Below are 57671 nucleotides of genomic sequence, written 5' to 3'. Positions count from 1 at the left end.
CAGGATGAACTCCAATTACTGCATAAATAAATGGATATTTATTTGCAAGAGCCACACTCGTAAGCGAAGTTTCCAAATCACACCCAATAACAACAGCACTTTCCAATTGCTCCTCAATCCGTTCCACAACTTCATCAAAATCTTCTGCAAATTGCTCGTCGTAAATGTGTGTATGTGTGTCTATTATTTTTGCCATTTCAATCCTTCCTTTTTTACAAAAAATTTTTAATTTTTATATTAAAAAATTCCAATCTTATTAATTTTCTATTTTAAATTATTCATTATAATATTCCATTTTCCATTAATTTTTGTTGCTTCAACAGTTCCTTCTTTTTCATCAAATTCTTTTATATCCTTAATTTTATCTGAAACCGTTTTTGATATTATATCTATCAAGGTTGGCAGCCATTTCTTTTGAAAATCTTCCCCTGAAACATTTGACAAATATTTTATTGATTTTCCAGTTTTTTGCTCAAATGTTTTATTTATTTTTTCTTGGTCTTCAGCTCCCAAAAGAGAATTAAAATTTAATTTTGGTGCTTTTAAAACAAATTTTAAATCTGCACTTGAATTAGAATTATAATTTATCTCCTTAATACGATATTCCATATTTCTCATATATTCTTTCAAAATTTCGCCCAAAAATCTTGCTCCTAATTCATCTTTTTGTTCTGCAATCTGATTGTCAACCTCTTTTATTCCTTCAAGAGTATCTCGTTTTATATTTTCCAAAAAAACTTTTTCAATTTCCAAATTGTTCTTTTCAATTTCTGACTGCTGAATTTTCACATTAGGCTTAACTTCAACCTTGTAATTTGCTGAAAATCCAAGACTTGTTGTTAGTAAAAATAACATTAATATCTTCTTCATTTACTCATACTCCATTCTCATTTATTCAAATTATTTTCCAAAATTTTCAAACATAGAATCAAAAATATCAAGTCCATCAGTTTCTAATGTCTCTTCATCTTTATATTCCCATCCTTTTTTCTTTCTTTCCAAAATCATCTTATTTTTATTAGTCATATACTCAAACTGATTATTATCCAATATCTTTATTATTTCATTTTGATATTCAGACAAAATTATTGCATTTGCTTTCAGTCTTTCTTCATTGGATAATTTTTGAATTTTTTCATTATCCAATTTATATCCCAATTCTTTTGAAACTTTATCTTCCAGTTTTTTATTAAATTCTTCAGAGAACATAATTTCAAAAATATTCGGAGATTTTTCAGTATAAATTACTTCCACTTTATTTTTTGAAATAAAATTAATCTTTTCAATTTCATAAATTGTTTTTTCATAGACTTTATTATTCATCAAAACATCAGGTACATTCACTTTAAAATTTTTTTCACCAGTTTCCAAATTAGTATTTTCCGAATATCCTATACCCTTATTTTTACTTTCTATCCTATCTGAAATTTCTTTGTTAAAAACTTCAACAACTTTTTCGCTTTGATTTTTCATTTCCTCTTCTGATAATTTTAAACTCTTATTTTTCATAATTTCAAAATTTTCTTTTTTTAATTCAAATGAAAAATTTAATGAAAAAACAACTAAAAATAAAATCAGTATTTTTTTCATAAATCTCCTTTTTTATATTAATTATTTGAAAAAATCTAAAAAACTATAATTTTTAAATTTAATTTTATTCCACTTCAATTCCGCTTTCCCTGAATTCATCTAGCAATTCCTCATCACAACAAGAGATAAAAATTACTTTTTTCAAATTTTTCAATTTTTCAAATCCTTTTACACTTTTTATTTCAAATAATTCATCTTCTCCATCCCAATTTGGACAAAGAATACCATAAATTTCAAGTCCACCACCAATACAAATTTCATCTACTTTTTCTAAATCTTCTTCTGTCAATTCTACATTTTCTAAAAATTTTAAAATTGGTTCAACTATAACAGGATTAATAAAATTTCCTATTTCAAAAACATAATCATCATATTTTTCTTCTAATTTTTTAGTAAATTCTTTAAATTCATCAACAAAACTCGCATTTTTCCCAAGTAAACTTTCCAAAACAACTAATTTAAACCTAAAATCCTCAAACATTCCACTTTTATCAACCATTTTATAATTATCGGGATAAAATTCTCCAAAATCCTCTTCTTCAAATTCATCCATTTCTGATTTTCTCAAAAATTCTTCGATATTTTCTTCTTTTAAAATGTAAGGCATTTTTCCTCCTCAATCCGTTCCACAACTTCATCAAAATCTTCTGCAAATTGCTCGTCATAAATGTGTGTATGTGTGTCTATTATTTTTGCCATTTCAATCCTTCCTTTGTTACAAAAAATTTTTAATTTCTATCATATTTTTATTTCAATTTTTCATATTTTTTTGACAATTCAATAGCTCTATTTCTAGTCGATTTTACCAATGATTGAGTATATGCCAATCCGTAACCTGTCCCACAACTTTTATGTTCATCTACAACATCACAAAATTTATTTCCTTCTGCTTCTGCTACTTTATCTCTTATTTTTATCCATTCTCTTTCTTCATTTCTCAATTTTATTTGTTCAGCTTTTGACAATTTTGACATTAACAATTTGTACACTTTACTAAGTTCATTATCCCAGCTTTCATGCATAATTACAGCTCCCTCTTTCATTTCCACATTGCTACTTAAATTTCGCTCTAGCATTTCCTGTCTAGCATCCATTCTATCTGTCATATCACTCGTATAACTAGCAAAACTGCTAATTGAAACCATTAAACTTCCAACTAAAATCATTACTTTTTTCATATAAATCCTTTCTCTTTTATAAAAATTTTTAAATCCTTTTATTCAGGATAAACCAAATTCGCTTCCGTCAAATTCTCCAAAGTTTCTTCCAAAAATCTTTTCGACTCAAAATTAGCCATCGCCAAGTTTTGATCTAAATAGTTTCCACATTCAATTGCAGTCGCTCCTGGGATTTCACCTTTAAATTCTGCCATAAATTTGTAAAGTTCCTTCATTAAGTCAACGATGTCCTTAGATTCTAATTTTCCTTTCAAAATTACATAAAATCCAGTTCTGCAACCCATTGGTCCGAAATACACAACTTCATCTTTCCAAGTTGGATGATTTCTTAAAAATGTTGCTCCTAAATGTTCCATTGTGTGAAGTTCTGCGATATTTATTACTGGCTCTCTGTTTGGCAGCTTCATTCTCACGTCAAAAGTTGTGACGTAATTTCCATTAATTTCATCAATTCTTGACACATAGATTCCTCTGTTTAATTTTTTATGATCTACTGTAAAACTTGCTATTCTTTCCATTTTTTTCTCCTTTTAATCTTTTTTCTTATCAAAATCATATCACAAAAATTTAGAAATTTGAAGTTATTTGTAAAATTAATTGAATTAAGTTTCATAATTTTTCACTTTATAAAATCCTGAAAATATGATAAAATTACTAAAAAAGGAGGAATTTCATGAAAACTGTTATTTTACTTGGAGCACTAATAGCTTCCTTGACATCTTTTGGATTTTTTAAAAAATCGCCAAAAGCAAAAAATGAAAATGTGAAAAAAGTTGTTAAAAAGGCAGATAACTTAAATCAGAATAAAAACGTAACTAAAAATATCAATATCAACGAAGATAAAAATATAAATTCTCAAAACTTGAGTGAAAGACCGAAATTATCAATTTCAAAAGAAGAACTTAATCGTGTGGCTAAAAAAATTTTTCAAAATGAAGCTGCTGGGAAAAAGAATGACTTGGTCGTTTGGAATAGCGGAGAGAATTTCCCGTCACTTGGGATAGGACATTTTATTTGGTATAAAAAGAATGAAAAAGGTAAATTTGAAGAAAGTTTTCCACCACTTGTGGAATTTTATAAATCTAAAAATATTGAATTGCCAAAAATTATTAAAGATAACAAATTTGCGCCTTGGAAAAGCCGAGAAGAGTTTTTGAAATTAAAACAAAATAATAATCCAGAAATTACTAAACTAATTAATTTTCTTTACAACACGCAGGATACACAAATTGAGTTTATTTTTAACCGTCTGGAAGATTCGCTGGAAAAAATGTTAAAAGTTGCAAAAAATAAAGAAAATGTCAAAAAGCAATTTTACCGTGTTGCAAACTCGCCAAATGGCTTATATCCATTAATTGACTATGTAAATTTCAAAGGTGAAGGAATTTCACCATCAGAAACTTACAATGGACAAGGATGGGGACTTCTGCAAGTTTTAGAAAATATGAAAGGTTCTCAAACTGGAAGAGCTGCACTTGAAGAATTTAGCCAGTCGGCAAAATCTGTGCTTGAGAGAAGAGTGAAAAATTCTGGTGCTAAAAATGAGCAAAAATGGCTTAGAGGATGGTTGAACCGTTGTGAAACCTACAACAATTAATCTTATTTTTTATTTTTAAGATTTATAATTTTAGAATTAGAAAATTTGATTTTTTTGAGAAAAACCTAAAAATAGAAGGAGTCAAAAAATGAAAAAAGTATTATTTGTCTGTCTTGGAAATATTTGCCGTTCTCCAATGGCTGAGGCTGTTTTTAAAAAAATGGTTAGTGATGAGAATTTGCAAGATAAAATTATAATCGACTCTGCGGCTACAAGTTCTTGGGAACACGGAAATCCTGTTCATCACGGAACTCGTGAAAGATTGAAAAAAGAAGGAATTTCTACTGCTGGAATGTACTCTCGAACCCTTGAAGACTCAGATTTGGATTCTGATTATATCATTGGAATGGATGAAAATAATATAAAAGATATTAATTCATTTATAAATGGAAGAAAAGCAGGAGAAGTTAAAAGACTTTTGGAATATACTGGAGAAGCTCGTGATATTGTTGACCCTTGGTTTACAGGGGATTTTGAGCAAACATTTGTCGATGTTACAAAAGGCTGTCAGGCTCTGTTAAAAAAATTGAAAGAAGAAATTTAAAAAATTGAAAATAAGGAATGTTTGAACTTCATCTCAAATCTTGTCTTTATTCAAGATTTTTGATTAAATTCATTTAAATTCCTTATTTTAATTTATTATTTTTTTATTTTATTTTTGTGTCATATATTTATAAAATTCATAAGTATCAGTAAAATCCCATTTACCAGTCAGCTTATAAGAATAATCGTGTGCATAAACTTGATTTTTTGTACCAAAAAATTCATTTTCTGGCATTTTTTCCAAATTCCAAACTCCTGTTATATGGTTGTAATGTTGATTTAAAAATTTATTATATTTATCGTAATTTTTAAAATTCTTAGTTTCTATTTTATCACTCTGAGTAAAGTAGAAAAGTTTTGGAATATCAATCACTTTTGTTTTATTTACTTCAATATCTTCCCTGTCTTCATTCACAAGCGTATATTTAGCACTCGGACATGCTTCAATTTTCCCACCAGCAAGTACAACCTTATTCGCATTTCCACAAAGTTCAAGAGTCGCCCCTTCATAGACAACTATCGTACTGTCAGGTATATTTCCAGTAAGTTTCAACGTTCCTTCCAAAACTTGAGTTTCTCCGCCATAAAGCAAATCCCCAGTTATAGTCAATTTATGTTTCCCGGCTTTTCTAAGTCCTGGTACATATTTACTAGTTTCCTTATAAAAATTTTCTTCACTTGGCAAATAATTTTGTATCGTCAATCTTTTTGTTTTACTGTTATCATTTTTATCAAAAGACACTATATAACTCGATGTTCCACTTGGTTTGTCACTTAATCCGCTGTCTATATCGTTACTCCATACCCAGTCAGTTTCCGGCTCAGCCCAAAAATAAATATCGTTACTTTTTTTATTGAAAATTTTATCATACATCCCAGTATAAAATTTATTTTCTTCAATCAATCCCGCATTCAAATTTGTCGGACCATTAAGTGCTTTTCTTATATCCACAATTCCCCAGCCCATCTGATTGTCAAGTCTATCTCTTTCACGATAAGCTGTTGTCAAAAGAATTTCTTTTACCTGATGATAAGTCAGCCCCTTAAATTTATTCAAAATCAGTGTTGCATATCCAGCAGTTCTAGGCGTTGCAAAACTTGTTCCAAATTTATTTGAGCCATCTACTCTACTATATATATTTCCAAGTGCTACTATCGTATTTCCACGTGCATACAACGCATCTGCTCCAACTTCATTATTCATTTGCGACATCGTACATTTACTTGAAAAATCTGATATTCTTTTACCTCTATAACTTTCATTTAGCAAAATAGGATTTGTTACATCTTTTTTCCCTGGAACAAAGCAATTTGCAGCATCAACCATTATTCGCTGACTTCTAAATAATTTTTCAACTTCATCACTATACAAAGGAAATTTTGCGGTTGCATCATTAAGTATTACATCGGCATTAGAACCATTTTTCCTTTTTTCAGCATTCGGAAGAGCTATTATTAATAAATTTCTATCATCTGTATTTGTTGTCGCAAGTCTTGGCATATAATTATTTAAAAGCGTTTCATTTATTACATTTCCAAAATACCATGCATTATCTGTCAACATGTACGGAGAATAATATGACGTACTTGTACTGTATGAAAATATTCCTTCCATCATATTCCATTCATTTTCAGCACCATAATTTATCACTTGACTCGCATCAAGTCCTGCTGTTTCAAGGAAAGTTTTTGTGACAAGTGTCGTATGGTCTTCACCTGCTTGATCTTTTAACGGATGTTTCCCTATTTTTTTCCAATTTTTAGGAAGATATGTTCGTGGTAACTCACCCCCAACTTCTTTTTCCCAATTGTCATAACCTGTTGTATTATCCGTTATAGCATAGTAAATTTGACCTTTTTTATACTCACTTTTTTGATATTTTACAATATTTTCTTTCACATCGTAATCAGATACTTTTGTTTTTTTATTAGTATAATTCAACTTTGCACAAAAAATATTCACATTTAAAACTATGCTAAAAAGCATTATTAAAAATTTTATTTTTTTCACACTCATCTCCTTATTTTTAATTTATTTTCAAAAATATTTTATCAAAATAAAAAATAAAAAGAGAAAATTATTTAAAAAATTTTCTCTTTTAATATTGTTTTTCTTTAAATATTTAAATAATTTTTATATACAAACAAATATATTATTTTATCCCCAAATTAATTTTTCAAAGCTTGAATTGGAGGCGCAACTTTTCCACCACGATTTATTAAAACTGAACAGTCCAAATTATTTATGTCAATTATGTCAGCTTCTCCCAGAAGTCCTCCAAATACGACTCTGTCTCCAGCTTTTTTATTTGGAACTGGAATTAATCTCACTGCCGTAGTTTTACTGTTTACCATTCCAATTGCCATTTCATCAGCTATTATACCAGAGATAACAGCTTCTGTCGTATCTCCAGGAATTGCTATCATATCAAGTCCAACTGAACAAACACAAGTCATAGCTTCTAATTTTTCAAGATTTAAGTGTCCTTTACTTGTGGCTTCTATCATTCCCTGATCTTCACTTACCGGAATGAATGCTCCTGTCAATCCTCCAACACGAGTCGCAGCCATAGCTCCACCTTTTTTAACGGCATCATTTAAAATTGCAAGTGCTAAAGTTGTCCCATATGCTCCGACAGATTCCAAGCCAAATTCTTCCAACACATTTCCCACGCTATCTCCAACTGCTGGAGTTGGTGCAAGTGATAAATCTATTATTCCAAATTCAACGCCAAGCCTATTTGCAACTTCTTTCCCAACCAATTCTCCCATTCTTGTGATTTTAAAACTAACTTTTTTTATAGCCTCTGTAATTTCGTCGATTTTAGCAGTTTTTGAAATGTTTGCAAGTGCGTGTCTTACAACTCCAGGTCCACTTATTCCCACATTTAGCACGATATCGGGATTTTCTACACCGTGAAATGCTCCAGCCATAAAAGGGTTGTCAGGCACAGCATTTGTAAATACAACAAATTTTGCCGCTGCCAGTCCATTTGCTTCCTTTGACAAATTAGCCAGTTCTTTTACAGTTTTTCCCATCATTTTTACTGCATCCAAATTGATTCCTGACTTTGTCGAACCGACATTTACTGAAGAGCAAACACGGTCAGTTTGAGAAAGTGCAGCTGGAATACTTTCAATCAATCTCAAATCCCCTTTTGTAAACCCTTTATCAACAAGTGCCGAAAATCCACCGATAAAATCAATTCCGATTTCTTTTGCAGCTTTATCTAACGCTTTTGCAAAAATAGTGTAATCAGTCGCATCTGTAGCATTTCCAATTATTGCAATCGGTGTAACAGAAACTCTTTTGTTTACGATTGGGACATTGTATTTACTAGCCACTTCGTCTGCGATTTTTACCAAATCTTTTCCATTTTTTACAATTTTGTTGTAAATATTTTCAGCTGTTTTTTCAGCCGATGTTTCGATACAGTCCAATAGGCTGATTCCCATTGTAACAGTTCTCACATCCAGATTTTGCATCTCTATCATATCTATTGTTTCCAGTATTTCGTCTGGTAATAAATTCATTTTTCCCTCCTAATTTTCTTTCTAAAATTATATTCTGTGCATTGTTTTAAAAATTTCTTCATGCTGCAAAAATACTTTTACTCCGATTTTTCCTTCAAAAACTTTAAATTCTTCCTGCAATTTTTTAATATCTACATTCTTTTCAACTTCCACTAACATTATCATAGCAAAAATATTATCTTCAAAAACTTTTTGAGTTATATCAATAATATTTAATTTTAGCTCACTCAATTTTGTCGACACATTTGCAACAATTCCTGTTTTGTCTTCTCCAATAACAGTTATAACAATTCTCTCTTTCATTTTGCCCTCCAAAATATATTTTTTTGTTTTTTATAGGTTAATTATATAATAATTTTCAATGTTTAGCAAGAAAATTAGAAATTTAAAATGAAATAAAATATTTAAAGAAAAGTTTTAATTTCAATATTTTTTATTTATTTTTGTTTACAGAATGTTATTTTGTTTAATGTAGTTTTTTATTTTTTTACATAAAATTTTTATATTATTAGAGATTTTATCAAAAAAAAAGACCTATGAAAAACTTCATAAGTCTAAAAAATTTTATTAATATTTTGTGATTAAATAATCAAATGCGCTAAGTGCTGCTTTTGCACCCTCTCCCATTGCAACAATTATTTGTTTTTGTTTTATGCTTGTAACATCTCCTGCAGCAAAGATTCCTTCCACCGAAGTTTCATTATTTAATGGATTTATTACAATTTCCCCCACTTTATTCAATTCAACTAAATCTTTTACAATTTCACTGCTTGGAGAAAGTCCGACTTCGATAAATATTCCGTCCAATTTTAAAGTTTTTTCTTCGTCTGTAGCTCGATTTTTATATTTTAAATTTTCCACAAATTCTGTTCCTAAAACTTCCGTAGTTGCTGAATTTAAAATTACATTCACATTTTCACGCTGTGCCAATTTTTCCTGTAAAACTTTGTCGGCTTTCAATTCTGGCATAAATTCAATTAATGTAACATTTTTTGCGATTCCCGACATATCAAGTGCAGCTTCCACGCCTGAGTTTCCACCACCAATTACAGCGACATCAAGTCCTTTGTAAAAAGGTCCGTCACAAGTTGAGCAGTAATGCACTCCTTTTCCAACATATTCAGCTTCTCCAGGAATATTAAGACTTCTAGGTTTTGCACCAGTTGCTAAAATTATAGTTTTTGTCTTATATTTTTTTCCATCGTCAGTAACAAAAATTTTATCTTTTCCATCAAGCAAAATTTCTTTTACAACATGCCCTTCTTTAAACGCAATTTCATACTCCTTTAAATGATTGTGCAAAGTTTCGGCAAATTTACTTCCAGTTGTAGAAACTGTTCCTATTATATTTTCAATTTCATTTGTGTCCAAAACTTGTCCTCCAACTTTTACTCCAACCATCGCAACAGCTAAACCTTTACGAGCCGCATAAATCGCACTAGAGACCGCTGCTGGTCCCGCTCCAATAACAGCCACGTCATAAAGTTTATTTTCATCAATTTTTTGTAGTTTTCCTTCGTCTAAAACACCTAAATTTAAGCTAAAGTCCATTTTTACCTCCAAATTTTATATATAAAATTATTATAATTTTGTAATTATTATAATTAATTTTATAATATTTTTTCAAAAAAGTCAAATTTTTTTAATTATAATTTTTAAATTTCTGACAAAACTATTGAAAACAAAACTATTCCAGCTCCAATAATTACCTTCAAGCTTAGGACTTCGCCCAATAAAAAAAATGCAAACATTGGTGCAAACAGTGATTCTGTCGACATCAAAAGTGAAGCTCGTGTCGACGTTGTAAATTTTTGACAGACCGTTTGCAAAAGTGTCGGAACTATCGTGGAAAATATTGTCAAATAACCGACTGAAATCAGCGCCATTCCTTTTAAATCCGAAATTTCTCCAGGATTTGAAAAAATAAAAAAATTTATTACAAATAGAATTCCAGCAAATATCATTTGCAAAAAAATTAATTTTAACGGCTCAACTTTTCTTGAAAAAAATCCAGTTGTTGCTATTTGAAACGCAAAAAATATCGCACTTATTATTGTCAAGATATCTCCAAAATTAATGTCAGACAAATTTAAATTTTTATCAAAACTTATGACTCCAATTCCAATTACACAGATAACGGAGCAAATAAAAGTCATCGCTTTTGGCTTTCTTTTGTGTAAAATCCAAAAGATATACGGTACAATTATCACATTTATCGAAGTAAAAAAAGCATTTTTACTAGCCGTTGTAAGCATTGCGCCGTAAGTTTGAAAAGCGTAACCAAAAAATTGAAAAATTCCTACAACAAGTCCCGCAACAATATCTTTTTTTCTAAATTTTTTCATTTTTTTTAAAAATACGAGATAAAATAAAATTCCTCCGACTAAAAATCTTAATGCCGACAGATAAAATGGATTAATTCCCGTATTTAACCCAATTTTTACAAACACAAAACCCAGTCCCCACAATATTCCGACTATTAACAGCCCGAAATCCGCTACATACTGTTTCACAAAATTCTCCTTATTTTTTATTTTTTTTACAAGGGATAAAGACCCTTTTCTATTATAAAAAACACTATTTTTTTATAATTTTACTCTTATTCTGCACGGAAAAACTTTTTATAAATATCCATTTTCAAAAACTCATTCTCAATTTGCCCATTATTTTTTTCCAAATACCAAATGACAAAATCATGAACTTTTTTAATTTCTTTAACATTTCTTACAATGTCGGTAAAAACCATATCTGATACACCACTTTGCTTTATCCCCAAAATTTCTCCCGAATTTCTCAGTTTTAAATCCTCTTCAGCTATTTTAAACCCATCTGTCGTCTTTTCCATAACTTCCAGTCTTTTTACCGAAACTTCATTATTCGTTTTGGATTCCAAAAAACAATAGGATTTGTGGCTTCCTCGACCGACACGCCCTCTCAACTGATGAAGCGATGAAAGTCCAAATCTTTGTGCATCCCTGATTACTATAACTGTCGCATTTGGCACATTCACTCCAACTTCGATAACGGTTGTCGACACCAAAATGTCAATTTTATGATTTTTAAACTCTTCCATAACTTCCTGTTTTTCCTTATATTTTTGCCGCCCGTGAATAATATCTATTCTTCTATTAGGAAAAATATCTTTATATTCTTCAAAAGTTTCCTGAGCCGATTTTACATTCAAAGTTTCACTTTCTTCAATTAATGGCGAAACAATATAAATTTGTCTTCCTTTTTCTATCATTCTGTCGATAAAATCATACATTTTCCGTTTTTCAATTTCATCTTTTATCCATTTAGTCTTAATTGGAGAGCGACCGCTCGGCAATTCATCAATTATCGAAACATCCAAATCTCCATAAATTGTAAGTGCTAAAGAACGGGGAATCGGAGTCGCACTCATAACTATAAGATTTGCCAGATTTCCTTTATCTCTTAGTAATTTTCTCTGTCTTACCCCAAATTTATGCTGTTCATCGATTACAATTAATCCAAGATTTTTAAAAACCACATCTTCTTCAATTAAAGAATGTGTCCCAATCACAATATCTACAAGTCCTTCTTTTATCTCATTAAGTAATTTTTCTCTTTTTTTCCCTTTAACACTTGCCGTTAAAAGCTCAACTCTTATGTCAAGTTTTGAAAATTCATCTATAATTCCCAAATAATGCTGAATTGAAAGAATTTCCGTCGGTGCCATTATCGCACCTTGATAGCCATTTTCAATCATGTAGAGAAGAATTACAAAAGAAACTATCGTTTTCCCTGAACCGACATCACCTTGAATAAGTCTATTTACAATTTTCCCAGCTTTTAGTTCTTTATAAATTTCCGTTATTACAGTTTTTTGAGCTTTTGTAAGTTCATACGGCAAACTTTTTATAAATTTTGAGACAAGGCTCTTTTTATCCTCCAATTTATAAACATTTTTATTATTTTTCTCACTTTGAAATCTGCTTTGCAAAATTCCCATTTCCAGAAGTAAAATTTCCTCAAACATAAATCTTTTTTGTGCTTCTTCCTTTTTTGCTTCACTTTCTGGAAAATGAATATTTAGCATCGCTTCTTTTCTACCAATAATTTTCTCTTTTTTTAAAAACTCATTCGGCATATTTTCATAAAGCAAATATCCATAGCTATTTAGTGCAGCTTCAATAATTTTTCTTATGGAAATTTGTCTTAAAGATTCTGTAGACGGATAAATTGGCAAAATTTGATTTTCTTTTTTAGTTTCAAAATACTCTTCATCAATTTTTTTATACTCAGGATTTATAATTTGCATTTTCATCCCTTTTTTAACTTTTCCGTAAACCATAATTTCATTTCCAACTTTTACATTATTTTTCACATAGCGGTTGTTAAACCAGAGAAGTTCCATCATTCCAGTCTCGTCACTTAAAACTGCCGACACCATAACCATTCCTCTTTTAGCAAATCTACTTACAATATTTACAACCGTCCCTTTTAAAATGACAAATTCCTCATCCAAAACTTCGTTTATCTTTTTATAATTATCTCTATTTTCATAAGCTCTCGGAAAATGATAAAATAAATCATAAAGTGAAAAAATTCCTAATTTTTTTAATTTTGGAAGATTTATTTTTGTGACTCCTTTAATTTTTATTTCATCAATATTTTTGTAAAGCAAAGAATATGAACTCACACTCTCACCCCCAGTAAAACTAATAACTTTCCACAAATTCTTCAATTGACAGGATATTTTTATTTAGATTAATTTCTCGTGCCAAGTCGCTTATATTTGGCTGTTTTAACATAGCTTTTTTTAGAATTTCCAAATCCCAAAAAATATCTCTTTTATCGCCATCTGCAATTATTTTTCCATTTGTCATAACAACTATTCTGTCAAAATTATTCACAACAAATTCCATATCGTGAGTTATCGTAATTACAGTTTTCCCTTCTTTATTCAATCCTTCAATTAAATTGTGCAAAACTTGCATACCAAAATAATCCTGTCCAGCAGTTGGCTCATCCATAATTACGACATCACAGTCCATAGCAATGATGGACGCAATAGTTACAAATTTTCTCATCGAATAGGGAAGATTGTAAGGATTTTCCTTTTTAAACTCACTAAGTTTGGTAAGTTTCATCGCTTTTTCCACAAGGCTATCAAGTTTTTCCTTAGAATATTTTAACTTTTTTGCTCCAAAGGCAATTTCGTCAAAAACATTGTTATGAAAGATTTGATCCATCGGATTTTGAAACACATATCCGACCTTTTTGCTCATCTTAGCCACAGAAAAATCTTTAGTATTCCAACCGTCAACAATCACTTCTCCTTTTTCCGCCTTTAAAAGTCCATTTAACATCTTCACAAAAGTCGTCTTCCCAGCTCCATTTTGTCCAATAATTGCAAGTTTTTCGCCTTTTTCAACTTTAAGAGAAATATCATTAAGCACATTTTCAGTTCCGCTCGGATATTTAAAACTTAAATTTTTAACAGTAATAAAACTCATAATTGCCTCTCCTTCAAAAATTTTATTAAACAATTATCTTTAATAATTATTCTATTGTTCCAGCTCTTCTTTTTTCTTCTTCATATATTCTGTAACTGCTCTAAAACTAAAAAAAGTCCCAAATATTATAAAAGTTACTGATATTATTAATAAATTTCTGTAAAAAAATTGTTGATTAAAAATTTCATTTAACGAATAAAAAAACTCTGCTGTAAATTTTGTTTTCTTAGTTGAACTTATAAAATATGCCAGTTCAGTCGCATTTCCAAGATAAATTGTTATAATTGCTGGAATATATGCGAGAAAAAGTACTGACAGCAATTCTTTATTTGAAGGCTCTTTCTTTTCTTTTGGTGCAAATCTGCTTCTACTATTATCTTTTTCTTTTTCAAAATTTTTTTTATCATATCTATTTAATCCATATGTCCAACCACTACATATCCCTAAAAAAATCAGCGCTTCAAAAAAAGGTATGTATTTATTAACAAATATTTTAAAAAGACAGTATAGGCAATAAACAATTGTCATTACAAAAAATAACAAAATAATTCCTAATAAGCCTGACAAGCATCTTTTCATCAAAATTTCCCTTTCTCACTTTCTAAATTTTCTTATTTTCTAATAGAATTTAGGATATTTTTTATCAAAATTTTCTATTAATTTTTTTAATAAAATTTCCTGACAAATTACTGTATTTTTAGCTTCAATTTCAAGAATCGTATTCTTTTTCAAATCACTTACTGTAATTGTGCCAATTTCAAATTCAATATTATAATTTTCCCAATCATAAATCTCATTATCAAATGTTACAGACTTATTCGATACTTGTATTTTAGGAGAACTTTCAAAAATCTGAGTCAATTCCTGCAATCCTTCTTCACTTGAAAATAAAAATTTGTTTTTCACAAAATCTTGATTTTGAAATGGAAAAATCTCAACTCCGCCATTTTCAATATTTTCTACTGCTTTTGAAAAATTTTTTTCTAAAAAATATTTTTGAAATACTGAAAATAAGTCATAATCATACCCGCTTCCGTCTATCTTTTTCCAATTACCACCATCAGGTTTATACAAAATTTTAGAAAACTTCTTCATTTGAAATACTCTATTATCCTTAAAGAAAAAATATTTTAAATTTTCATAATACACTTTCTCTTTTTTGAAAATAAAATAATCATCATAAAATTCTATGTTAGGAAATTTATTTTTGTAATAAAAAATAAACAATCCATTTAATAAGACAAATAGTATAAATAAAACTATTAAAGTTGAAACAGAAGACACGCTAAAGCCTTTTTCCATTTCTTTTTTAACTGAGAAAAGCAACATTATATCCAAAAATATTAAAATTCCTAAAATTTGTATTCTTGGTTTGGAATAAAATATAGTCCAGTCTATTTTTATAATTTTTTTCAGTTTCCCTTCTTTCATAAAATCCCTTTCTCTTCCAGTAATTTTTGATAAATCTTAAAATTTTCATTTTCAAAACATACAAAATTTACCTTTTCTATAAAATCGCTTTTCTCCAAATATTCTACTACAGCATTAATAGCTGTTTTTGCAGCTAAATCTTTTGGAAATCTGTACACTCCTGTCGAAATATTTGGAAAGGAAATATTTTTTAATTTATTTTTTTCAGCCAATTCTAAACTTGAAATATAGGCTTTTTTTAACAACTTTTCTGCAAATAATTTTGCTTCATTATTTTTTCCTGACTGCCAGACAGGTCCAACTGTGTGAATTACATTTTTGAAAGGCATATTTCCTGCTCTTGTAATAACAGCTTTACCAACATCGCATTTTCCTTGAGTATTTCGTATTTTTTGACAATCTTTGGCTATTTCCTTCCCGCCTTTTCTATGAATCGCACCATCGACACCGCTTCCTCCAAGTAAAGAAGAATTTGCAGCATTTACAATTACATCAGCTGGATATTCGGTAATATCGCCTTTTACAAGCACAATTCTATTTTTCAAATCTTTTGGTTCCATAATTTTTCCTTTTTAACAAATATTTTTAAGATTTGCTTAACAATTTTTATTTTTTGTTACTTTATTTTTTCAATAATTCCACTGTCTTTCCCTTGGTTATCGGAATTTCTTCAAACTTAGCTTTTCCCACTTTTATAAGTTCGTAAGCAAGTTTTGAATATTGTGGCATTCCTATTCCCTTTTCTTCAAGAAGTCTATTATTTAAAATTTCTTTTTTATCCCCGCTTAAAATTATTTTTCCTTCATCCAAAACTACAATTTTTTCAGCATATTCTGCAATCAATTCCAATTTATGCTCCACTAAAATTATCGTTTTTCCTTTTTTAGCCATAATATTTATTATTTTGAAAATATCTTGCGTTCCTTTTGGATCAAGCTGTGAAGTTGGTTCATCAATTACTAATATTTCAGGGTCCATCACGATTATTGAAGCTAATGCAACACGCTGTTTTTGACCTCCAGACATCTCTTGCGGATTTTTATCCTTCAAATGCTCTATTTCAAGTAATTTCAATGTTTCATTTACTCTTTTTATTATTTTTTCCTTTTCAACTGCAAGATTCTCCAAACCATAAGCAATTTCTTCAAAAACTGTATCTTTTACTCCGCTAATTTGTGTAAATGGATTTTGAAACACAAAACCAACTTTTGTCACAAGTTCTTTTGGATTAAAATCTTTCAAATTTTTCCCATCAATTACAATTTTTCCAGTCACTTCTCCCTTGTAAAAATCTGGCACAAATCTTCTAAGAGCGTTACAAAATGTTGTTTTTCCGCTTCCATTTTTTCCAACAATCGCCCAAAACTCGCCTGTTTCGATTTTTAAATTCAAATTTTCTAAAACATTCTTATCTTCCAACGGATATTTATAACTAAAATTTTTTATTTCAATACCCATAAAATCCTCCAAGCAATGCATAAAATTAAAAAAATCACAAGTATCATTTTTATAATTTTGTCATTTTTTGTCTCTTCTAATTCATCCAATATCGTTCTTTTTTCTCCTATTGAAAAACCTCTTGCTTCTAGCGTAATCGCTCTTTCTTCTGTATTTACAATCGAACCTAGCACAAGCGGAATAAATACAGGTAAAAGCGCTTTAAATCTAACGAAAACATTTCCTTCAGTTTCCACACCTCTTGAACGCTGTGAATCCATAATAACATCTGACTGTTTTTTCATTTCAGGAATCATTTGAAGCGATAAGAGAAGTATAAATGCAGCTTTTGAATTAAGTCCTTTTTTTTCTAGAGCTACTGTAAATTCTTTAGCTTTTGATACTATTGTCAGCATCGTTACAGTAGAAACTAAAGCTGAAATTTTAGAAGTTAGCTTTGCCGCTGTTATTATTCCAGCCTTATATACTGTAATAAAACCAAATTTTGCCATAATCTCATTAGAAGGTATCATAAGTCCCTGTACAGCAAATATAATTAAAGTTAAAAAAAACAAGCTAAAAAATACTCTTTTTAGATAAATTCCTAATTTTCCATAAAAATAGACAATAATTCCACAAATTAATATCAATAAATATCCATAAATATAATTTGGCAAAATAAATGCTGAAATTAATAAAGATACTGCCAAATAAAATTTTGTAAGAGGATATAAATTTTTCAAAAAATTTTTAATCATAATTTTTTATTCTCCATTTTTTTTGTAAATATAATTTCCACCATACTTAAATTTTATTAAATATCTATCTGACATACTTTTTATAATTAACATAGAAATTATTGTAGTTACAATTTTATCAGTAGCTTCTGTCAACATAGTAGCTATCCCAACTGCCTGTCCTAAACTAAATCCTAAACTTTTGAATAAAACTACTACTGTAGATGAAGCATTTCCTGTAAATCCACCATAAACTTTAATAATTATAGGAATAGATACAAGTATTGATGTTAAAGCTAATGCCAAACTTACTATGATTGTCTTAGTTATTAAATTTTTAGTTTTTATTTTTCCTGCTAATCCTACAACCAGAGCATTACATATTCCTACTGGTATAAAAGCAAAATATTCAGGAGAAAAACTTCCAGTAATAAGACTTGTAATAACCGCTGTTACTATTCCAACCCAAGGCCCTGCAATAAGGCTAATAAATACCGATCCAATCGAATCTAAAAATATTGGAATTTGCAATAATTTAACAATTCCAAAACCCGCAAAATTAATAGCTACCGCCACAGGTATTAACAAACTTGACATTAAAGAAAAATCATTTTTTAAACTTTTCATTTCTTTGCCTCCTTAAAAATTTATTTATATATATTCTAAAACATATTTGCCGATATTTCAACCTTTTTTACAATATTTATTTAAAAAATACGAAATTAAGCGAATAAATTATGAGAATTTGAATTTTTTATAAATATTTTATGAATTATAATAATAACTTTTGAAAATTTTTATGAGTTATGCCAGAACACTCCCGACGCAAGGAATGAGATGAATGACATATTTTTTGGCAACGAAAAAATTTGAAATAGTTAAATACATATGGTATAATAAAACTGGTTTTGAATCGAGCCAACAGGACGCTAATGTTCTTGGTGGAGAGCTTGTCCATTAAAGTCTTAAGGAAATTAGCTAGAGTTTGAATACTAGATATTCAAAAGAAACTAAATAGTACTTAAGAACCTCACAACTTCAGTCGTGAGAGGTTCAGAAAAAGAAAGGGTATTTATGATGGAAAATAACGATGTAGAAATTTTTACTAAAGAAGAAAAAACTCACGAATTTTTAAAAAAAAAAATATTTATAAAAAGTTTTATAATTATAAAGGAATTAAAGCGCTTCGGATTTTTTTAAAACTCTCCAAAGAAAAAGGGGAAAATAGTTATAATTTATATGAAGATTTGAAAAAAGATTTCCCAACTTGGAATTTTATGAAAGTTTTGAGTTACGAAAAGATAAAAAATAGTCCATTTTCGGTAAAAACTTTAGTTTGCTCGGAAAATGTAGATAAAACTTTTTCAGGAAACTTTGTCGAATATTCAAAATATTTGATAAATGAAAACGACAAGCAAAAATTTTTTGAAGCAATTGACTTATGGTATAAATTTGAATACACATTTTTACAAAAAAATTATTTTCATACAGATTTTAATCTAAACAATTTTATGATTGACCCAAAGACTAAAAACATTGTTTTTATTGACTTTGACGACATAAAAAAAGAGCCGCACTTTAAGAAAAAACTACTTTTGACACAGTCAATCCGAAGTTTTGATGCAACTTTAAAAGACATTCTTCTGAGTATGGATAATATGAAAATTTCTGATAAAAAAGAAATTTTAGACAAGTTTAAGAGCGTTGTCAGTCATTACGACATAAAAATGAGACCAAAAGATATTGAGCACGAAAAAAAAGTTTTAAACGAAAAATAAATTTTTTTGATAAAAAAAACTGCACAAAAATCTTAAAAATAAGATAAAAGTGCAGTTTTTTTATTTTTTATTTTAATCAAAAAATTTATTAGAAAATTTTAGAACAATTTTGTTCCACATTCAGGACAAAATTTTGCACCATTCGTTTTTGTGCCACAATTTGGACAAAATTTTGGAACAGTTCCGTTTGAAGTATTTTCTTGTTGTGCATTATTATTTGAATTTTGATTATTTACACCGTTATTATTCATTTGATTGACCATTTGCTGTCCCATCATCATTCCCATTTGCATCTGAGCCATATCTCCTGCGACACCGCTTCCACTTCCATTTGCCATCGAATCAGCCATAGCCATTTGGGTATATCTATTCACATCGCCAACCATACTTTGAGCCGCAGCTTTTTCTTGCATCTTTTTAATTTCTTCTGGATAATTAAAACTTGAAACCGCAAAACCTGTCATTGCAAGTCCAATTTTTCTCATTTCCAAATCTAAGTCCGTCTGAATTCCAGAACCTATTTCAGAAGCGTTTGCCTGAAGATTGAACATATCCTTTCCTTCTCTTACAATCCACTTCATCAAAAGCTGGTCTAACATCGACAAAACTCTCTCTTTCACATCTTCAATCCCAAATTGCTGTTTTATTCCTGCAATTTTCTCAATCAAAACTTGATTGTCGTCAACTTTGCAAGACATTGTCCCAAAAGCTCTTATTGGCATTCCGCCCGGAAGACCTGCTGCTGGAATACTTATCGCATTTTTAGTTCCCCATTTTATCGTAACTTCTTTTGTATTGACAAATATCACTTCTGCCCTAAGTCCTGAATTAAACCCAAATTTAAACCCTTTTAAAGTGGACAAAAACGGTATTATTTCCGATTGAATATCGTATTCACCGTCATTTTCAAAAATCCCTTCAATTTTTCCGTTATGCAGAAAAATCGCATCTTGCCCTGGTTTTAGTATAAGTTTTGAGCCTTTTTTAATTTCGTTGTTTGACCATTTCCAAAAAAGTGTATCTTCGTTATATTCGTACCACTCTATCACATTTGCCAGTTGTTTTCCAAATAGTCCCATTTTTATTTCCTTTCTAAAAAATTCAATTAATTTTTATAAAATTTTTTTATTAAAAATAAAATTTCTTCTTACAAATCAAATAAATAATATTGAAGAATTGATAATACTATTATTCAAAATTATAATCCCAATTCTTTTTTCATTTTTTCCAATTCTTCGTCAATTGCTGAAGATCCTTTATTTTCATCTGAATTTTCATCGTCATATTTTTTCATCAAATCTTCAACTTCATCTTTTTTAGGTGTATTCAATTCCGCTTTAGCATTTGCCTCATCAAGCATTTTATTCGCTTTTTCTTCCATTCTTTCAAATGCCGATTTATTTCCGTTAAGCCCTGACGCTGAAGTCATCGAATTTACTTTTTCTGTTGTCTTTGCAATTTTTAATTTTGTTTTTATTTCTGTTCTTTTTTCTGATAACTTTTGAATATCATCCGCCAATTTATCGTGCATTTCCCTCATTTTTGCAGAATTTGCCACCGCTATTTCGCAATCTTTTTCAAGCGTCTGGAGTTTCGTAGTCAAAGTTTCCTTTTTTTGTAAAAATAATCTTGCATCACTTTCATTCCCAGATTTTAGCGCCTTTTTAGCATAAGTTTCCATTTTTGAAATTTCTTCTTTACACTCTTCAACTTTTCTTTTAGCTGAACTTTCAACTGCCATAACTGCCGCTGTTTCAGCCTTTACACTCGACAGATCTCGCTCCATATTTCTCAAATATTGGTCAATCATTTTTTCTGGATCTTCCATTTTATCCAGCATCGAATTTACATTTGCTGCCATTATATCTTTAAATCTTGTTAAAATATTTGCCATTTTGATTCCCTCCATTTTTTATTTTTTATTTTTTATTTTCTAATTTTTCAAAAGATTGTAGATTATTATTGCGATAATAATTCCTGCCAAAATAGCTAATGCTATTTTTATGACTGATTTTGGATATTCACCAGTTATTGCTCCATTTTCGCCATTAATTACAACTTGATATACTTTTTTATCGTATAAATACGATGTTGAATACACAGGCAACATCAAAAGTCTGTAATATTCGTTGTACCAGCTCACATTCATTCTTATGCCCCTGACATGATCATAATTTCTCAAAACATCACTGCTTACCAAACTCTCCAAAGTATTTCTCATCACATTTTTTGCCTGTTCATATCCATCTCGCATCGGAACTTTAAAAACTTCAGAACTAAATCCTGCCAAATATCCTGAATTAAATTTTATTGTGCTTTCCACGCTAAATTCAGGTAATTTATTTAATAACTTTCTCTGTAGACTTCTAGTTCCTGGCACAACAACATCAATAAACTCATTTTGTATATTTCCACTGACTGGATACCAATCTGTTATTGTCCTTGTGTAAGTTTTTCCATCTTCCTCATACTCTTCCGTCCTGTCAATTCCACCTTCTGCAAAATAATCACAGTCTGCATCGTTGTCAAAAGACCAGTAAGGTAGATAAATTCCCATAATTTTCCCAGTTTGATAAAGATTTTTTAATGCATTTGGTGCAAACCATCTCTTTTTTATCCAATTTGAAAAAATCATTTTAACTTCTTTTTGCTCTATCAAAAAAGGCCGTAATCCGTCTGGCTCCAAAATTGACATTATCTTTTCACTGACAACAATATTAGAACCGCAGTAAGGACAATTTGCCGAAGATTTTTCCGAACTTAATTCTATCGTCGCACCACAAGATTCACATTGTATAACCGTTGTCTTTTCTTCAGGAATTTTTTTCAAATTATATTCATATTGGCTTAAAACATGTCTTACTAATGATATTTTCTTTGGCAATTCTATTTCATTTCCACAATTTTCACATTTTAAATTTTGTGATTTTGGGTCATATTTCATCATCCCACCACAATTTTTACAAGTGAAATTTTCATTTTTCATAATTTCTCCATTCCTTTTTCTAAAAATTCCTAAAATATCAAAAAATATAAAATTTTATAAACTTCTCATTTTAATTATACCACGAATCTTTTAAGAATACATATTTTTATCTTTTGCTTTTTAATATTTCCTGACAAATTGCTCTATTTCCATTTTTCGTTAAAATAACTTTTTCTTTTGAAATTTCAATAGAAATTACTCCATTAGAAAAATATTCTCCAAATGCATTATCTTTTTTATCTAGCTGAAAACTTTGATTTTTTGTAACATCTGTAATTCTTGTTACTTTAGGTGTCAAATAATCTAACTCATACATTTTTTTGTCACATTTAAAAGTTCTTGTATAAATAAGTTTTCTTTTTTCTTTGATTACTTGATTTTTTCTAGCTATATTTTTCTCTTTGTCAACAGTTTTTTTGGTTTCTTGTTTTATTTCTTCAATTTTTTTATTTGCATTAACATTTTTTACTCCTAAAATTCCTTCAAATAAAATTGCCAGTCCTAAAAATAGAATTATTTTTCTCTTTTGAATTTTCATATATAATCTCCTACTTTCTTTTTATCTAAGTATATTTTAATATATTTTCTAAAAAAAGTACAGAAACTAATTTTTTTTATAAACTGACAAAATCAAACTGACAAGTAGAAATAAACTAAAAAACTGTTTCAAAAAAGTTTTAAACAATTCCAAAACAGTTTTATAAAAATAAAATTACAAAAAAATTTTTAATTTAATTAATTTTGCCCAAAAGAATAATCTACTCCTGATATTGTAAATATTCCTTCATCTCCTTTTACGTGAAGACTTACTCCATCTGCATCTTCAAAATACATTCCGCTTGCGCTTTTTGCCCTTTTTAAATTGTGAACATCTCCATTAAAATCAGTTACTTTTGCCGTATCATTTCCATATTCAACTTTAATATTTCTATTTTTTAAAGTTTCATCATTCAATTTATAAGTTACAACTTGTTTTTCAGATGTTGATTTTTTACCAGCGACTTCGCAGCTTTTATCGACTCCTCCAACCGTAAATATTCCTTCATCTCCTTTTACGTGAAGGCTCACTCCTTTTCCGTCTTCAAAATATTCTCCACTTGCACTAACTGCTCTTTTCAAATTATAAACTTTTTTTCCAACCTTTACTTTTGCTGTATCATTGTCAAAAAAATCAACTTTTAAAGTATTGTCTCCACAAGTATAGTCATTTGATTCAACTAATTTAGCAGCTTTAGTTGTTTTTGCAATATTTTTTACAGTTTTAGTATTTTTTACAGCTGCGTAATTTACTGAAAAACTTCCTAAAATCATTGCTAATGCAGCTACTGTAATCATTTTTTTTGTTTTCATTTTAATCCCTTCTTTCTAAAACTTAATTCATTTTATTTAATTTTTAAGTCTAAATAAATATACATCATATTCCTTTGAATACTAAATATATTTTCTTATTTTTATATTAGTTTTATTTCAAATTTAAAAAAATTATTTTTTTAAAATTTTTTCAAAAAAAACTGCTTCGAGAAAACTTTAAACTTTCCCAAAACAGTTTTATATGTTTTTTTTAATTAATAATCAAAAACAATTGATTTTATTTTTGTCATACTTTCAATGCTGTATTTAATCCCTTGCACTCCAACTCCAGAACCTTTAATTCCTAAAAATGGGAAATTGTCTGGTCCTCTTTGAGTTTTGTTATTTATATGAACTGTCCCAACTTCAAGTCTTGAAGCTATGTCAAATGCTTTCTGATAATCTTTTGTGAATACTGAAGATTGCAATCCATATTCAGATTCGTTACATATTTTAACAGCCTCATCTAAGTCTTTTACTCTTATTATCGGTAAAACTGGACCAAATGGTTCTTCCCAAGCGATTTGCATATCAAGTGTCACATTATCAAAAACAACTGGCCACAACAAGTTTTCTTCCATTTTTACTGGATTTAACGGAATTGCACCTTTAGCCAAAGCATCTTCCATAAGCCCTTCGATAAAATCTGCAGCTTTTAAATCAATTAAAGGAGTTATGTCCGCATTGTCAAATGGATTTCCAACTGTAAGTTTACTTACATTTTCTTTGATTAATCTAGCTAACTCGTCCGCTACTTCTTCGACAACAAGCACCCTTTTAATAGCGGTACATCTCTGTCCAGAATAGCTAAACGCTCCACTTACAATATCCTTTGCAGCTTTTTCTAAATTGGCATCTTCAGCAACAATAGCTCCATCTTTTCCACCCAATTCAAGTAAGATAGGCTTCATTCCAGCTAATTCCCCAATTCTTTTACCAGTTTTAGTACTTCCGGTAAAATTAATAAAATCTACCTCTTTGTGTTCAATTAAATAATCTCCAATTTCAGAACCTTTACCTGTCACTGTATTTAATACTCCTGCAGGAATTCCAGCTTCTTTAAACGCTTTCGCTAGCATAAGTCCACTTATTGCTCCTTGTGTTGGTGGTTTAAACAATACAACATTTCCACCGATTAATGCTGGCGCTATTTTTGAAGCTGATAAATTTACTGGATAATTAAACGGTGCAATTGCAAGTACAAGTCCTACAGGTTCTCTTCTTACCATCGCAACTTTTCTGTTGCTAGCCGCTTCAAAACTTCCACCTTCCACTATTTCTCCGACTGTTCTAAGTCCTTCTTCAGCTGAATATCTAATCAAATCAGCTGTTCTCACAACTTCTCCAACTGCTGACTTATACCCTTTTGCAACTTCTTTTGTTAAAATTTCGCCAATTATTTCTTTATCTCTTTCCAAAATGTCCGCCGCTTTGTACAAATATCTTGCTCTTTCCACAGCTGACAAATTTCTCCAACTTTCTAGCGCTTTTTTTCCAGTTTCCATTGCAATATCCACTTCCTCTTTGGACATTGATGGGATTGTCCCGATTTCCTCATTATTTATTGGGGAATAAACAGTAATTTCTTTTGCTGAATGCACCCATTCCCCATTTACTAAATTTTGATATTTCATAAAAACCTCCTTATTTGTTTTTTATGTATTTTGTAAGCTCTCAAAATCTAATTGAAGTTATATAATTTTTTATTTTCATACAAATTTTTACATTTTGTTTACCAAAAAAATCATTTTTTGCTTCAAAATTTTTCACTTTGAAAATTTTTAATTTTTTCACTTATTCGCTTGTGAAATCTAAACTTACTAAAAATTTTCAATAAAATTTAGATAACATCATTATAGCACATTTATTTTTAAATTAATATATTTTTTTAAAAAAATATTTTGATTACAAAAATATTTATCTTATTCTAACTAAGTCTAGGGAAAACGAAAAGACCATAAACAGGTCCCGCATGCGCTCCAATAACCGCACCAATTTCCCTATTTAAAATAAGTGTACTTATTTTAGGATTGCTTTTAATTTCTGAATAAACTTTCATTACACTGTCCAGTTCAGTTTGAGTTCCACCCCAACCACTCATAACTATTATGCTTTGTTTTTTACTTTCTCTCTCAATATATTTTTCAATATATTTTTGTGCGTTTCTTTCACCTAGAACTTTTTTCTCAACAGCAATTTCTCCTTGATTAATTGTCAAAATCGGTTTCATGTTAAGCGCTCCAGCTATTGTAGAACTTGCTTTTCCAATTCTTCCTCCTCTTTCTAAATATCTTAAGTCAGGAATTATCATAAGCAATTTCCCTTTATTTTTAAAATTATTCACCCAATTTACAACTGTTATAAAACTTTCACCTCTTATAGCTTTTCCTGCGGCTCCTAGTACTAAAAATCCTTCTAGTAATGAAACTCCCATACTGTCTATTAGTTCGATGTCGTTTTCTCTATTTGTAAGGCTTCTACCAACTTTTGCCGCCTGTATTGTTCCACTCAATTTTGAAGAAGCATGGATTGAAATTATTTTTTTGTACCCTTTTTCAAAAAGTCTATTGTAAGCGTTTAAAAACTCTTGCGGTGATGGCTGTGAAGTTTTTATATTTGCATTTTTTCCCATCATTTCATGCCAAAACTCTGATGTTGTTATTTCAACCCCATCTTTTAAAAGTTCTCCGTTGATATCAATTTTTAGTGGAACAATTTTTATTGGCAGTTCTTCTATATCTTCTTTTGTCAAATCTGAAATCGAATCTGTCAAAATCGCTATCTCAGGCATTTTTGGATCTTTATTTTCCAAATAGATATAATAATAGTAATTATTTTGATTTCCCTCGATAATTTTAGTTTTTATATTTGCCAATTTAGAGTCAATTCTTTTTTTAGAAGCTTCATCTCTTTGACTTCCGACTACAACTGTCGCTGTAATTGTGTTTTCAGCTATTAATTCATCAAATATCTGATTTACAAGTTCATCCAAAGTTTTTTTAGAATATTTTATTTTCCCGTTTACAAGTCCAATAAAATCATCTTTTTCAATTGTCAAGCTCTCAATTTTCGTATCTCTTATAGCTTTTGTGATTTCAATCGAATAGTTTCTTTTAACGGCCTTTCTTATTTCTTCAACTCCGTCTTCTTTATTTTTCAAGTAATAATACCCTTCCAGCATTGTTTTTGTTTCTTGCACGATAACTGTTTTTTTGGATTTCTCAGCCGCTAATTTTGCCGTTGTAATGACATTTTTATTATTTGGCAAAATATAAATATTTCGTTTTTTAACTTTTTCAATCGCATTTAGTATCTCTTGAACACTCGGATTTTTACTTTGTCCACCAAGTATTACAACGTCGGCTCCCAATTTCAAAAATTCTTCTTTCAAGTTTTCAGTATCTGCCAAAATTACAAAAGCATTTTTTGTTTTATCAACTTTTGAATTTTCAAATATTTTGGCTTCATCTTTTTCGCTAAAAATTTGTAAATTATCATGCTGCAATCTCATATTTTCAACTTTCATTTTTTCAAGTGGACCATATTCCAACGCTATTTCAAAAGCTTTTCCTGGATGATTTGTGTGAATGTGTGTTTTAAACTTTTTGGAAGTTTGAGCGAATACCGCTGAATCTCCCAATTCTAACACTCTTCTTTTGTATTCTTCCGTATCAAAATTTCCATTTAAAATTATAAATTCTGTACAATATTGAAAACGTATGCTTTCAGGGTCGTGGTCAATATTTGCTATCGTTTTATCAAATTCAGTTTCTTTAACTTGCGACTTTTGCAGCTCAACCAGCAGATTTAATTCAGTCGTAACTTTGTAAAATCCTTCAAATAAAAAGAAAAGTCCTTTTCCACCAGCGTCCACCACTCCCGCTTCCTTCAATTTTGGCAATAGCTCTGGAGTTTCTTCAACAGTTTTTTTCCCAGTTTCAACTATTTCTTTCAAAAATTCAACTAAATCTTCCATTTTTTCCGAACATTCCACAGCTTTTTCAGATATTTTTCTTATAACCGTAAGAATTGTTCCTTCTATAGGCTCCCCAACTGCATTATAAGCTGTCTTTTTGGCATTTACCAGCGCACTTGCGACATCTTTTGGAAGTAATTTTTTCTTTTCTCCAATTCCACGAAGAAATCCTGTTATCACTTGTGACAAAATTGTTCCAGAATTTCCTCTAGCCCCCATAAGCACCGCTTCTTCAACCGTGTCAATAAATTCTTTCATAGTTATCTTTTCACTTGTCTTTTGCTCTAAATCGGTTATCATAGAATTTAGAGTCATCGCCATATTACTTCCTGTATCTCCGTCTGGAACTGGGTAAACATTTAACTCATTTAACAGCTCTTCGTGTTTTATCACCCATTTTCCTCCGCCAATAAATAGCATTTTCAGTCTTTTGGCGTCTAAATATTTAATTGCCATCTTTCCCTCCTAAAATAATTTTTTTATTTTTGTTTTAAATTAAGCATACTTCTAAAAATTTTTCATATAAATTTTCTTTTTTCAAAATGACTTCAACGAATTCTCTCACAGCTCCATTGCCACCTTTTTTTGCAGAAACAAAATCAACTATTTCTAAAACTTCATTTACAGCATCTGCCGGTGCCCCAGAAAAACCAACTTTTTTTATTATGTTTATATCATTCAAATCATCGCCCATATATGCAATTTCTTCACTTTTTAACCCAGTTTTGTCCATTACTTTTTTTAGTACATCTTCCTTTTTATCAACTTCAAGAAATAAATGTTTCATTTTTAGCTTTTTCGCACGATATTCCAGAAGTTTTCCGTTTCCACCAGTAACTATACCAAAATCAATTCCTATTTTCCTGGCGTTAACAATGATATAACCGTCTTTTACATTAAATTTTTTTGTCACATTTCCATCATTTCCGTGATAAACTCCGCCATCTGTAAGCGTTCCATCAACATCTAACAAAACTAATTTTATCATATTTTTTTACCCCATTATTTTTTGATAATATTATTAACATTAATTATTATACCACAATAACATTGATTTATACAATAATTTTTCAATATTCTGACAAACTAACATAATGAAAAAATATTTTTTGTTGAAAATATTAAAAAAACTGTATATAATAATAATTATGAAAACTTGGCAAGGAGCGAATATGAAAAAAACAAAAGAAGAACTTCCTATTTGTGAATCAAAAGCTATTCACAATGAAACTATACAAAAAGTAAAAAAAAGTTTTCCAAAAGAAGAAATAATAACTGATACTGCAGACTTTTTCAAAGTTTTGGGCGATGCTACAAGAATGAAAATATTGAGTGCACTATTTCGAGAAGAAATGTGCGTCTGTGACATCGCAAACTTACTCGCTATGACACAATCAGCGATTTCACATCAACTGAGAGTCCTAAAACAGACAAGACTTGTAAAATATAGAAAAGAAGGAAAAGTTGTCTATTATTCGCTGGAAGACGAACATGTAAAACATATCGTTGAAGAAGCGATTTCACATATTTCAGAAAAAAAATAATCTTGAAATCATTTTAAATATGTGCTAATATAAATTAATGAAAATATGAAAGGAGAGAAGGGAATAGAAAAATGAAAGAATATAAAAATAAAGTTACATTTTTTAAAAATCCAGTTACATTGGTTGGAAATGAAGTAAAAGTAGGAGATAGTGCAGTTGACTTTACTGTTTTAGCTCCAGATTTAAAAGAAGTAAAATTGAGCGACTACCGTGGAAAAGTTGTTGTAATCGCAGTATTTCCATCAGTTGACACAGGAGTTTGTGCATTACAGCTGACAAGATTTAATAAAGAAGCTGCTAGTTTTAGTGACGATGTGCAACTGCTTTCAATCTCGGTTGACTTGCCTTTCGCACTTGGAAGATATTGTGCTGACAAAGGTATTAAAAATGCTCTAACTACTTCAGACCACAGGGAATTAGACTTTGGTCATAAATATGGATTCGCAATAAAAGAATTACGATTACTTGCAAGAGGTACTGTTATCATCGACAAAAACGGTATCATAAAATATGTTGAATATGTTCCTGAAATCAGCGAACATCCAAACTATGAAAAAGCACTTGAATTAATAAAAGAATTAGTTTAAAAAATTAAAAAAAATACCTTCTTTTTGTAATAATAAATTGAACAGTTATTACAATAGAAGGTATTTTTTTATAATATTAAAAATTTTTACACATCCAATAAAAAAATGTCTCCCTTTTGGGAAACATTTTAAAATTATCTTAATGATTTTAATAATTCAAAATTATCAATAATTTTTTGTTGATTTTCTATTTCTTTAGCTATTTGATTGCTCAAAGCTTTATATTCTGAAGCTTTTGTTTTGAATTCTTTTCCAAAAATACTTGTTTGTGCTGATGATTCAATTGTAGAAATTCTTTCATCAATTGTTGCTTGTATTTTTGAATATTCGTCTATTTTTTGTTGAGCTGCTGCTGCTTTTGCTTCTTCTTGAGCAAATTTTTGGTCTTCCATTTTTTGCAAATCAGTTAATTGTTTTTCTAAGTTATTTAAACTGTTTTCAATTGAACTTGTACCTTTTTTATCAGTAGCACCAAATGACATACTACTTATTGCCAATACTCCCAATAAAATTGCTAATTTTTTTTTCATTCTTATTCTTCTCCTTTCAATTGTTCTAACGCTTGATAATTTTCAACTACATTTGACAATTTTTTAATTTCAGAATCCAAAGCTTTAACAACATTTTTATATTCTTTTACGATTCCAGCATATTTTGCTTTGAATACTTTAGAATTTTCTGCACTTTCAATTTTTGAGATTTTTTCTTCGATTTGAGATTTTAATGCTTGTTTTTCTTCAAGTTGTTTAGCTGCGTTTTCTGCATTAGCTTTAATTTTTCCAAATTCTTGGTTTTCCATATCTACTAATCTCGCATATTCAGCTTCTAATTGATTAAATCTACCAACTAATGTCTGTGCTTGTGCTTTTGTTGCTACTTTTTTCCCAGGTTTTGTTTTTGCAGTTTGTGTATTAGCAGAAAATGACATCATACTTAAAACTACAAACAAAATTCCAACTTTTTTCATTTTTGCCTCCTAAAAAATTTATCTTTATTTTCTATTATTATATATTATTTCTCAATTAATGTCAATTTTTATTTAAAAAAAATAATTTAACTAAGTTTTGAACTCCTCTTTCTCTTTTTTTCAAAGAAAAATTTTTGAAAATACTTACTTTTTTTAAGTCAATATTTTGTCAAAACCTTCGAGTAGTCCCAAACTTAGTTTGTAAGAAATTATATTAATTAACTTTTTTCATTTTTTCAATTTTTATAACAACTATTTTAATCTAATGTTATAAAATGCTTTTTTACCTTCGTAAATAGCTTCATCAGCTAAATCATCTTCAATTCTCAATAATTGGTTATATTTAGCCATTCTATCTGTTCTCGAAGCAGATCCAGTCTTAATTTGTCCTGCATTTGTAGCAACTGCAATATCAGCAATTGTATCATCTTCAGTTTCTCCTGATCTGTGAGATACTACTGCAGTATATCCTGCTTTTTTAGCCATTTCGATAGCGTCTAATGTTTCAGTTAAAGTACCAATTTGGTTTACTTTAATTAAGATTGAGTTTGCGATTCCTCTTTCAATTCCTTCAGCTAATCTCTTAGTGTTAGTAACGAATAAATCGTCTCCTACTAATTGTACTTTATCTCCAATAGCGTCAGTTAATTTTTTAAATCCATCCCAGTCATCTTCAGCTAATCCATCTTCAATTGATACGATTGGATATTTAGAAGTTAAATGTTTGTACCATTCGATCATTTCATCAGAGTTTCTTACAACTCCACCTTCTCTTTTGAATGTATAAGTGTAAGATCCGTCAGCGTTTTGAGTAGCAAATTCAGATGAAGCAGCATCCATTGCGAATGTAACATCTTCTCCTAATTTGTATCCAGCAGCTTCAACAGCTTGAGAAATTACATCTAAAGCTCCTTCAGTACCGTTAATGTTAGATGGTGCATATCCACCTTCGTTTCCTACGTTAGTAGAATCTCCATTTGCTTTTAAGATTTTTCCTAAGTGGTGGAAAATTTCAGATCCCATTCTTAAAGCTTCTTTGTAAGTTTTAGCTCCTACTGGTTGTACCATAAATTCTTGAACGTCAACAGCCGAATCTGCGTGAGATCCACCATTTAAGATGTTCATCATAGGTACTGGTAATTCTTTAGCATTTACTCCACCTAAGTATCTGTATAAAGGTATACCCAATTGGTTAGCTGCCGCTTTAGCTACTGCTAATGAAACACCTAAAATAGCATTTGCTCCCAATTTCCCTTTATTTGGAGTTCCATCTAATTCGATCATAGCTTTATCAATTGCAACTTGATCTAATGCATCGAATCCGATTAAGTGTTCAGCAATAATTTTGTTTACGTTTTCTACTGCTTTTAAAACACCTTGTCCTAAATATCTAGACTTGTCTCCATCTCTTAATTCAACTGCTTCATGTACTCCAGTAGATGCTCCTGATGGTACAGATGCTCTTCCCATAGCTCCACCTTCTAAGAATACTTCAACTTCCACAGTTGGGTTTCCTCTTGAATCAAGTATCTCTCTTGCATAGATATCTTCAATTCTAGTCATTTCTAATTACCTCCATATAATTTATTGTTTATTTAACTTTCCAAACCTATTATATCATATTGTTCACTTATTTTCAAAAAAAATTTTTAAATTTTTTTATTTAATATTTTTTAAAAAAAACTACCTTAAAATATATCTTAAGATAGTTTTTAATAATCATGTAAAACATTACCGATTAATCTCTAATAGTTGCTAATAATTCTCCTAAAACTTCAACTGCTTGATCAGCATCAGGACCTTCTGCATAAACAGTAACTTCAGAACCATTTTTAATTCCAATAGATAATAATTTTAATAATGATTTTCCGTTAACTCTTTTTCCATCATTTTCTACTTCAACTGAACTTTCAAATTCTTTTGCTTTTGCAACAAATACTCCACCTGGTCTTGTATGTAGTCCTGTAGGATTTGTCATAGTAACTGTTTTACTTGCCATTTATTTATTCCTCCTAATAATATTATTCTTACTATAATTTTACAACAGTTTTCTTCATTTGTCAAATATATTATTCTCATATTTTTAAATTTTTTAAATAAAAATTTTATTATTAATTTAATTCTATTGTTTACAGTGTATTTTATTCTAAATTTAAATTTATATCTATATTTATATCTATTTGTTCTATTTTATTAAATAAAGAAATAAAAATTTTTATTAGATTATAGATTATATATTTCTCAAAACTATTTCTACAATATCTTTCGCTCTCAACTTGTAATTATCAAGCATTGTTTCACCATCGGCACTTTGTCCAAATTCGTCATTAATTCCGTGTTTTATAACTTTTGTTGGATAATTTTCTGATAAAAATTCTGACACGGCACTTCCAAGTCCTCCGATTACCGAGTGTTCTTCACTTGTTACGACAAATTTACATTCTTTTGCGGCTTTTAAGATTGTTTCTTCGTCTAGTGGCTTGATTGTTGAAACATTGATTACTCTTGCTTTGATTCCTTGTTCTGCCAATTGTTTTGCAGCTTCGGTTGCTTCGTAAACCATTAATCCAGTTGCTAAAATTGCTACATCATTTCCTTCTGTAAGTGTTTTTGCTTTTCCAATTTCAAATTTGTAACTATCGTCAAATAACACAGGGATATTTAATCTTCCCAATCTTATGTAAACAGGCCCTTCGTATTTTGCAGCTGCAAAAATCATTTGTTCAGTTTCCACTGCGTCTGCTGGACATAAAACTGTCATTCCTGGAACTACACGCATTAATGCAACATCTTCTACCGATTGATGTGAAGCTCCGTCTTCTCCCAATGAAACTCCTGCGTGAGTGGGACAAATTTTTACATTTAATTTAGGATAAGCCACGCTATTTCTAATCTGGTCGTATGCTCTTCCCGCTCCAAAAAGTGCGAATGTTGAAGCAAAAGGTATTTTTCCAGTTGTTGCAAGTCCAGCTGCAGTTCCTATCATATCAGCTTCTGCAATTCCAATATTTATATGTCTATCTGGAAATTCTTTTTTAAAAAACGCTGTCATTGTCGATTTTGACAAATCCGCTTCCAACACTACTATATTTTCATTTTCTTTTCCTAATTTTACCAAAGCTTCCCCATAAGCCTGTCTTGTTGATTTTTTTTTCATTATTTATCCCTCCTACTTTAATTCTTCCATTGCTTGCTTGTATTCTTCGTCATTTGGAGCAGCTCCGTGGAATCCTGCGTTATTTTCCATAAACGAAACTCCTTTACCTTTTATGGTATTTGCAACTATTAAAGTTGGTTTTCCTTTTACAGTTTTAGCACAATCCAATGCCTTAATAATTTGTTCGTAGTTGTGTCCGTCAATTTCAATCACATTCCAGTTAAATGCCTCAAATTTTGCTCCAACTGGTGCAACATTCATTACATCGGCTACATTTCCATCAATTTGTAAATTGTTGTAGTCAACAATTGCGACTAAATTGTCCAATTTATAGTGGGCGGCTGTCATTGCAGCTTCCCAAATTTGACCTTCTTGCAATTCTCCATCTCCTAAAATAGTGTAAACTCTGTAATCTTTTTTGTAAATCTTTGCGCTTAGAGCCATTCCGTTTGCAGCTGACAGACCTTGTCCTAATGAACCTGTAGACATTTCAACTCCTGGCAATTTTTTCATATCTGGATGCCCTTGAAGTGGTGATTGCCATCTTCTAAGAGTTGGGATTAATTCTTTACTAGCATATCCTTTTTCAATTAATGCCGCATAAAGAGCAGGTGCAGCGTGTCCTTTACTTAAAACAAATCTATCTCTATCTTCCATTTTAGGATTTTTTGGATCAACATTCATTTCACTCCAATAAAGTACTGTTAAGATTTCCACAATTGAAAGAGAACCACCTGGATGTCCAGATTTTGCTCTATAAATCATTTCAACAATGTCTTTTCTTAAATTTTTTGCTATTTCTTGAAATTCTTTAATTTCCATAAAAACCTCCATGATTTTTTTTAATCTTCTTTATTTAAATTGTAAAAAAATAATGATATTAAAAATAATAATAGTGCCACTACTAGCGATGCTTTTACACCAAATGCAGTCGCACCCTTTAACTGACCAGTATTTCCAAATGTCAATACAACTGCCTGAATTACTTGCTGCACAAGAAATGCCAATTTTAAAAACATCCCTTGTATCCCAAACATAAATCCTTCCAAACTCGTCTTTTTAATCTTTGAAATTTTTACAGAAAGTTCGCTTAACATCGCTTGTGGAAAAATAAAAGCTGCTCCACTCAGTCCCATTCCACAAATTATAAAAAATAAGTAGGAAAATCTGTAGGAATTTTCGTTTATGAAAATCAAACCAATTGTTCCGATAATTAAAAGTATCATATCTAATACCAATATTTTTTTATATGAATATCTTTTTCCCAATTTATTTGTCACAGGAAAAAATAGCCCTGCTACTCCAAATAAAATAAGAGTTGTTACTGTTAAATAGCTCATTTCTCGCTTCATAACAAGGGAAATATAATAATTCATCACTCCACGCAAAATGTTAAATCCTGAAAAGAAGAAGAAATATCCTAGAAAATATAAAATTATCTCTTTTTCATTCATTTTTTTTAATGATTCAAAAAAACCAGCAGATTTTTTATGTTTAACTTCATTATTCTTTGAAAACTTTTTTTCATCCAGCAAAAATACACACGCATAAACTCCGATTACAGCCAAAATAGAAATTAAAATAACTGTCGCTCTTATCCCAGTTTCAGTATTTGTTCCACCTAGCTTGGAAATTAAAATTCAAAATCATTGCTATTCCAGTAAATATAAGTCTAAAAGTTGATTGAGAAGTCGATAAATTAAGCCTTTCGTTCTTGTTGGACGCTAAATCAGGAATTAACGCATTATACGGCGCTGCAACTAAAGTGTAGGCAGTAAAATAAAGTCCTCCAATTACTGATAAAAATATCAATGTGGCAATTTCAGAACTTTTAGGCGGAAAAAAATACATAATTGTAAAAATACCAAGTGGTAAACCACCTAACATCATAAAAATCGATCTTTTCCCATATTTTGATTTAGAATTGTCAGATAAATATCCCACAACAGGATCTGTTATCGCATCTATTATTCTTGCGATAATAAATGCTATTATTAGCGACTTTGATGTCAAAAGTGGCGTTAAACTCTTGTCGTTTGACGGTGGCAGATAATAATATTGTAGCCATTGGTTGTAAATTTGGTCTATCATAAAATATGATACACCAAGTCCGTATATAAAATAATGTCTTTTTTGCAGTTTAAAATTCATAAACCGTTTCCTTTCTTAAAATTCCTATTCTTAAACTGGATTTTTTATCTTTTTAATTTTTTAAAAATTCTCCTACAGTTTTTGTATATTCAGCGCTACATTCAGGTTCTGCATAAATTCTTGTGTGAGCACCTTTTTCAAAAATTTTTAACTGGATTTTTTCAAAATTTGCAAGTTTGTTGTATTCTCCCATAAGCATTCCATAAGTGGTCGCTTTGTCATTTTTTGACTGGATTATAAGCGTCGGTATTCTTTTTAATAAATATGAAAGCCTTAAATTTTCAAGATGATTTCCGACTCTTAAATTAAAAATTCTTATAACTATACTCACAATAAATTTGGGAACTCTTCTTTTCTTTGCATCCGATTTTATTCTTTTTTTCACATTGGAAATAGTACTGTCCAAAATCATTTTTTCTATGACAATCCCTTTTTTTCTAAGTGCTGACTGATAATATTTGGAAACAATTGCTGAACCCATTCCACCTTGCGAAAATCCGTATAAAATAAAATTTTTCTTTGAATATTTTTCAGACAGCATCTCCATTGTATGAAAAATATCTTGCGCAAAATTATAGCCCATTTTTGTCCTTGCCACATCAGACATTCCTGAGTTTCTCAAGTCTGGAATAAAAAAATTATATTTTTTATCTAGTCCTGTATCTTTAAATATTTGTAAATACTGGATTGAAGAAAGTCTGTTAACTCCTCTTCCGTGAGAAATTATTACAGTTTTTTCTGCTCCTTTATTTTCTATGTACCAGCCATACAACTGAATTTTCCCTGATTTATAGCCAACTTCTTCGTAACCAAAACCGTAATCCATTGGATTTGCTTTATTTTCAATATTATATTTTTGTCTTAACTTTTTACTGTCATAAACTTCTTCAAGAGTAACTCTTGGATATTTTTCAATCTGATTTATAAAATATCTAAGCGATACATATGCAATCAAAAACAAAAATATCAAAAACAAAACATTTATCGCTATTAATACTTCTATTGCCATTTTCATCCTTTCTGTTTCTTTATTTTTATTATTTAATTTATTTTTTTATTATATTATATTTTTTTTAGTTTTATTAAAAAAAATTTTTTTATAAATAATTGGATTCAATTTTTCTCTTTTTCCTAAAAATAATTCTTTTAATAAAAATCCATTTTTCTCAATTTTTATTTTTTCAAAAAAATTTTCTTGAATTTTAAAATTTTTTATATTTTCTTTTTTTTCTATATTTTCTAAATTTCCCATATTCCCATTATTTTCAAAAAAATTTCCAAATTTTTCAATATCCTTCCAATTTACAAAAATATTCTTTTTCTCAAAACTATTTTTCCCCTCAATATTTTCAAAATTATTATTTTCTCGAATTTTCTTCAAATATTCCCGTCCCTTTTTATCAAATCCCAAAATTCTGACATAATTTATCTCAAAATCCATCATTTCAGCCTTTATATTTAGTAAAATATTTAAAATAATCCGCTCCACACGCCTATTTGACAAGTTTCTTGACTTCGTATTTTCCAAAAATTCCCTATAATTTTTTGAAATTGCCGCTCCCCTATATATTCTAGCATAAATTTCACAATTAATGTCATAAATTTCCATTGTTTTTTCTTTTTTTTCAGTCAAAATCTTATATTTTATGATTTTAAAGATTTCTTCCTTTATTTTTCCCCCGTCAATTCCATTTTTTATTTTAAATTCTAAATTTTCAAGAATTATTTCAAAAGACTTTTTTGGCACAAATTTCTGAATTTTTTCCAGCTTTTCCAAAATAAGTTTTTTAGATTTTAAATTTTTATCGCCACAAAATTCTTCCAAAATTTTTTCCAGTTCATTCCGTAAAAACGAAGCACTGGCAAACTCTTCCCTCTCTTTTTCAACTTTTTCTTCATTATATTCTGAAATTTCCCTTTTTACAATAAACGGCTTTATTCCAAGATTACTTTTCTCAATCTCACGCATATATTCCAAAGCCAAAATATTATTCGATTTCACAATTCCATCCAGTCCATATTCCTTCAATGCCAACCTTTGAGAAGTGCTGTAGCTGTTGCCCTTTTTCATATATTCCATAAGTTTGTCCTTATAATCCTGCTTTTTCTGTAAATCAAGCACCTCTTGCAAAAGCTCAATATTTTCCTCCTCTGCTCCAAAAACCTGAATATCCATTCCCAAATAATTCAAAATTCGTGTCGCCATCTTTGAAAAAATCTCAGCATTTTGAATCGAATAGTAAAGTGGAAGCTCCGCAACTAAATTAACTCCATACTCTAAATTAACCTGCGTTTTTTCCCATTTATCTAAAAACGAAATTTCTCCCCGCTGAACAAAATCCCCACTTACTACAACAGCAATAAAGACATCTTTACCAAATATTTCCCTAATTTTCCTGATTTGATACAAATGTCCATTGTGAAACGGATTGTATTCAGCTACAATTCCTATTTTTAACAATTTTTTCTCCTAAAAACTTTTCTTATTGCTACACATATTATATCATATATCCAACTAATTTTTATAAGTTTTTTTATTTCTTTCTAAAATTTCTTAAAATTTCTTATTTAAATCCTTTTCTTGAATTTTTTTGACGAAAATTATATAATGTATCCAATCTCTTTAATATTAAACTTAAATAATATTGAAATTTGAATAAAAATCTAAAATTTAAAGGAGCACAAAAAATGAAAATACACTTTATATTACACGAAACATTTGAAGTACCAGGAGCTTACCTTGCTTGGGCAGCACTTTCTGGACACGATGTCACAATGACAAAAGTTTATCAAAACCAAAAACTGCCTGAAAATGTAGATTCATTTGATTTTCTAATAATAATGGGAGGCCCTCAAAGTCCAATTGGAGATAATAGCGAGTTTCCTTATTTTAATCCAGAAGCTGAAATTGATTTGATTAAAAAGGCTATAAAAGCTGATAAATACATAGTCGGGGTTTGTCTTGGAGCTCAACTTTTAGGAGAAGCCTACGGTGGAACTACAGAAAAAAGCCCTTCTTGCGAAATTGGAAATTTTCCAATTGAACTAACTGAAGCTGGATTGGAAGATGAAAATATTAAACATTTTGGAAAACAAGCAATAACAGGACATTGGCACAGCGATATGCCAGGACTTCCTGATACAGCAGAAATTTTAGCAAAAAGTAAAGGATGTCCACGACAAATTATAAAATACAGCGAAAAGCACTACGGTTTTCAATGCCATCTTGAATTTACAAAAAAAGTTGCAGAATTACTAATTGATTCAGATAAAGATCTTGAAAAGAAAAGCCAAACTTTACCTTATGTCCAATCACCTCAAACAATCCGTGATAACGATTACGATGAGATGAATAATCTTCTTTATGAATTTTTGGATAATTTTACAAGAGAAGAGAATAAAATAAAAATATAAAAAATCAGATTTATTTAAAATATTTTTTAAACCTTGTTTTTATACTATTTTAGGGTATAATTATAACAAATAAAAGTAATCTAAAATAGGAAATTCAGGAGGTTTTGCTATGATAAAAAAAATATTTTTTTTAATTTTTATAATATTTTGTTTTAATATTTTTTCTAATACAGATTACAGTACGTCTGATTCTAATTCTGACGTTTCAGTTTCAGAGCAAAGTACTTCTGATTATGATTCTACTAATATTAGCTCAGACTACAAAACTTCTGATTCTAGTGATAGTATTGGTGTTGTAATTCTAATTCTGATTTTTCTTATACCGCTATTTGATTCTAAGCCTAATGTTAAGCCTAATGTAGATTATAATGTTTTTGTAATTTTAGATAATAACACAACTACAAATGTTGAAAATATTTCAAAAAAATTAAAAGAGAATGGAATTGAAAGCCTTTATGAAAAAAAATATATAATACAATTAACACTTTATCTTACAAAATATAATATGAATAATTTACATAAAATTAAGGAAATCATTGAAAAAATTGCAAATCAGACAAAATCTTTCAATGTAGAGTTTTACAGGTTGAGAAAAACAGATAGAAAATTACTTGTACTAGATGCTAAAAACAATGAAAATACACAACAACTAGCAGATGAAATTACAGTCAATCTGACTAAATATCATGCAAAAAATATAAATGTTCCTAATTGGATAAAATATATTCCAGAAAGAGAAAAACTTTTCAAGTTATACGGTTCGTCAGATGTATTTACAAATTTTGAACCATATATACCTTTACTTTCTCAAGTAAATTTATCTCAAATACAATCGTTTATTTCAAAATATAATTTTAATCCATTTAAATCCAAAGCTATTGGTATTGGAATTGCTCAAGTTGACGATTTAGGACAAGCTAAAAATATAATTTATTCAGTAAAATTTAAAAAATAAAAAAGGAGAAATCATATGAAAAAACTTGAAAATTATGAACAAATACTGAATAAAATAAAAGAAGAAAAATATTTTTTATTATATGTTTCAATGAATAATTGCAGCATTTGTCAGATTGATATGCCAAAAGTTGAGAAAATTTTCAATGAACAAAATTTTACTGCTTATTATATTGAAGGATCTGAAATTCCTGAAGCAGTCGGACAATTAAGCCTATTTTCAGTTCCAGTAGTTATTCTATTTTATGAAGGCAAGGAGATACATAGACAGGCTAAAATTATTGATTTTGAAGAATTAAATTATAGAATGGAACAAATATGTGAAAATGTTATAAATAAAATAACTATTTAACAATTCATTAAAAAAAGGGGGGAAAAACTAATTACACCCCTATTTTTTTAATATACTTTTATTAAATTTTCTAATTCATAATTACTATTTCCTGCTTATCTACACGCTGTTTAAGTACCAAAGCCAAACTAGCAGATAAAATTCTTGCTAATACTGTACTCCACCATATCATAATTTGTCCACCATATATAGGAGGCAGAATAATTATAAGAATTAACATAAATAATGGCTCAATAAAAGTTAATATGTATGAAAATACACTTTTCTCAGTAGTATAAAAACTTGCTGTTGTAATACGGAGTATAGCAACAAAAGGCACAGAAATTAAGAATATAGGCATAATTTTAGCGATTTCCAAATTTACTTCTTTTGAAGTTCCAAATAATAGTCCTAGGTTACTTTTTGTAAAATACATGATAGCACATCCAATTAATGATAAAAATATTGCAAATCCATATGCTAATTTTCTTGTATCTAACAGGTTTTTAAAGTTCTTTTCTCCATAATAATAGCTTATAAGTGGCTGGCTTCCATCTCCAACATCTTGTAAAATTAAATAAATGATAGAAATAACATATGCAATACAAGCATAAGTAGCTACTGCCGATTCTCCACCATAAAAAACAGAAAAACGATTTATAATAATTAGAGAAATATTAGGTGACATGGCAAGTCCAAAAGGTGCAATTCCAATTTTTAAAATAGAAGTCGCAACTTTACCAAATTTTGAAAACGAAATATAAAGAGTAATCTGTTTTCTATACAATAAATATAAAAGTGCAATCAACAATGTTATTCCCTGTCCAATAATGCCCATGCTGCACCTGCAATTCCTTGTCCTAATACCCATACAAACAGATAATCAAATATAATTGTTACAAATCCAGCAATCATGGCAATCATAGCCCAGAATGAACTACCTGAATTACGGATAAATGGTACAAGTCCTGTCCCAACAACTTGTAGAGTTGCACCTAAAGTGATAATTGCAATGTATTCTTCTCCTAAAGCAAGTAATTTTCCTTCTGCTCCTAATAATTTTAAAAGAGATCCATTTAATATAAAAACAAGAATTGTCAGAAGAAAACTAAAAATGATTAACAACCACATACTTCCTGCTGTATACTCTTTCGCTTCTGTATCTTTTTTCTCCGCTTTGCAAATAGAATAATAAATTGCACCACCCATACCGATGCCTGTCCCAAGTGCTTGAATAACTGCGACAATCGGATAAGAAATATTAATGGCTGAAAGCCCAAGATCTCCTATACTGTTTCCAACAAAAAAACCATCCACAATTACATAAATTCCCGACAATGCAAAAGACAGCACTGCAAGGAATAACATATTGAAAAAATTTTTTTGTATTATGTATTTTGTTCATTTTTTCCTCCCATTTTTTTTAAAGTTTTTACAAATAAAAGATTTTTTTCGTTAAGCTCTTTCATATAATCTACACCAATTTCCTCCACAGTAGAAATTTCTATTTTTCTTAATTTAGAAATAATGGAATCTGCATATTCTTTTCCTTCTGGAGTAAATTGTATAACCTTATTTCTTTTATCTTCTATTGAAGGCAAAAGCTTCACAAATCCTCTACGTTCAAAGTCTTTTAAAATTGTATTGATCGTTTGTTTCGGTATCAACCATTTCTGACTGATCTTTTTTTGTGTACAATCTTCCTTATCATCATAAATATCGCATAAAATTAATAGACTATTAACAGACAAATTATTTTTTTTAGCCCATTCTTCATATACAAAATTATATTCCTGCCATATAATATAATATTTTTTTATTTCTTTCATAATAACTAAATTATTTCCCATGTTAATTCTCCTTAATATATTAGTCCTAATTCGTACTAATATATTAACATAAAAATATAATTTTTGTCAATAAAAAAATAGAAAGCAACTTAAATTTACTTTCTATCTTATACTATTTCCCATTAGAGTAATGGATTTATTCTGAACCTCTCACGACTAAAGTCGGGAGTGTTCTGGCATAACTCATAAAAGTTTTAGATAGACAAAAAAATAGGAAGAAACTATCCCTAATTACTCTTAATTTTATTTTTCCAGCATTTTTAACCCATAAGATCTAAAAATATCTTCAGCCTTGTCAATCAATTCTTTCGTAGGAGTCGGTGTATCTTGTAATTTATATACTTTTTTCATTTTTTCCCACTTTGATTTTCCCATTTGATGGAATGGCAATATATCCACCCTTTCCACATTTGTAAGTTGTGACGCAAATTTTGCCCAGTCGTGCAAATCTTTTTCATCATCAGAATATCCTGGAACTAATACATATCTTAACCAAACTGGTTTATTTATTTCCTTCAGATATTTTGCAAATTTTAGCGTATTTTCCAAATCTACAGAAGTCAATATTTTATATTTTTCAGGATTTATGTGCTTAATATCGAGAAGCACCATATCAACAAGTTCCAACACTTTTTTAGCCTTTTCATTAAAAATATATCCAGATGTGTCAAGTGCTGTATGAATCTTATTTTCACGGCAAAGTTTAAATAATTCCATCAGAAATTCAGGCTGCATCAAAGGTTCCCCACCAGACACAGTAACTCCACCAGTTTTTATAAATCCTTTCACTTTTAAAATTTCCTTCATAACTTCCTGTGCAGTCATCACCATTTTTTTGTCTTTAATCTCCCACGTGTCAACATTATGACAATACAGACATCTGAGCGGACATCCCTGTAAAAACAGCACAAATCTAATTCCCGGTCCATCTTTTGTCCCAAAAGACTCAAATGAATGTATATATCCTTTTACTTCCATATAAATTCTCTCTCTTTCTCTCTTACTTTTTTTAATATAAACTCAATATAAAATTAATATAAATATTTATTTTATATTCAAATAATAGAAAATAATGCCGCATAACTCATATTTTTATGAAACTATGCGACATTTTTCATATTTTAACAATTTATTGAATTTGCTTAAATTGAATTTGTTTAACAGCTAAATTTAAATTTTAAATTTTTAAACTTTCAAAAATTACATTTTGTTTGAAATTGTTCTGTTAATTACATCTAATTGTTGTTCTCTAGTCAATTTAACAAAGTTTACTGCATATCCAGAAACTCTGATTGTCAATTGTGGATAATTTTCAGGATGTTCCATTGCATCTTCTAATAAATCTCTTCCAAATACATTTACATTTAAGTGGTGTCCTGTTTGGTTGAAGTATCCGTCCATTAATCCAACTAGGTTAGTTTGTTTTTCATTTGCATTTTTACCTAATGTTTCTGGTGTAATTGCGAATGTATAAGAAATTCCATCATTTGCATCTTCAAACGGAATTTTAGCTACTGAAGCAAGTGAAGCAACAGCTCCTCTTGTATCTCGTCCATGCATAGGGTTTGCTCCTGGACCAAATGGTGCTCCAGCTCTTCTTCCATCAGGTGTATTTCCTGTTTTCTTACCGTATACAACATTTGAAGTAATAGTTAGTACTGATTGTGTAGGGATGGCATCTCTATACATCTTGTGAGTTCTCAATTTGTTCATAAATCTTCTTGTAATATCTACTGCAAATTGGTCAGTTGCATCATCATTATTTCCGAATGGAACATAATCTTTTTCATTGATATAGTCAACAGCATCTCCATCTTCATCTCTTACAACTTTAACTCTACCATATTTAATAGCCGCAAGCGAATCTGCAATAATTGAAAGCCCAGCAATTCCAAATGCTTCTGTTCTTCTGATATTGATGTCGTGCAATGACATTTCCAATGCTTCATAAGAATATTTGTCGTGCATATAGTGAATGATATTTAGTGCTTTAACATAAGTTGAAGCTAACCAGTCTAATACTTTGTCTAATTTTTCCCATACTTCGTCAAATTCCAAGTATTCACCTTTGATTGGTTCAAATTGTCCAACTGGTGTAACTTGAATCTTAGATTTTTCATCTTTACCACCATTAATTGCGTATAACAATGCTTTTGGCAAGTTTACTCTCGCTCCGAAGAATTGCATTTGATGTCCAATTGTCATTGGGGATACACAACATGCGATTCCGTAGTCGTTTCCAAATTGTGGTCTCATGATGTCATCATTTTCATATTGTACTGATGAAGTATCAATTGACACTTTGGCACAGAATTTTTTCCAAGTTTCAGGTAATTTTTCGCTCCATAATACTGTTAAGTTTGGTTCAGGTGAAGTTCCCATGTTGTACAATGTGCGCAAGATTCTAAATGAATTTTTTGTAACCATTGATCTTCCATCTGCTCCCATTCCTCCAATTGATTCAGTTACCCAAACTGGATCTCCTGAGAATAATGCATCGTATTCAGGTGTTCTTAAAAATCTTATGATTCTTAATTTCATAACAAAATGGTCCATTATTTCCTGAGCTTCTTTTTCAGTTAAAGTTCCTTCCTGCAAATCTCTTTCCAAGAAAATATCTAGGAATGTAGAAGTTCTACCAATGCTCATTGCGGCTCCATTTTGATCTTTTGTAGCGGCTAAGTATGCAAAATACAACCATTGTACTGCTTCTCTACCATTAGTAGCTGGTCCTGAAATGTCAAATCCATAAGCTGCTGCCATTCTCTTTAATGCTTTTAATGCTTTAACTTGTTCAAAAACTTCTTCCCTAAGTCTAATTACATCTTCAGTCATTTCAGCTGGATCCAAGTTTTTGTATTGTTCTTCCCTGTCAGCTATCAGTCTGTCAACTCCATAAAGCGCAACTCTTCTGTAATCTCCAATAATTCTTCCACGTCCGTAAGCGTCTGGAAGTCCTGTAATAATTCCTGTATGTCTTGCTTTTCTTATTTGTTCAGTATAAGCTGAGAAAACTCCATCATTGTGAGTTTTTCTGTATTTGGTAAAAATTTCTTCAGTTTCTGGATCTAACTTATAACCAAAAGCTTCCAAGCTGTTTTTAACCATTCTTAATCCACCATTTGGGAAGATTGCTCTTTTTAGAGGTGCATCAGTTTGAAGTCCTACAATTTTTTCCAAATCCTTGTCGATGTATCCAGCACCATAAGCATCTATTTGAGATGGTATTTTAGTTTCAGCGTCATAAATACCCTTTTCTCTTTCTACTTTAAATTTTTCAGAAAGTTCTTTCCACAATTTAGTCGTAGCTTCGGTTGGACCTTCCAAAAAGCTGTCATCTCCTAAATATTCTGTGTAGTTTAATCTGATAAATTCTGTAACATCAATGTTGTCTTTCCAATTTCCTTCTTTAAATCCTCTCCATGCATCCATAATATTATAAACTTCCTTTCAAAAAAAATTTTTTTTACTTTGCATTTTGTTTGTAATCATTTTAATATTGTAATCTTAAGTCCACAAATATTATACCCCATATTTTTTATAAAAGCAAATATATTTTAAATTACTTTTTTCACTTTTATCATATAAAAAACCTATATTTTAATGGCTAAATTTGCCATATTTTCACAAAAATAATTCGATATTATTTTACTTTTTTTACAAATCCTTTTGCTAATCTCAGCTTTTCTTCTGCTTCTTTGTAGCTACAATTTGTAAGTATCATTGTTATTGCCGCTTTTACATTTTTATTGGCTTCTAGCAAATATTTGTGCGCTTCTTCTCCTGTAACTCCTGTAACTTTGGCAATTATTCCCTTTGCTCTTTCCACAAGTTTTTCGTTTGTCGGCTTCACATCGACCATCAGATTTTTATAGACCTTTCCAAGTCCAATCATTGTTGCTGTTGAAACCATATTCAACACCAATTTTTGAGCTGTTCCCGCTTTTAATCTTGTTGAACCAGTAAGAATTTCTGGACCGCAGTCAATTTCTATTGCAATATCCGCATATTTTGAAATTTTTGAATTTTTGTTACAACTTAATGTTATTTTTTTTGCTCCAATACTTTCGGCATATTTTAAAGCGCCGATTACATAAGGGGTTCTTCCGCTCGCAGCGATTCCAAAAATCACATCATTTTGACTAAAATTTATTTTTTTTAAATCTTCCTGTGCCAATGTAAGTGAATCTTCTGCGCCTTCTACCGCTTTTACAAAAGCCTTTTCACCCCCTGCAATAATTCCCAGAACTTCATCAGTTGTGCTAAATGTCGGAACACATTCTACAGCGTCCAGTATTCCAAGCCTTCCACTTGTTCCTGCACCAAGATAAATAAGCCTTCCACCACAACTTATTTTATCTTTTACAATTTCTATCGCTTCTGTAATTTTATCAAGCTCTTTTTCTATCGCAGCTGGAACAGTTTTATCTTCCTCATTCATTATTCTTAAAATTTCTTTTGTACTTAACTCATCAAGATTCTCAGTCTTTTTATTCCGTCTTTCTGTCGTCAAATTTTCCAGCATTTTTCCTCCTTTTTCACACTAGAAATCAGCTTTCTATAAAGCAAAACTTTTGCCAAGCCTTTATATAATCAACTAAAAATATTTCTTCTTCCGTAATTCTTCCCACAACATTTGATTTTCCAGTGTTTTTCATGTCAATTTTTGCAATCATTAATTCTCCTGCGTAATGCCCATATTCACTGCTTTCAATTATTACATCGCCTTTTTTTATAATTTTAGGAGCATTAAATACTTTGAAATTGTGATTTTTATATTTTATACGGCTATTTGACGAACGGATTAAGTTTTCTGAAGTATCTCCTCTGTTGTAGTGAAATTCGTCCAAAACTATTTTTTTCTCAATTTCTGGAATATCTTTTTCAAGTTTTACTGAAAAACTTACCATGTCTTTCCGCACTTTTTTAAATTCATCCAGTTCAGCATCTGTCGGATAACAATTTGAAATTATTATATCGTCTATGTTTCCCAATGCCACTAAATGCTTAAACTGAACAATTAATGGCATATTTCTGTGCATTTCAAGAGTTGGAAGTCCCTGCGTTACAGGCCACGGTCCAAAAGTATCCTTGGCTTGTGAAGTAATAAATGCCGCAGTTCTCAAACCGTGTTTTGTAAAATTTTTTGTACATTTTTGAAAAAAATCTAATCCCAAACCTGTGTAAACATGTGGATAAAAATTGTGGCAGCCAGTTAAGTTAGTTTTGTTTGGCTGATAATCCATAATTGTGTCAATATAATGAGTATTGTTGCTCATATTTATTTCAATTTTTAAGTTTTCTTCATTAAAAGTCATAATACTCTCTTGCAACCCTGTAAATCCTACATCTAGCCTAATTCCATCCGCCTTTATTTCTTTAAAAAAAGACAAGTCGTCATAACTTATTTTCAAATCATCAAAAATTCTGGGACTGACATCTAAAATTATCTCAAAACCTCTTTCTTTTGCAAACTCATTTATCCGTGTAAATTTTTCCATAATTTGCTTTTTTGTTTCAGTTACAGAAAGTAAGCAGCTGAATATTCTAGAAAAGCCAGATTTACTGGCTTTATCAATATATTTTATAATTTTTTCTTCAGTTGTCTTTTCAGGATAAATTGAAATTCCCAATTTTTTCATCTATTCTTCTCCAGTCTTTTCGGCTTTTTCTTCCACTAACAATTTTTTTTCGTAGGCAGTAAAAAAAGGATAATAAATTACAATAGAAATTACTATTAGAATAATATTTAAAATCACCGCTCTAAAATCTCCGTTTGTAGCTAGAAATGCTCCTATTGGCGACGGCAGTGTCCAAGGTGGTGTGGAAGTTACACGATTTACCCAGTGCATAGACATCGCAAAATAAGTAATTGAAGCATTTACAATGGGAACTATGATAAATGGTGGAAGTAGTGTCGGATTTAACATAATTGGCGCACCAAAAATTATAGGTTCGTTTATATTAAATATTGCTGGTAAAATAACTGCTTTTCCCAACGCTTTTCCGTAAGACGATTTTGCTTTAAAAAGCATTAAAAGTGCAAGTCCTATAGTTGTCCCTGAACCGCCAATCCAGATGAACCACTGGTACAAAGGTTCTGCTGCGATATGCGGAATGGTTTTTCCATTTGCAAGAGCTGTTGCATTTTGCTCCAATAACATAAGCCACAGCGGTCTTACAACCGAACCTATGATGGAATCTCCATGAATTCCAAAAGACCAAAAAAATGTTATTAAAAATACGATTACTACAACTGAAAACCACGAATCACTCAATTTTAAAAACGGTGTTACAATTAATCCAACTATGTGGTGCAAATCAATTTTTAACCAATAAGTGATAATCGTCAAAGTAAAGATAATTATTGCCGCAGGTGTCAACGCTTCAAAAGAACGAGCAACTGATTCCGGCACAGCATCAGGCATTTTTATTCTAAATCCAGTCTTTGTCGTAAAACGATACACTTCAACCGCAAAAATTGCAACAATTATTCCAACAAAAAGTCCTGCTGAACCCAAATTTGACATTTGCATCACATAACCTAAATCTTCTTGCAAAAACTGCGAACCTTTTGTCCCTTCCGCTACCACAACTTGAACCGCTTTTCCTCCAACAGTCTGAGTTATAGTTTCTATTGGATCTATCACTTTAGGCACTAATGTAAGTAAAAATGCACACACTGACAATATTGCACCTGTAATTCCGTCCAATTTATACGATTTTGCAAGGCTGTAACCTATTCCTATAACCGCATAAAGTCCCATAATAAACATTGTCATACGAAATGGCAGCAATATTTGTGCCGCATGTTTTTTAGCTAATATCGAAATTGCCCAATCTTTTGGAAACGGTGGAATCGCTATAATCAAAAATATTGAACCTATTATAATCAATGGCAAAGTCGATACAATCCCATCACGAATTGCTCTTAAATGTCTTTGCTCCGATATTTTTGCCATATTCATTGAAAGTTTTTCCAAATTTATCATAATTTTTATTTCCTTTCTTTAATTTATTTTATATAATCAATTTTATAATTTTAAAAAATTAAAATTTCAAAATTTTTTAAATCAACATCAAAAATTTAATCAAATTTCAAATCTATTTATTTTACAAATTTCAAAAATTAACTCAAAATTTCTTGTATCTGTTTTAATAATTTAGGCCCTCCAAGTGGACTATATCCCTGTGGCGTAATCATAGCACAAGGAACTTTTGCTTCTTTGGCACAGGCGTTTAATGTGTCAAATCTATGTCTAATTTGTGGAGCGACCATTGCGACATCATACCCATTTTTCACTTCTTCTTCAAATTGCTGTGTACTTACTGCCTTTACTTCAATTTCAACTCCTTTTTCTTTGGCTTCCTTTTTTAATGCGTTTACCGCCACTGCACTTGACATTCCAAGTGAACATACAAATAATACTTTCATTTTTTTCCTCCTAATTTTTTTAAATTATATATTTTTTAAAAATAAATTCCTTAATTCAATTACTTAAAATAAGAGCGTTTAAAAAATCTATCTTTAAAATCAATTTATTTAATCTTTTTCTCCAATACATTAATTCTTTTACACATTTTAATCATTTCTTCAATCAATGTTTTTGCTTCAATTGCCGTCATAAGATGGTCCTGCGAATGGACAAATAACACTGTTGGCGCTATTCCTCGTCCCTCTACCTCATCTTGTATAATTTCTGTCTGAACATTGTGCGCTGCAAGTAGTGCCTTATCTGCTTTCTTTAAAAGTTTTTCAGCTTTTTCAAAATTTCCTTTAAAAGCTTCATCAAGTGCTTCATAAGCCAGTCCTTTTGCTGTTCCTGCACTATTTACAATATCAAAAACTACCATTTCCATTTTTTTATTATCCATTAATTTTTCCTCCCTCATTTTCTATATTTCTCCCTATTCTCATAGTAATCCCTAAACTGTGGCAAATATTTTTCGTGTGCGTCCAGTAATTCGTTTAAAACCTTTCTTCCAACAGTTGTTCCAGGCACCAATGGATTTGTTGCAAACGCTTGGAGTGCTGTGTAATAATTTCCTGTAACTGCGGCTTTTACCACAAGTTCTTCCATTGCTTTCATCAGCTGAATGTAACCTCTTTGTCCTGCATTGGGGAATTTTCCAAAAGTTATAGGTATAGGTCCATCTGCTGTGATGTATGACGATATTTCCACCGCTGCATCGTATGGCAAATCTGAAACTGCACCTTTATTTCTAGTATTTACAGCCATAATTATCCCTTTGTCGTTATAAATTGCGCTAATAAGTTCACAAGCCGCATCAGAATAATATGCTCCTCCTCGCTGTTCCAACTGTTTTGGTTTTTCTGCCAAATTTTCGTCTTTGTACAATTCAAACAGTTCTTCTTCAACTTTTTTAACAATTTCTCCTCTTGTACCTTTTTCTTTAAATGACTTCAATCCTTCTTTTAACATTTCATCTTGCAAATAGTAATATCTATGATAATCGCACGGAAGCATTCCCAAATCTTTAATTTGGTCATAGTCATAATTGATACTCACGATATTTTTTACTCCAAGATTTTTTTTATCCTGTCTTTTTTCCCACAAATCCGCTGTCAATTCATTTCCGTTTTTATCCCAAACTCTATACCAGACAAAGTGATTTAATCCAGCAAACTGAAATCTAAACTCGGTTACATCTTTTTCGTAAAGACTTGCGCAATCCATTTGCGTATGAACTGGAATATTACAAAGTCCAACGATTTTATCAAAATCTGTGTAATTTAAAACCGCTTGGGTTACTATTCCCGCAGGATTTGTAAAATTGATAAGCCATGCATTTGGCGCTAATTCTTTAATATCACTAACAATATCAAGTATCACAGGAATTGTCCGAAACGCTTTAAACATTCCTCCTGCTCCATTTGTTTCCTGCCCCAGAAGGCCGTTTTCAAAAGGAATTCTCTCATCTTTAATTCTAGCAGCAAGTTGTCCTACACGAAACTGTGTTGTCACAAAATCCGCATCTTTTATAGCTTTTCTTCTATCCAAAGTCAGATGAACCTCGCAGTCAATCCCCGCTTTTTTAACCATTCTTTTAGCCAAATTTCCGACTATTTCCAGTTTTTCTCTCCCTTCCTCAATATCCACAAGCCAGATTTCTGTAACAGGCAATTCTTTTATCCTTTTAATAAACCCTTCAATCAGTTCTGGCGTATAACTGGAACCACCTCCGATTGTTACTATTTTAAGTCCTTTTTTTTCTTTTTTCTGTGACATTTTTATAAAATCTCCTCTCGTTTTGATTCCCAAGTATTCTTTTACATATTTAAAAAAATCTTCACTATTTAAACATTATTTTATTTCCCCACTTCCCCATATATCTCACAAATCTTCCCCTCGTCAACTCCCCAAAAATATGTAAGTACAAATCCTCCCAAATATGAAAAAAACATAGCTAAAAGAAATAAAAGCTGACTTCCAGGAATAACTATTAAAAGTGCAAGTAGTCCTGAAACTCCCTGAGTTATTGTTCCCAAATGCAGCATTACCGCAGCAATTCCTCCAAATCCTGAACCAAGACACGCTGTTACAAAAGGCTTTTTTAATGGCAGCGTTACTCCGTACATCAGAGGTTCCCCCATTCCTAAAATGCCAGCAGGTATTGTATCTTTTAATATTTTTTTCAATTTTTTATTTTTAGTCTTTACGTAAAGTGCAACTCCCGCTCCAACTTGACCACCACCAGCGGTAATTATAATTGGCATAAAATAATTTATTCCTTTTGTTGCTCCTAATGGGTCGTTTAATAAAATGTGTATCGGAATCAGCGCCTGATGAAGTCCCATTGATACCAGTGGCAAGAAGCATGCTGATATGACAAATCCACTTATAATCCCTGTTTTATTATAAATAAAATTTAAAAATAAAAATAAAATGTTTGTAATAATCTCACCTAGCGGCAAAATTACAAAAATAGCTATTATTCCGCATATAATCAATGTAAAAACAGGAGTTAAAATTTTTGATAATATATCTGGCATAATTTTTCGTACATTTTTTTCAACAAATACGACAAAAAATCCAATTAATAGTGCGCTAAAAAGTCCTCCTGCACCAACATAAAAATTTTTATTAACAATTGGTAAAATCACTTTTCCAATATTTCCAATATTTTTTAAAATCGGCATATTTTCATTTTGAACAAATAAAGCTCCAATAATTCCGCCTAAAATCGAAGTTCCTCCGAATTCCTTTGTAGCGTTAATTCCTACAAAAACTGGAAGATAGGTAAAACTTATCCAGCTAATCGTTTTTAACAGCTGATACCACCAAATTGTCTGAAAATTTGAAGATACTATATCTATTGTATTTGTTGCTCCTTGCAGCAGTCCGGCCGCAATAATCGCAGGAAGTAGTGGTACAAATATATTTGCTATCTTTTGAAAAAATAACTGAAATTTTCTATTATTTTCAAAATTTTTTTTATTCTTTATTAATATTTTTTTTATATCTTCATTTTTTATATCAACTTTCTTGTTATCATTGCTTCGGCTTTCATTCAAAGAAAGCTTTGTCAATTCTGAAAAATTTTTCCCAATTCTATCAACTTTTCCCGCTCCCAAAACTATTTGCACCAAATTTCCGTTACAGACAACGCCAAGTACTCCATCAACTTTTTTTAATTCACTTACATTCACTTTTGAAAAATCAAAGACTTTCACTCTTAACCTTGTCATACAAGTCGTATTTTCTTCAATATTTTCCCTATTTCCAAGAAATTCCAAAATATCTTGTGCCAATTCCTCTTTATCCATAAAATTTTCCTTTTAAATTTAAAATTCTCTTGCTTAATTATACCTTAACATTTTTATTTTTCCAAATGTTTTTGATTTCAATGTTTTTTTATTTTTGACTGTAAAATGCTATTTTATATAATATTATTTTTTTCATAAGGCTGAACGCAGAAATATTCAGATAATATTCCTACTAAGAAAAAAGAAAAACTAAACTAAAAAGAAAATATAAATTAATTAATATAATCTAAAAGTTTCAAAATAATTGACAAATAAAATACTTAATGTTATTATTTGCATATAAAAATAAAAACAGAAAGCGAGAAAAATATATATGAAAAAGAAAAAAGTTGTTTTGGGAATGTCAGGTGGAGTGGATTCTTCTGTTGCGGCAATTTTATTAAAAGAACAAGGTTATGAAGTCATCGGAGTTTTTATGAAAAACTGGGAAGAAAAAGATGAAAATGGAGTTTGCATGGCTGAGGAAGATTACAAAGATGTGATTGCTGTGGCGGAACAACTGGGGATCCCGTATTATTCAGTAAATTTTGTAAAAGAATACTGGGATAAAGTATTTACTTATTTTTTGAATGAATATAAAAGAGGAAGAACTCCTAATCCTGATGTGATGTGCAACAAAGAGATTAAATTTAGAGCATTTTTGGATTATGCGATGAAAATTGGAGCAGATTATGTGGCGACAGGACATTACGCCAGAATAATTCACGAAAAAGATGAAAATGGAAAAATTAAGTCAACCATGCTTCGTGGAATTGATGACAACAAAGACCAGACATATTTTTTGTGCCAATTAAATCAGGAGCAATTGGAAAAAGTGCTATTTCCAATTGGTGATTATGAAAAACCAAAAATTAGGGAAATAGCACAAAGATATAATTTAGCGACTGCAAAAAAAAAGGACAGTACAGGAATTTGCTTTATTGGAGAAAGAAATTTTAATGAATTTTTGTCCAAATATTTACCTGCAAAAGATGGCGAAATTGTAAATATTCAAGGAAAAGTTTTGGGAAGACATCATGGCCTTATGTATTACACAATTGGACAAAGAAAGGGAATTGGAATTGGAAATACGAAAGAAGGAACTGGAGAACCTTGGTTTGTTGTGGATAAAGATTTGGAAAAAAATCAGTTAATTGTTACACAAGGTGATAATTCACTTCTCTATTCAAAAGGAATGATTGCGACAGATTTTAATTTTATTAATCCTGATGATGTTTCATTTCCATTAAAATGCACAGTAAAATTCAGATACAGACAAGCTGATACAAAAGCGACAATTAATAAATTGGATGGCGAAAAATACGAAGTGATTTTTGATTCTCCACAAAAAGCGGTAACATTGGGACAAATTGTGGTTGCCTACAATGGTGAAGAATGTTTAGGTGGAGGAGTTATTGATAAAATTATAAAATAAGGGGATTATATCCCCCCTATTTTTTATTCAAAATCTTTTTTTATTCTTAAATTTAATTGAATCAAGAATTATTTATCAAATCAAAAAAATAAAAATTTTCAACTTTTAAGTATTTTATTTTAATTCAAAAAATTTTTAAAAATAAAAAAAATTAATTTTTATTTAATTTATAAAATTCAAAAATTCCTTTAGCACCTAAATTTTCTATATATTCATCTATTGTTTCAACATATTCATAAATTTTTTTACCTTGTCCACCTGTCGCTATCACACAAGCGTTTGGAAAATCTTTTTTGTACTGAAAAATAAGTTCTTTTATTGCTCCAACATTTCCAAAAAATATTCCCGCATTAATTTGCTCCGTCGTATTTGTACCAAGTGCTGAATTTGAGTTTTCAAATGAAACTTTTGGCAATTTTGCTGTATTTGTAAATAACGCATTTATTGAAAGCGTAATGTAAAATACAACCACCACAGTAAACTGAGTCTTTTATCACATCAAAAGTAGTTGCTGTGCCAAAGTCAATTACAACAAATTCATTTTTTTTATAAGTTTTTTTAAGAGCCAAAATGTCACAAATCCTGTCAGCTCCCAATCCACGCTCAAAATTCTCTGAAAAAATAATTTCATTTTTTGTATTTTCTAGCGAAATAAATTTTGGTGTAAGTTTAAAATATTTTTTTCCAAGATAATAAAAAATTTCATTTATATGTGGCACAACTGAAGAAACAATAATACTTTGAGTTCTATAAATATCTATTTTACTATTTTCAGCTAACGTCTTTAATACAGCAAAAAAAGTGTCTTCTGTATAAGTTAAATTTGTAGGAATTCTAAAAGATGCCAAAATTTCCCCTTCATTGCTATAAAAAATTGGAACAATATGAGTATTTCCAATGTCAAATCCTAAAATCATATTTAATCACCTCTCGTCATGTTTTAATTTTTAGCGAAATAATAAAAAATAATATGCAATTAGTGAAATTATGACTCCAATAATTGCTTCACCTGACATCAATCCGTTTGAAAACATCATAAATTTTTGTGAAAATTTAGTAGAAATTTTTCCAAAGATTAAATTTAGAAGTCCACCTAAAAATACTGGTAAAGTCAAGTAAAATGGGACATAAATTCCTATTCCAAAAGTTAGGACAGGAAAATTTAACATATAAAGTGCAAAACCGATTAAAAGTCCTGTAAAGAAAAACTGAATAAATGGAATTCCATTTATAATTGAAGCGACGATTGAAGCTTGAAGCACTATTAACTCTGAATTTTCTTTAGGACCAATATTTTTATAAATATTAAAAAATACGAAAAATAGCCAGGTTATGACAACTGAACTCACGATAGCTCCTATAAGTTCTCCTAAAAATTGCTCTTTCGGATTAGTTTTTACTTTATAACCTGATTTAAAATCATTTAAAATATCTCCCGCAAGTCCACAAGCCACTGCGACAATACACGCTAAAAAAAATAATAAAAGTGTGGAAAAATTTGTGGAAAAAGCAAAGTTTAAAAATTTTAATTTCCCTAAAAAAGAAATTATTAAAATTGTGATGATTGCATAAATTTCCATTGGATTTACACCTGTTTTTCCAGTCGAATATCCAGCGATTATCGTACATAAAATACAAATTACTAAAAGGACAAGTGCTAAGATAATTGGCAATTTATAAATAAAAGTAATTAATAAAACTGTTATTAAAAAATAAGTAAATAATTTTTTTGAAAATATAGAAGTGCTTTTTTTCTCCTTTTTTAATTGAGAAAAAATCAGTTTTACAATTACTCCAAATCCAATTCCGACAACAATTCCCATTCCAAAACTGTTTTTTATAAGATCAAAATCTTTTATATTTTTTGAAATTGCCAAGGGCTGTGCTATAAAATGAACTAAGGCTCCTCCTAAAAACCAGATAAAAGTGTTTAAAAATCCTAAAATATAGCCAATTCCAACCAATAATGGAGAGACATAAAAACTTAAAAATCCATTTTTTGTAGAAATTAGCGTTGGAATAATTGGAGATTTCCCTTTAGTAAAGTTAATATCTCTCAAAATGGAAACAACTGTGCTAAATAGAACTCCTAATCCGACAAAAAGTCCATCTTTTTTGGTGTTATCCGAATTTACCAAATTATAAGCCGCTTCTCCAATTGGAAATTCAAGCTTCTCTTCTTCAATCATCTTTTTTCTAAAAATAAAAGAAAGAACACAACCTAACACGGAACCAAGCAAAATTGTCACAAAAAGCAAAGTTTTATTGATATTTTCAAGTTTTCCACCCAATATCAAATATCCAGGCATTGTGAATGCTACACCTCCAGCAACCATTGATCCAGCACTCATAATTGTGTGAGTAACCGTAATTTCTTTACTGTCAGTTTTTTTGAAAAAATTTAGCGCCATGATGGAAATTAGTGTCACCATCACCGTTGGCCAAGGCAGTGCGCCAAATTTTAAAACAGTATAAAACGAACTTGCAGAAATAAGTATAGCTCCAATAACTCCAATTATTACAGAAGCTGGTGTAATTTTTATTTTTTTTGACATAATATTATCATTTTCTCCTTTCAAAAAATTTATTTTTTTTGTTAAAATATATAAAATTTTACAGTATTTAGTGTATTTTTGTCAATAACTTTTGGAAATAAAGTAAAACAAAATTTATTTTTTTAATTTTAAATAAATTTAAAAATGTGGTAAAATATATAAAGTAAAGTTTTTAAATTCCCAAAAATGCTTTACAAAAATTAATGGGGGAAATTTTAAAAGAGGAGAAAAAAATGAGAAACACTAGATGGCGTTCAAAAGTTATTCCAAGTCCACGACAGGAAAGGGAATATATTAAAAAAGACGAAGATAAAAATAAAAATGAAAGCAATGAAAAAGAA

The 57671-nt window shown here is 30.0% G+C and carries 60 protein-coding genes and 1 pseudogene (2 of these 61 only partly in view); 10 read left to right on the top strand and 51 right to left on the bottom strand.

Annotation, left to right across the window (positions count from 1 at the left end; all coding sequences use genetic code 11):
* The 6 genes from AB8B22_RS01115 to AB8B22_RS01090 form a co-directional block, all read right to left on the bottom strand.
* Positions 1 to 196, bottom strand: partial view of a TatD family hydrolase gene (locus tag AB8B22_RS01115; protein WP_369711261.1) — the beginning only. It extends 569 nt beyond the left edge of the window; 196 of the gene's 765 nt are visible here — the first part of the coding sequence; the start codon lies at positions 194 to 196; the stop codon falls past the left edge of the window.
* Between the two features lie 68 nt (positions 197 to 264).
* On the bottom strand, positions 265 to 870 hold the full coding sequence (locus tag AB8B22_RS01110; protein ID WP_369711260.1) for a hypothetical protein: 606 nt from the start codon (positions 868 to 870) through the stop codon (positions 265 to 267).
* 30 nt (positions 871 to 900) lie between these two features.
* Positions 901 to 1590, bottom strand: a complete 690-nt coding sequence (locus AB8B22_RS01105) for a hypothetical protein (RefSeq protein WP_369711259.1) — start codon at positions 1588 to 1590, stop codon at positions 901 to 903.
* 64 nt (positions 1591 to 1654) lie between these two features.
* Positions 1655 to 2197, bottom strand: coding sequence for a DUF6892 domain-containing protein (locus tag AB8B22_RS01100; protein WP_369711258.1), 543 nt, complete (start codon positions 2195 to 2197; stop codon positions 1655 to 1657).
* 139 nt (positions 2198 to 2336) lie between these two features.
* Positions 2337 to 2768, bottom strand: a complete 432-nt coding sequence (locus tag AB8B22_RS01095) for a lysozyme inhibitor LprI family protein (RefSeq protein ID WP_314080186.1) — start codon at positions 2766 to 2768, stop codon at positions 2337 to 2339.
* 38 nt (positions 2769 to 2806) lie between these two features.
* Positions 2807 to 3286, bottom strand: a complete 480-nt coding sequence (locus AB8B22_RS01090; protein ID WP_369711257.1) for an S-ribosylhomocysteine lyase — start codon at positions 3284 to 3286, stop codon at positions 2807 to 2809.
* A gap of 155 nt (positions 3287 to 3441) precedes the next feature.
* Here AB8B22_RS01090 and AB8B22_RS01085 point away from each other — a divergent pair, with 155 nt between their 5' ends.
* Both AB8B22_RS01085 and AB8B22_RS01080 read left to right on the top strand, forming a co-directional pair.
* Positions 3442 to 4365 carry a hypothetical protein gene (locus AB8B22_RS01085; protein WP_369711256.1) on the top strand — a complete coding sequence of 308 codons (924 nt, stop codon included), beginning with the start codon at positions 3442 to 3444 and terminating at the stop codon, positions 4363 to 4365.
* Between the two features lie 88 nt (positions 4366 to 4453).
* Entirely contained in the window at positions 4454 to 4909 is a 456-nt protein-coding gene (locus AB8B22_RS01080) for a low molecular weight protein-tyrosine-phosphatase (RefSeq protein ID WP_369711255.1), read from the top strand.
* Between the two features lie 108 nt (positions 4910 to 5017).
* On the opposite strand, the gene AB8B22_RS01075 is transcribed toward AB8B22_RS01080, so the two are convergent.
* The 13 genes from AB8B22_RS01075 to AB8B22_RS01015 all read right to left on the bottom strand — a co-directional run bounded on the left by AB8B22_RS01075 (position 5018) and on the right by AB8B22_RS01015 (position 18154).
* Positions 5018 to 6925 (bottom strand): S8 family serine peptidase, encoded by a 1908-nt coding sequence (locus AB8B22_RS01075; protein WP_369711254.1) that lies wholly within the window; start codon positions 6923 to 6925, stop codon positions 5018 to 5020.
* A gap of 152 nt (positions 6926 to 7077) precedes the next feature.
* Positions 7078 to 8442, bottom strand: coding sequence for a PFL family protein (locus tag AB8B22_RS01070; RefSeq protein ID WP_369711253.1), 1365 nt, complete (start codon positions 8440 to 8442; stop codon positions 7078 to 7080).
* Positions 8443 to 8469: 27 nt separating this feature from the next.
* Positions 8470 to 8745 carry an ACT domain-containing protein gene (locus AB8B22_RS01065; protein WP_068156222.1) on the bottom strand — a complete coding sequence of 92 codons (276 nt, stop codon included), beginning with the start codon at positions 8743 to 8745 and terminating at the stop codon, positions 8470 to 8472.
* 264 nt (positions 8746 to 9009) lie between these two features.
* A complete protein-coding gene (locus AB8B22_RS01060) occupies positions 9010 to 9993 on the bottom strand; it encodes an FAD-dependent oxidoreductase (RefSeq protein ID WP_369711252.1) in 984 nt (327 codons plus the stop codon).
* 104 nt (positions 9994 to 10097) lie between these two features.
* A complete protein-coding gene (locus AB8B22_RS01055) occupies positions 10098 to 10955 on the bottom strand; it encodes a DMT family transporter (RefSeq protein ID WP_369711251.1) in 858 nt (285 codons plus the stop codon).
* A gap of 86 nt (positions 10956 to 11041) precedes the next feature.
* The gene (gene recG / locus AB8B22_RS01050) at positions 11042 to 13105 is read right to left on the bottom strand and encodes an ATP-dependent DNA helicase RecG (RefSeq protein ID WP_369711250.1); all 2064 of its coding nucleotides are present in this window, start codon (positions 13103 to 13105) and stop codon (positions 11042 to 11044) included.
* A gap of 19 nt (positions 13106 to 13124) precedes the next feature.
* Positions 13125 to 13922 carry an energy-coupling factor ABC transporter ATP-binding protein gene (locus tag AB8B22_RS01045; protein ID WP_094079339.1) on the bottom strand — a complete coding sequence of 266 codons (798 nt, stop codon included), beginning with the start codon at positions 13920 to 13922 and terminating at the stop codon, positions 13125 to 13127.
* A gap of 51 nt (positions 13923 to 13973) precedes the next feature.
* Positions 13974 to 14501: a hypothetical protein gene (locus AB8B22_RS01040; protein ID WP_369711249.1), complete on the bottom strand. Its 528-nt coding sequence runs from the start codon at positions 14499 to 14501 to the stop codon at positions 13974 to 13976.
* Between the two features lie 39 nt (positions 14502 to 14540).
* Entirely contained in the window at positions 14541 to 15353 is an 813-nt protein-coding gene (locus tag AB8B22_RS01035) for a hypothetical protein (protein ID WP_369711248.1), read from the bottom strand.
* Positions 15350 to 15913, bottom strand: a complete 564-nt coding sequence (locus AB8B22_RS01030; protein WP_369711247.1) for a macro domain-containing protein — start codon at positions 15911 to 15913, stop codon at positions 15350 to 15352. The genes AB8B22_RS01035 and AB8B22_RS01030 overlap by 4 nt, the downstream gene beginning before the upstream one ends.
* Positions 15914 to 15974: 61 nt before the next feature.
* Positions 15975 to 16811 carry an energy-coupling factor ABC transporter ATP-binding protein gene (locus AB8B22_RS01025; protein WP_094079343.1) on the bottom strand — a complete coding sequence of 279 codons (837 nt, stop codon included), beginning with the start codon at positions 16809 to 16811 and terminating at the stop codon, positions 15975 to 15977.
* The gene (locus AB8B22_RS01020; RefSeq protein ID WP_369711246.1) at positions 16796 to 17548 is read right to left on the bottom strand and encodes an energy-coupling factor transporter transmembrane component T; all 753 of its coding nucleotides are present in this window, start codon (positions 17546 to 17548) and stop codon (positions 16796 to 16798) included. Before AB8B22_RS01020 ends, AB8B22_RS01025 begins: the two co-directional genes overlap by 16 nt.
* A 6-nt stretch (positions 17549 to 17554) precedes the next feature.
* The gene (locus tag AB8B22_RS01015) at positions 17555 to 18154 is read right to left on the bottom strand and encodes an ECF transporter S component (RefSeq protein WP_369711245.1); all 600 of its coding nucleotides are present in this window, start codon (positions 18152 to 18154) and stop codon (positions 17555 to 17557) included.
* A 650-nt stretch (positions 18155 to 18804) separates the two neighbouring features.
* On the opposite strand from AB8B22_RS01015, the gene AB8B22_RS01010 reads away from it, so the two are divergent.
* Entirely contained in the window at positions 18805 to 19305 is a 501-nt protein-coding gene (locus AB8B22_RS01010; RefSeq protein WP_369711244.1) for a hypothetical protein, read from the top strand.
* Positions 19306 to 19403: 98 nt separating this feature from the next.
* Here the strand turns inward: AB8B22_RS01010 and AB8B22_RS01005 are convergent, their stop codons facing one another.
* The 8 genes from AB8B22_RS01005 to AB8B22_RS00970 all read right to left on the bottom strand — a co-directional run bounded on the left by AB8B22_RS01005 (position 19404) and on the right by AB8B22_RS00970 (position 28605).
* The gene (locus tag AB8B22_RS01005) at positions 19404 to 20384 is read right to left on the bottom strand and encodes an SPFH domain-containing protein (protein WP_369711243.1); all 981 of its coding nucleotides are present in this window, start codon (positions 20382 to 20384) and stop codon (positions 19404 to 19406) included.
* 119 nt (positions 20385 to 20503) lie between these two features.
* Positions 20504 to 21199, bottom strand: coding sequence for a PspA/IM30 family protein (locus AB8B22_RS01000; RefSeq protein WP_369711242.1), 696 nt, complete (start codon positions 21197 to 21199; stop codon positions 20504 to 20506).
* Between the two features lie 39 nt (positions 21200 to 21238).
* Positions 21239 to 22291 (bottom strand): hypothetical protein, encoded by a 1053-nt coding sequence (locus AB8B22_RS00995; RefSeq protein ID WP_094079349.1) that lies wholly within the window; start codon positions 22289 to 22291, stop codon positions 21239 to 21241.
* Positions 22292 to 22397: 106 nt separating this feature from the next.
* Positions 22398 to 22829 carry a hypothetical protein gene (locus AB8B22_RS00990; RefSeq protein WP_369711241.1) on the bottom strand — a complete coding sequence of 144 codons (432 nt, stop codon included), beginning with the start codon at positions 22827 to 22829 and terminating at the stop codon, positions 22398 to 22400.
* A gap of 197 nt (positions 22830 to 23026) precedes the next feature.
* On the bottom strand, positions 23027 to 23641 hold the full coding sequence (locus AB8B22_RS00985; protein WP_369711240.1) for an MliC family protein: 615 nt from the start codon (positions 23639 to 23641) through the stop codon (positions 23027 to 23029).
* A 215-nt stretch (positions 23642 to 23856) separates the two neighbouring features.
* Positions 23857 to 25275 (bottom strand): NADP-dependent glyceraldehyde-3-phosphate dehydrogenase, encoded by a 1419-nt coding sequence (locus AB8B22_RS00980; RefSeq protein WP_369711239.1) that lies wholly within the window; start codon positions 25273 to 25275, stop codon positions 23857 to 23859.
* Positions 25276 to 25568: 293 nt separating this feature from the next.
* Positions 25569 to 28073 carry a DegV family protein gene (locus AB8B22_RS00975; RefSeq protein WP_369711238.1) on the bottom strand — a complete coding sequence of 835 codons (2505 nt, stop codon included), beginning with the start codon at positions 28071 to 28073 and terminating at the stop codon, positions 25569 to 25571.
* A gap of 34 nt (positions 28074 to 28107) precedes the next feature.
* The gene (locus tag AB8B22_RS00970) at positions 28108 to 28605 is read right to left on the bottom strand and encodes a KdsC family phosphatase (RefSeq protein WP_094079354.1); all 498 of its coding nucleotides are present in this window, start codon (positions 28603 to 28605) and stop codon (positions 28108 to 28110) included.
* 184 nt (positions 28606 to 28789) lie between these two features.
* Between AB8B22_RS00970 and AB8B22_RS00965 the strand changes: the two genes are divergently transcribed.
* Both AB8B22_RS00965 and tpx read left to right on the top strand, forming a co-directional pair.
* Positions 28790 to 29161, top strand: a complete 372-nt coding sequence (locus tag AB8B22_RS00965) for an ArsR/SmtB family transcription factor (RefSeq protein ID WP_094079355.1) — start codon at positions 28790 to 28792, stop codon at positions 29159 to 29161.
* A gap of 71 nt (positions 29162 to 29232) precedes the next feature.
* Entirely contained in the window at positions 29233 to 29748 is a 516-nt protein-coding gene (gene tpx, locus AB8B22_RS00960; protein ID WP_369711237.1) for a thiol peroxidase, read from the top strand.
* Between the two features lie 134 nt (positions 29749 to 29882).
* Here the strand turns inward: tpx and AB8B22_RS00955 are convergent, their stop codons facing one another.
* From AB8B22_RS00955 to AB8B22_RS00915, 9 genes and pseudogenes are all read right to left on the bottom strand, one after another.
* A complete protein-coding gene (locus AB8B22_RS00955; RefSeq protein WP_094079357.1) occupies positions 29883 to 30278 on the bottom strand; it encodes an adhesion protein FadA in 396 nt (131 codons plus the stop codon).
* A 2-nt stretch (positions 30279 to 30280) separates the two neighbouring features.
* The gene (locus AB8B22_RS00950; protein WP_094079358.1) at positions 30281 to 30715 is read right to left on the bottom strand and encodes an adhesion protein FadA; all 435 of its coding nucleotides are present in this window, start codon (positions 30713 to 30715) and stop codon (positions 30281 to 30283) included.
* A gap of 252 nt (positions 30716 to 30967) precedes the next feature.
* Positions 30968 to 32278, bottom strand: a complete 1311-nt coding sequence (gene eno, locus AB8B22_RS00945) for a phosphopyruvate hydratase (protein WP_211615675.1) — start codon at positions 32276 to 32278, stop codon at positions 30968 to 30970.
* A gap of 175 nt (positions 32279 to 32453) precedes the next feature.
* Complete coding sequence (locus AB8B22_RS00940; protein ID WP_094079360.1) at positions 32454 to 32714, bottom strand: HPr family phosphocarrier protein; 261 nt, start codon at positions 32712 to 32714, stop codon at positions 32454 to 32456.
* A 231-nt stretch (positions 32715 to 32945) separates the two neighbouring features.
* A complete protein-coding gene (locus AB8B22_RS00935) occupies positions 32946 to 33872 on the bottom strand; it encodes a transketolase family protein (RefSeq protein WP_369711236.1) in 927 nt (308 codons plus the stop codon).
* A gap of 12 nt (positions 33873 to 33884) precedes the next feature.
* A complete protein-coding gene (locus tag AB8B22_RS00930; RefSeq protein WP_094079363.1) occupies positions 33885 to 34694 on the bottom strand; it encodes a transketolase in 810 nt (269 codons plus the stop codon).
* 20 nt (positions 34695 to 34714) lie between these two features.
* A pseudogene (locus AB8B22_RS00925) lies at positions 34715 to 35963 on the bottom strand (MFS transporter).
* A gap of 112 nt (positions 35964 to 36075) precedes the next feature.
* Entirely contained in the window at positions 36076 to 37032 is a 957-nt protein-coding gene (locus AB8B22_RS00920) for an alpha/beta hydrolase (RefSeq protein WP_369711235.1), read from the bottom strand.
* Positions 37033 to 37080: 48 nt separating this feature from the next.
* Positions 37081 to 38484 carry a nucleotidyltransferase family protein gene (locus AB8B22_RS00915; RefSeq protein WP_369711234.1) on the bottom strand — a complete coding sequence of 468 codons (1404 nt, stop codon included), beginning with the start codon at positions 38482 to 38484 and terminating at the stop codon, positions 37081 to 37083.
* Between the two features lie 227 nt (positions 38485 to 38711).
* On the opposite strand from AB8B22_RS00915, the gene AB8B22_RS00910 reads away from it, so the two are divergent.
* The 3 genes from AB8B22_RS00910 (at position 38712) to AB8B22_RS00900 (ending at position 40743) form a co-directional block, all read left to right on the top strand.
* Positions 38712 to 39437, top strand: a complete 726-nt coding sequence (locus AB8B22_RS00910; protein WP_369711233.1) for a type 1 glutamine amidotransferase — start codon at positions 38712 to 38714, stop codon at positions 39435 to 39437.
* A 109-nt stretch (positions 39438 to 39546) separates the two neighbouring features.
* Complete coding sequence (locus AB8B22_RS00905; protein WP_369711232.1) at positions 39547 to 40392, top strand: hypothetical protein; 846 nt, start codon at positions 39547 to 39549, stop codon at positions 40390 to 40392.
* A 15-nt stretch (positions 40393 to 40407) separates the two neighbouring features.
* Positions 40408 to 40743 carry a thioredoxin family protein gene (locus AB8B22_RS00900; RefSeq protein WP_369711231.1) on the top strand — a complete coding sequence of 112 codons (336 nt, stop codon included), beginning with the start codon at positions 40408 to 40410 and terminating at the stop codon, positions 40741 to 40743.
* Between the two features lie 70 nt (positions 40744 to 40813).
* Here AB8B22_RS00900 and AB8B22_RS00895 read toward each other — a convergent pair whose 3' ends face one another.
* The 12 genes from AB8B22_RS00895 to AB8B22_RS00840 form a co-directional block, all read right to left on the bottom strand.
* Positions 40814 to 41560 (bottom strand): MATE family efflux transporter, encoded by a 747-nt coding sequence (locus AB8B22_RS00895; RefSeq protein ID WP_369711230.1) that lies wholly within the window; start codon positions 41558 to 41560, stop codon positions 40814 to 40816.
* The gene (locus AB8B22_RS00890; RefSeq protein ID WP_369711229.1) at positions 41536 to 42090 is read right to left on the bottom strand and encodes an MATE family efflux transporter; all 555 of its coding nucleotides are present in this window, start codon (positions 42088 to 42090) and stop codon (positions 41536 to 41538) included. The genes AB8B22_RS00895 and AB8B22_RS00890 overlap by 25 nt, the downstream gene beginning before the upstream one ends.
* A gap of 20 nt (positions 42091 to 42110) precedes the next feature.
* A complete protein-coding gene (locus tag AB8B22_RS00885; protein ID WP_369711228.1) occupies positions 42111 to 42572 on the bottom strand; it encodes a MarR family transcriptional regulator in 462 nt (153 codons plus the stop codon).
* 243 nt (positions 42573 to 42815) lie between these two features.
* Positions 42816 to 43550: a pyruvate formate-lyase-activating protein gene (pflA, locus tag AB8B22_RS00880; RefSeq protein WP_369711227.1), complete on the bottom strand. Its 735-nt coding sequence runs from the start codon at positions 43548 to 43550 to the stop codon at positions 42816 to 42818.
* Between the two features lie 222 nt (positions 43551 to 43772).
* Positions 43773 to 46004 carry a formate C-acetyltransferase gene (gene pflB, locus AB8B22_RS00875; protein ID WP_369711226.1) on the bottom strand — a complete coding sequence of 744 codons (2232 nt, stop codon included), beginning with the start codon at positions 46002 to 46004 and terminating at the stop codon, positions 43773 to 43775.
* 211 nt (positions 46005 to 46215) lie between these two features.
* A complete protein-coding gene (gene murQ, locus AB8B22_RS00870; RefSeq protein WP_369711225.1) occupies positions 46216 to 47097 on the bottom strand; it encodes an N-acetylmuramic acid 6-phosphate etherase in 882 nt (293 codons plus the stop codon).
* Positions 47098 to 47122: 25 nt separating this feature from the next.
* Complete coding sequence (locus AB8B22_RS00865) at positions 47123 to 48214, bottom strand: DUF871 domain-containing protein (protein WP_369711224.1); 1092 nt, start codon at positions 48212 to 48214, stop codon at positions 47123 to 47125.
* The gene (locus AB8B22_RS00860) at positions 48215 to 49564 is read right to left on the bottom strand and encodes a PTS sugar transporter subunit IIC (protein ID WP_369711223.1); all 1350 of its coding nucleotides are present in this window, start codon (positions 49562 to 49564) and stop codon (positions 48215 to 48217) included.
* Positions 49565 to 49701: 137 nt separating this feature from the next.
* The gene (locus AB8B22_RS00855) at positions 49702 to 50007 is read right to left on the bottom strand and encodes a PTS sugar transporter subunit IIB (protein ID WP_094079375.1); all 306 of its coding nucleotides are present in this window, start codon (positions 50005 to 50007) and stop codon (positions 49702 to 49704) included.
* Positions 50008 to 50111: 104 nt separating this feature from the next.
* Positions 50112 to 50447 (bottom strand): PTS lactose/cellobiose transporter subunit IIA, encoded by a 336-nt coding sequence (locus AB8B22_RS00850; RefSeq protein ID WP_369711222.1) that lies wholly within the window; start codon positions 50445 to 50447, stop codon positions 50112 to 50114.
* 14 nt (positions 50448 to 50461) lie between these two features.
* Complete coding sequence (locus AB8B22_RS00845) at positions 50462 to 51823, bottom strand: 6-phospho-beta-glucosidase (protein ID WP_369711221.1); 1362 nt, start codon at positions 51821 to 51823, stop codon at positions 50462 to 50464.
* 80 nt (positions 51824 to 51903) lie between these two features.
* Positions 51904 to 53361 (bottom strand): PTS transporter subunit EIIC, encoded by a 1458-nt coding sequence (locus AB8B22_RS00840; RefSeq protein ID WP_369711220.1) that lies wholly within the window; start codon positions 53359 to 53361, stop codon positions 51904 to 51906.
* A 313-nt stretch (positions 53362 to 53674) separates the two neighbouring features.
* Between AB8B22_RS00840 and mnmA the strand changes: the two genes are divergently transcribed.
* Positions 53675 to 54775, top strand: a complete 1101-nt coding sequence (gene mnmA, locus AB8B22_RS00835; RefSeq protein WP_369711219.1) for a tRNA 2-thiouridine(34) synthase MnmA — start codon at positions 53675 to 53677, stop codon at positions 54773 to 54775.
* A 151-nt stretch (positions 54776 to 54926) separates the two neighbouring features.
* On the opposite strand, the gene AB8B22_RS00830 is transcribed toward mnmA, so the two are convergent.
* Genes AB8B22_RS00830 through AB8B22_RS00820 form a run of 3 tightly spaced genes read right to left on the bottom strand, consistent with a single transcriptional unit; the run spans position 54927 to position 57330 of the window.
* Positions 54927 to 55190: a hypothetical protein gene (locus tag AB8B22_RS00830; protein WP_369711218.1), complete on the bottom strand. Its 264-nt coding sequence runs from the start codon at positions 55188 to 55190 to the stop codon at positions 54927 to 54929.
* A complete protein-coding gene (locus AB8B22_RS00825) occupies positions 55171 to 55692 on the bottom strand; it encodes a type III pantothenate kinase (protein ID WP_369711217.1) in 522 nt (173 codons plus the stop codon). The genes AB8B22_RS00830 and AB8B22_RS00825 overlap by 20 nt, the downstream gene beginning before the upstream one ends.
* A 30-nt stretch (positions 55693 to 55722) precedes the next feature.
* On the bottom strand, positions 55723 to 57330 hold the full coding sequence (locus tag AB8B22_RS00820) for an OPT/YSL family transporter (protein WP_369711216.1): 1608 nt from the start codon (positions 57328 to 57330) through the stop codon (positions 55723 to 55725).
* A 233-nt stretch (positions 57331 to 57563) separates the two neighbouring features.
* Between AB8B22_RS00820 and recJ the strand changes: the two genes are divergently transcribed.
* Positions 57564 to 57671 carry the beginning of a single-stranded-DNA-specific exonuclease RecJ gene (recJ, locus tag AB8B22_RS00815; RefSeq protein WP_369711215.1) on the top strand. 2958 nt of this gene lie beyond the right edge of the window, so only the first 108 of its 3066 coding nucleotides appear in the window; the start codon lies at positions 57564 to 57566; the stop codon falls past the right edge of the window.

The organism is Leptotrichia rugosa (assembly GCF_041200005.1).
GTDB lineage: Bacteria > Fusobacteriota > Fusobacteriia > Fusobacteriales > Leptotrichiaceae > Leptotrichia > Leptotrichia rugosa.
This window is presented reverse-complemented; position numbering and strand designations above follow the sequence as displayed.

Excerpts from the sequence above, each read along its gene's own strand:
- AB8B22_RS01110 (WP_369711260.1), bottom strand. The coding sequence starts at position 870 with ATGAAGAAGATATTAATGTTATTTTTACTAACAACAAGTCTTGGATTT.
- AB8B22_RS01105 (WP_369711259.1), bottom strand. The coding sequence starts at position 1,590 with ATGAAAAAAATACTGATTTTATTTTTAGTTGTTTTTTCATTAAATTTT.
- AB8B22_RS01100 (WP_369711258.1), bottom strand. The coding sequence starts at position 2,197 with ATGCCTTACATTTTAAAAGAAGAAAATATCGAAGAATTTTTGAGAAAA.
- AB8B22_RS01095 (WP_314080186.1), bottom strand. The coding sequence starts at position 2,768 with ATGAAAAAAGTAATGATTTTAGTTGGAAGTTTAATGGTTTCAATTAGC.
- AB8B22_RS01090 (WP_369711257.1), bottom strand. The coding sequence starts at position 3,286 with ATGGAAAGAATAGCAAGTTTTACAGTAGATCATAAAAAATTAAACAGA.
- AB8B22_RS01085 (WP_369711256.1), top strand. The coding sequence starts at position 3,442 with ATGAAAACTGTTATTTTACTTGGAGCACTAATAGCTTCCTTGACATCT.
- AB8B22_RS01080 (WP_369711255.1), top strand. The coding sequence starts at position 4,454 with ATGAAAAAAGTATTATTTGTCTGTCTTGGAAATATTTGCCGTTCTCCA.
- AB8B22_RS01075 (WP_369711254.1), bottom strand. The coding sequence starts at position 6,925 with ATGAGTGTGAAAAAAATAAAATTTTTAATAATGCTTTTTAGCATAGTT.
- AB8B22_RS01070 (WP_369711253.1), bottom strand. The coding sequence starts at position 8,442 with ATGAATTTATTACCAGACGAAATACTGGAAACAATAGATATGATAGAG.
- AB8B22_RS01065 (WP_068156222.1), bottom strand. The coding sequence starts at position 8,745 with ATGAAAGAGAGAATTGTTATAACTGTTATTGGAGAAGACAAAACAGGA.
- AB8B22_RS01060 (WP_369711252.1), bottom strand. The coding sequence starts at position 9,993 with ATGGACTTTAGCTTAAATTTAGGTGTTTTAGACGAAGGAAAACTACAA.
- AB8B22_RS01045 (WP_094079339.1), bottom strand. The coding sequence starts at position 13,922 with ATGAGTTTTATTACTGTTAAAAATTTAAGTTTTAAATATCCGAGCGGA.
- AB8B22_RS01040 (WP_369711249.1), bottom strand. The coding sequence starts at position 14,501 with ATGAAAAGATGCTTGTCAGGCTTATTAGGAATTATTTTGTTATTTTTT.
- AB8B22_RS01035 (WP_369711248.1), bottom strand. The coding sequence starts at position 15,353 with ATGAAAGAAGGGAAACTGAAAAAAATTATAAAAATAGACTGGACTATA.
- AB8B22_RS01030 (WP_369711247.1), bottom strand. The coding sequence starts at position 15,913 with ATGGAACCAAAAGATTTGAAAAATAGAATTGTGCTTGTAAAAGGCGAT.
- AB8B22_RS01025 (WP_094079343.1), bottom strand. The coding sequence starts at position 16,811 with ATGGGTATTGAAATAAAAAATTTTAGTTATAAATATCCGTTGGAAGAT.
- AB8B22_RS01020 (WP_369711246.1), bottom strand. The coding sequence starts at position 17,548 with ATGATTAAAAATTTTTTGAAAAATTTATATCCTCTTACAAAATTTTAT.
- AB8B22_RS01015 (WP_369711245.1), bottom strand. The coding sequence starts at position 18,154 with ATGAAAAGTTTAAAAAATGATTTTTCTTTAATGTCAAGTTTGTTAATA.
- AB8B22_RS01010 (WP_369711244.1), top strand. The coding sequence starts at position 18,805 with ATGAAAGTTTTGAGTTACGAAAAGATAAAAAATAGTCCATTTTCGGTA.
- AB8B22_RS01005 (WP_369711243.1), bottom strand. The coding sequence starts at position 20,384 with ATGGGACTATTTGGAAAACAACTGGCAAATGTGATAGAGTGGTACGAA.
- AB8B22_RS01000 (WP_369711242.1), bottom strand. The coding sequence starts at position 21,199 with ATGGCAAATATTTTAACAAGATTTAAAGATATAATGGCAGCAAATGTA.
- AB8B22_RS00995 (WP_094079349.1), bottom strand. The coding sequence starts at position 22,291 with ATGAAAAATGAAAATTTCACTTGTAAAAATTGTGGTGGGATGATGAAA.
- AB8B22_RS00990 (WP_369711241.1), bottom strand. The coding sequence starts at position 22,829 with ATGAAAATTCAAAAGAGAAAAATAATTCTATTTTTAGGACTGGCAATT.
- AB8B22_RS00985 (WP_369711240.1), bottom strand. The coding sequence starts at position 23,641 with ATGAAAACAAAAAAAATGATTACAGTAGCTGCATTAGCAATGATTTTA.
- AB8B22_RS00980 (WP_369711239.1), bottom strand. The coding sequence starts at position 25,275 with ATGAAATATCAAAATTTAGTAAATGGGGAATGGGTGCATTCAGCAAAA.
- AB8B22_RS00975 (WP_369711238.1), bottom strand. The coding sequence starts at position 28,073 with ATGGCAATTAAATATTTAGACGCCAAAAGACTGAAAATGCTATTTATT.
- AB8B22_RS00970 (WP_094079354.1), bottom strand. The coding sequence starts at position 28,605 with ATGATAAAATTAGTTTTGTTAGATGTTGATGGAACGCTTACAGATGGC.
- AB8B22_RS00965 (WP_094079355.1), top strand. The coding sequence starts at position 28,790 with ATGAAAAAAACAAAAGAAGAACTTCCTATTTGTGAATCAAAAGCTATT.
- tpx (WP_369711237.1), top strand. The coding sequence starts at position 29,233 with ATGAAAGAATATAAAAATAAAGTTACATTTTTTAAAAATCCAGTTACA.
- AB8B22_RS00955 (WP_094079357.1), bottom strand. The coding sequence starts at position 30,278 with ATGAAAAAAAAATTAGCAATTTTATTGGGAGTATTGGCAATAAGTAGT.
- AB8B22_RS00950 (WP_094079358.1), bottom strand. The coding sequence starts at position 30,715 with ATGAAAAAAGTTGGAATTTTGTTTGTAGTTTTAAGTATGATGTCATTT.
- eno (WP_211615675.1), bottom strand. The coding sequence starts at position 32,278 with ATGACTAGAATTGAAGATATCTATGCAAGAGAGATACTTGATTCAAGA.
- AB8B22_RS00940 (WP_094079360.1), bottom strand. The coding sequence starts at position 32,714 with ATGGCAAGTAAAACAGTTACTATGACAAATCCTACAGGACTACATACA.
- AB8B22_RS00935 (WP_369711236.1), bottom strand. The coding sequence starts at position 33,872 with ATGAAAAAAAAATCAACAAGACAGGCTTATGGGGAAGCTTTGGTAAAA.
- AB8B22_RS00930 (WP_094079363.1), bottom strand. The coding sequence starts at position 34,694 with ATGGAAATTAAAGAATTTCAAGAAATAGCAAAAAATTTAAGAAAAGAC.
- AB8B22_RS00920 (WP_369711235.1), bottom strand. The coding sequence starts at position 37,032 with ATGGCAATAGAAGTATTAATAGCGATAAATGTTTTGTTTTTGATATTT.
- AB8B22_RS00910 (WP_369711233.1), top strand. The coding sequence starts at position 38,712 with ATGAAAATACACTTTATATTACACGAAACATTTGAAGTACCAGGAGCT.
- AB8B22_RS00905 (WP_369711232.1), top strand. The coding sequence starts at position 39,547 with ATGATAAAAAAAATATTTTTTTTAATTTTTATAATATTTTGTTTTAAT.
- AB8B22_RS00900 (WP_369711231.1), top strand. The coding sequence starts at position 40,408 with ATGAAAAAACTTGAAAATTATGAACAAATACTGAATAAAATAAAAGAA.
- AB8B22_RS00895 (WP_369711230.1), bottom strand. The coding sequence starts at position 41,560 with ATGGGCATTATTGGACAGGGAATAACATTGTTGATTGCACTTTTATAT.
- AB8B22_RS00890 (WP_369711229.1), bottom strand. The coding sequence starts at position 42,090 with ATGTTATTCCTTGCAGTGCTGTCTTTTGCATTGTCGGGAATTTATGTA.
- AB8B22_RS00885 (WP_369711228.1), bottom strand. The coding sequence starts at position 42,572 with ATGGGAAATAATTTAGTTATTATGAAAGAAATAAAAAAATATTATATT.
- pflA (WP_369711227.1), bottom strand. The coding sequence starts at position 43,550 with ATGGAAGTAAAAGGATATATACATTCATTTGAGTCTTTTGGGACAAAA.
- pflB (WP_369711226.1), bottom strand. The coding sequence starts at position 46,004 with ATGGATGCATGGAGAGGATTTAAAGAAGGAAATTGGAAAGACAACATT.
- murQ (WP_369711225.1), bottom strand. The coding sequence starts at position 47,097 with ATGCTGGAAAATTTGACGACAGAAAGACGGAATAAAAAGACTGAGAAT.
- AB8B22_RS00865 (WP_369711224.1), bottom strand. The coding sequence starts at position 48,214 with ATGAAAAAATTGGGAATTTCAATTTATCCTGAAAAGACAACTGAAGAA.
- AB8B22_RS00860 (WP_369711223.1), bottom strand. The coding sequence starts at position 49,564 with ATGATAAATTTGGAAAAACTTTCAATGAATATGGCAAAAATATCGGAG.
- AB8B22_RS00855 (WP_094079375.1), bottom strand. The coding sequence starts at position 50,007 with ATGAAAGTATTATTTGTATGTTCACTTGGAATGTCAAGTGCAGTGGCG.
- AB8B22_RS00850 (WP_369711222.1), bottom strand. The coding sequence starts at position 50,447 with ATGGATAATAAAAAAATGGAAATGGTAGTTTTTGATATTGTAAATAGT.
- AB8B22_RS00845 (WP_369711221.1), bottom strand. The coding sequence starts at position 51,823 with ATGTCACAGAAAAAAGAAAAAAAAGGACTTAAAATAGTAACAATCGGA.
- AB8B22_RS00840 (WP_369711220.1), bottom strand. The coding sequence starts at position 53,361 with ATGGATAAAGAGGAATTGGCACAAGATATTTTGGAATTTCTTGGAAAT.
- mnmA (WP_369711219.1), top strand. The coding sequence starts at position 53,675 with ATGAAAAAGAAAAAAGTTGTTTTGGGAATGTCAGGTGGAGTGGATTCT.
- AB8B22_RS00825 (WP_369711217.1), bottom strand. The coding sequence starts at position 55,692 with ATGATTTTAGGATTTGACATTGGAAATACTCATATTGTTCCAATTTTT.
- AB8B22_RS00820 (WP_369711216.1), bottom strand. The coding sequence starts at position 57,330 with ATGTCAAAAAAAATAAAAATTACACCAGCTTCTGTAATAATTGGAGTT.